The 48,523-nt window shown below is 57.9% G+C and carries 53 protein-coding genes, 1 other RNA gene and 2 pseudogenes (1 of these 56 cut by a window edge); 22 read left to right on the top strand and 34 right to left on the bottom strand.

Annotation, left to right across the window (positions count from 1 at the left end; all coding sequences use genetic code 11):
• The coding region (locus ACTF5F_RS02405; RefSeq protein WP_438955281.1) for an NADPH:quinone oxidoreductase family protein at positions 1 to 841 on the top strand (841 nt) is incomplete at its 5' end.
• Here the strand turns inward: ACTF5F_RS02405 and ACTF5F_RS02400 are convergent.
• Entirely contained in the window at positions 831 to 1,712 is an 882-nt protein-coding gene (locus tag ACTF5F_RS02400; protein WP_438955280.1) for a LysR family transcriptional regulator, read from the bottom strand. The genes ACTF5F_RS02405 and ACTF5F_RS02400 overlap by 11 nt on opposite strands.
• A 116-nt stretch (positions 1,713 to 1,828) precedes the next feature.
• On the opposite strand from ACTF5F_RS02400, the gene ACTF5F_RS02395 reads away from it, so the two are divergent.
• A complete protein-coding gene (locus ACTF5F_RS02395) occupies positions 1,829 to 2,050 on the top strand; it encodes a DUF1127 domain-containing protein (RefSeq protein WP_438955279.1) in 222 nt (73 codons plus the stop codon).
• 148 nt (positions 2,051 to 2,198) lie between these two features.
• Complete coding sequence (locus ACTF5F_RS02390) at positions 2,199 to 2,969, top strand: Bax inhibitor-1/YccA family protein (protein WP_438955278.1); 771 nt, start codon at positions 2,199 to 2,201, stop codon at positions 2,967 to 2,969.
• A 115-nt stretch (positions 2,970 to 3,084) separates the two neighbouring features.
• Here ACTF5F_RS02390 and rpmG read toward each other — a convergent pair whose 3' ends face one another.
• The 13 genes from rpmG to ACTF5F_RS02325 form a co-directional block, all read right to left on the bottom strand.
• Entirely contained in the window at positions 3,085 to 3,252 is a 168-nt protein-coding gene (rpmG, locus tag ACTF5F_RS02385; RefSeq protein WP_058315632.1) for a 50S ribosomal protein L33, read from the bottom strand.
• 154 nt (positions 3,253 to 3,406) lie between these two features.
• Entirely contained in the window at positions 3,407 to 4,066 is a 660-nt protein-coding gene (locus tag ACTF5F_RS02380) for a hypothetical protein (RefSeq protein ID WP_438955277.1), read from the bottom strand.
• 3 nt (positions 4,067 to 4,069) lie between these two features.
• Positions 4,070 to 5,470, bottom strand: a complete 1,401-nt coding sequence (locus ACTF5F_RS02375) for a selenium-binding protein SBP56-related protein (RefSeq protein ID WP_438955276.1) — start codon at positions 5,468 to 5,470, stop codon at positions 4,070 to 4,072.
• A gap of 179 nt (positions 5,471 to 5,649) precedes the next feature.
• Positions 5,650 to 6,423: an ABC transporter permease gene (locus tag ACTF5F_RS02370; protein ID WP_438955275.1), complete on the bottom strand. Its 774-nt coding sequence runs from the start codon at positions 6,421 to 6,423 to the stop codon at positions 5,650 to 5,652.
• The gene (locus tag ACTF5F_RS02365; RefSeq protein ID WP_438955274.1) at positions 6,420 to 7,214 is read right to left on the bottom strand and encodes an ABC transporter ATP-binding protein; all 795 of its coding nucleotides are present in this window, start codon (positions 7,212 to 7,214) and stop codon (positions 6,420 to 6,422) included. Before ACTF5F_RS02365 ends, ACTF5F_RS02370 begins: the two co-directional genes overlap by 4 nt.
• A 49-nt stretch (positions 7,215 to 7,263) precedes the next feature.
• Positions 7,264 to 8,253 carry an ABC transporter substrate-binding protein gene (locus ACTF5F_RS02360; protein WP_438955291.1) on the bottom strand — a complete coding sequence of 330 codons (990 nt, stop codon included), beginning with the start codon at positions 8,251 to 8,253 and terminating at the stop codon, positions 7,264 to 7,266.
• A gap of 185 nt (positions 8,254 to 8,438) precedes the next feature.
• Positions 8,439 to 8,809, bottom strand: an RNA gene (gene rnpB, locus ACTF5F_RS02355) — RNase P RNA component class A.
• 12 nt (positions 8,810 to 8,821) lie between these two features.
• Positions 8,822 to 9,535: an N-acetylmuramoyl-L-alanine amidase gene (locus tag ACTF5F_RS02350; RefSeq protein ID WP_438955290.1), complete on the bottom strand. Its 714-nt coding sequence runs from the start codon at positions 9,533 to 9,535 to the stop codon at positions 8,822 to 8,824.
• Complete coding sequence (locus ACTF5F_RS02345; RefSeq protein ID WP_438955273.1) at positions 9,496 to 10,254, bottom strand: hypothetical protein; 759 nt, start codon at positions 10,252 to 10,254, stop codon at positions 9,496 to 9,498. Before ACTF5F_RS02345 ends, ACTF5F_RS02350 begins: the two co-directional genes overlap by 40 nt.
• A gap of 32 nt (positions 10,255 to 10,286) precedes the next feature.
• Positions 10,287 to 11,762 carry an Asp-tRNA(Asn)/Glu-tRNA(Gln) amidotransferase subunit GatA gene (gatA, locus tag ACTF5F_RS02340; protein WP_438955272.1) on the bottom strand — a complete coding sequence of 492 codons (1,476 nt, stop codon included), beginning with the start codon at positions 11,760 to 11,762 and terminating at the stop codon, positions 10,287 to 10,289.
• Positions 11,762 to 12,049, bottom strand: coding sequence for an Asp-tRNA(Asn)/Glu-tRNA(Gln) amidotransferase subunit GatC (gatC, locus tag ACTF5F_RS02335; protein WP_438955271.1), 288 nt, complete (start codon positions 12,047 to 12,049; stop codon positions 11,762 to 11,764). The genes gatA and gatC overlap by 1 nt, the downstream gene beginning before the upstream one ends.
• 31 nt (positions 12,050 to 12,080) lie before the next feature.
• Positions 12,081 to 12,737, bottom strand: coding sequence for a ceramidase domain-containing protein (locus tag ACTF5F_RS02330; RefSeq protein WP_438955270.1), 657 nt, complete (start codon positions 12,735 to 12,737; stop codon positions 12,081 to 12,083).
• Positions 12,734 to 13,183 carry a nucleoside deaminase gene (locus ACTF5F_RS02325; RefSeq protein ID WP_438955269.1) on the bottom strand — a complete coding sequence of 150 codons (450 nt, stop codon included), beginning with the start codon at positions 13,181 to 13,183 and terminating at the stop codon, positions 12,734 to 12,736. The genes ACTF5F_RS02330 and ACTF5F_RS02325 overlap by 4 nt, the downstream gene beginning before the upstream one ends.
• A gap of 78 nt (positions 13,184 to 13,261) precedes the next feature.
• Here ACTF5F_RS02325 and ACTF5F_RS02320 point away from each other — a divergent pair, with 78 nt between their 5' ends.
• From ACTF5F_RS02320 to dtd, 6 genes and pseudogenes are all read left to right on the top strand, one after another.
• The gene (locus ACTF5F_RS02320; protein WP_438955268.1) at positions 13,262 to 14,053 is read left to right on the top strand and encodes a pseudouridine synthase; all 792 of its coding nucleotides are present in this window, start codon (positions 13,262 to 13,264) and stop codon (positions 14,051 to 14,053) included.
• Between the two features lie 64 nt (positions 14,054 to 14,117).
• Positions 14,118 to 14,231 (top strand): annotated as a pseudogene (locus ACTF5F_RS02315) (TerC family protein); the annotation flags it as partial.
• 120 nt (positions 14,232 to 14,351) lie between these two features.
• Positions 14,352 to 15,305 (top strand): DUF2927 domain-containing protein, encoded by a 954-nt coding sequence (locus tag ACTF5F_RS02310; RefSeq protein WP_438955267.1) that lies wholly within the window; start codon positions 14,352 to 14,354, stop codon positions 15,303 to 15,305.
• Positions 15,305 to 15,718, top strand: a pseudogene (locus tag ACTF5F_RS02305) (primosomal protein N' (replication factor Y) - superfamily II helicase); the annotation flags it as partial. The gene ACTF5F_RS02310 and the pseudogene ACTF5F_RS02305, both read left to right, overlap by 1 nt.
• Before the next feature lie 14 nt (positions 15,719 to 15,732).
• Positions 15,733 to 16,635 carry a carbohydrate kinase family protein gene (locus ACTF5F_RS02300; RefSeq protein ID WP_438955266.1) on the top strand — a complete coding sequence of 301 codons (903 nt, stop codon included), beginning with the start codon at positions 15,733 to 15,735 and terminating at the stop codon, positions 16,633 to 16,635.
• Positions 16,632 to 17,069 (top strand): D-aminoacyl-tRNA deacylase, encoded by a 438-nt coding sequence (gene dtd / locus ACTF5F_RS02295; protein WP_438955265.1) that lies wholly within the window; start codon positions 16,632 to 16,634, stop codon positions 17,067 to 17,069. The genes ACTF5F_RS02300 and dtd overlap by 4 nt, the downstream gene beginning before the upstream one ends.
• On the opposite strand, the gene ACTF5F_RS02290 is transcribed toward dtd, so the two are convergent.
• Positions 17,066 to 17,332 carry a CAP domain-containing protein gene (locus ACTF5F_RS02290; RefSeq protein ID WP_438955264.1) on the bottom strand — a complete coding sequence of 89 codons (267 nt, stop codon included), beginning with the start codon at positions 17,330 to 17,332 and terminating at the stop codon, positions 17,066 to 17,068. The two genes, dtd and ACTF5F_RS02290, sit on opposite strands and share 4 nt — an antisense overlap.
• 350 nt (positions 17,333 to 17,682) lie before the next feature.
• Between ACTF5F_RS02290 and ACTF5F_RS02285 the strand changes: the two genes are divergently transcribed.
• A complete protein-coding gene (locus tag ACTF5F_RS02285) occupies positions 17,683 to 19,134 on the top strand; it encodes an aldehyde dehydrogenase family protein (protein ID WP_438955263.1) in 1,452 nt (483 codons plus the stop codon).
• Positions 19,135 to 19,146: 12 nt separating this feature from the next.
• On the opposite strand, the gene ACTF5F_RS02280 is transcribed toward ACTF5F_RS02285, so the two are convergent.
• The 3 genes from ACTF5F_RS02280 to ACTF5F_RS02270 all read right to left on the bottom strand — a co-directional run bounded on the left by ACTF5F_RS02280 (position 19,147) and on the right by ACTF5F_RS02270 (position 21,764).
• Positions 19,147 to 20,700, bottom strand: a complete 1,554-nt coding sequence (locus ACTF5F_RS02280) for a trimethylamine methyltransferase family protein (RefSeq protein ID WP_438955262.1) — start codon at positions 20,698 to 20,700, stop codon at positions 19,147 to 19,149.
• Positions 20,701 to 20,778: 78 nt separating this feature from the next.
• Positions 20,779 to 21,471 (bottom strand): HAD family hydrolase, encoded by a 693-nt coding sequence (locus ACTF5F_RS02275; RefSeq protein WP_438955261.1) that lies wholly within the window; start codon positions 21,469 to 21,471, stop codon positions 20,779 to 20,781.
• A gap of 14 nt (positions 21,472 to 21,485) precedes the next feature.
• On the bottom strand, positions 21,486 to 21,764 hold the full coding sequence (locus ACTF5F_RS02270) for a DUF3572 domain-containing protein (protein WP_438955260.1): 279 nt from the start codon (positions 21,762 to 21,764) through the stop codon (positions 21,486 to 21,488).
• A gap of 93 nt (positions 21,765 to 21,857) precedes the next feature.
• On the opposite strand from ACTF5F_RS02270, the gene ACTF5F_RS02265 reads away from it, so the two are divergent.
• Positions 21,858 to 23,336: a diguanylate cyclase gene (locus ACTF5F_RS02265; protein ID WP_438955259.1), complete on the top strand. Its 1,479-nt coding sequence runs from the start codon at positions 21,858 to 21,860 to the stop codon at positions 23,334 to 23,336.
• On the opposite strand, the gene ACTF5F_RS02260 is transcribed toward ACTF5F_RS02265, so the two are convergent.
• The 4 genes from ACTF5F_RS02260 to ACTF5F_RS02245 form a co-directional block, all read right to left on the bottom strand.
• Positions 23,255 to 23,719: a periplasmic heavy metal sensor gene (locus tag ACTF5F_RS02260; protein ID WP_438955258.1), complete on the bottom strand. Its 465-nt coding sequence runs from the start codon at positions 23,717 to 23,719 to the stop codon at positions 23,255 to 23,257. The two genes, ACTF5F_RS02265 and ACTF5F_RS02260, sit on opposite strands and share 82 nt — an antisense overlap.
• Positions 23,712 to 24,065, bottom strand: a complete 354-nt coding sequence (locus tag ACTF5F_RS02255; protein ID WP_438955257.1) for a hypothetical protein — start codon at positions 24,063 to 24,065, stop codon at positions 23,712 to 23,714. The genes ACTF5F_RS02260 and ACTF5F_RS02255 overlap by 8 nt, the downstream gene beginning before the upstream one ends.
• The gene (locus ACTF5F_RS02250) at positions 24,052 to 24,633 is read right to left on the bottom strand and encodes an RNA polymerase sigma factor (RefSeq protein ID WP_438955256.1); all 582 of its coding nucleotides are present in this window, start codon (positions 24,631 to 24,633) and stop codon (positions 24,052 to 24,054) included. The genes ACTF5F_RS02255 and ACTF5F_RS02250 overlap by 14 nt, the downstream gene beginning before the upstream one ends.
• 75 nt (positions 24,634 to 24,708) lie before the next feature.
• Positions 24,709 to 25,200, bottom strand: coding sequence for an EF-hand domain-containing protein (locus tag ACTF5F_RS02245; protein ID WP_438955255.1), 492 nt, complete (start codon positions 25,198 to 25,200; stop codon positions 24,709 to 24,711).
• 165 nt (positions 25,201 to 25,365) lie between these two features.
• On the opposite strand from ACTF5F_RS02245, the gene ACTF5F_RS02240 reads away from it, so the two are divergent.
• Positions 25,366 to 25,752 carry a DUF983 domain-containing protein gene (locus tag ACTF5F_RS02240; RefSeq protein WP_438955254.1) on the top strand — a complete coding sequence of 129 codons (387 nt, stop codon included), beginning with the start codon at positions 25,366 to 25,368 and terminating at the stop codon, positions 25,750 to 25,752.
• Complete coding sequence (locus ACTF5F_RS02235) at positions 25,704 to 26,408, top strand: NUDIX hydrolase (RefSeq protein ID WP_438955253.1); 705 nt, start codon at positions 25,704 to 25,706, stop codon at positions 26,406 to 26,408. The genes ACTF5F_RS02240 and ACTF5F_RS02235 overlap by 49 nt, the downstream gene beginning before the upstream one ends.
• On the opposite strand, the gene ACTF5F_RS02230 is transcribed toward ACTF5F_RS02235, so the two are convergent.
• The 4 genes from ACTF5F_RS02230 to ACTF5F_RS02215 form a co-directional block, all read right to left on the bottom strand.
• Positions 26,405 to 27,874 carry a carnitine 3-dehydrogenase gene (locus ACTF5F_RS02230; RefSeq protein ID WP_438955252.1) on the bottom strand — a complete coding sequence of 490 codons (1,470 nt, stop codon included), beginning with the start codon at positions 27,872 to 27,874 and terminating at the stop codon, positions 26,405 to 26,407. The genes ACTF5F_RS02235 and ACTF5F_RS02230 overlap by 4 nt on opposite strands.
• Positions 27,871 to 28,419, bottom strand: a complete 549-nt coding sequence (locus ACTF5F_RS02225; RefSeq protein ID WP_438955251.1) for a lipocalin family protein — start codon at positions 28,417 to 28,419, stop codon at positions 27,871 to 27,873. The genes ACTF5F_RS02230 and ACTF5F_RS02225 overlap by 4 nt, the downstream gene beginning before the upstream one ends.
• Positions 28,416 to 29,327 carry a 3-keto-5-aminohexanoate cleavage protein gene (locus tag ACTF5F_RS02220; RefSeq protein WP_438955250.1) on the bottom strand — a complete coding sequence of 304 codons (912 nt, stop codon included), beginning with the start codon at positions 29,325 to 29,327 and terminating at the stop codon, positions 28,416 to 28,418. The genes ACTF5F_RS02225 and ACTF5F_RS02220 overlap by 4 nt, the downstream gene beginning before the upstream one ends.
• A gap of 97 nt (positions 29,328 to 29,424) precedes the next feature.
• The gene (locus tag ACTF5F_RS02215; RefSeq protein WP_438955249.1) at positions 29,425 to 30,468 is read right to left on the bottom strand and encodes an aldo/keto reductase; all 1,044 of its coding nucleotides are present in this window, start codon (positions 30,466 to 30,468) and stop codon (positions 29,425 to 29,427) included.
• 166 nt (positions 30,469 to 30,634) lie between these two features.
• Here ACTF5F_RS02215 and metG point away from each other — a divergent pair, with 166 nt between their 5' ends.
• Together metG and ACTF5F_RS02205 are read left to right on the top strand one after the other, a co-directional pair.
• A complete protein-coding gene (gene metG / locus ACTF5F_RS02210; RefSeq protein WP_438955248.1) occupies positions 30,635 to 32,347 on the top strand; it encodes a methionine--tRNA ligase in 1,713 nt (570 codons plus the stop codon).
• Between the two features lie 60 nt (positions 32,348 to 32,407).
• A complete protein-coding gene (locus tag ACTF5F_RS02205; RefSeq protein ID WP_438955247.1) occupies positions 32,408 to 33,613 on the top strand; it encodes a 3-deoxy-D-manno-octulosonic acid transferase in 1,206 nt (401 codons plus the stop codon).
• Here the strand turns inward: ACTF5F_RS02205 and ACTF5F_RS02200 are convergent.
• Entirely contained in the window at positions 33,593 to 34,720 is a 1,128-nt protein-coding gene (locus ACTF5F_RS02200; protein ID WP_438955246.1) for an acetoin utilization protein AcuC, read from the bottom strand. The genes ACTF5F_RS02205 and ACTF5F_RS02200 overlap by 21 nt on opposite strands.
• Before the next feature lie 84 nt (positions 34,721 to 34,804).
• Between ACTF5F_RS02200 and ACTF5F_RS02195 the strand changes: the two genes are divergently transcribed.
• From ACTF5F_RS02195 to ptsP, 4 genes are all read left to right on the top strand, one after another.
• On the top strand, positions 34,805 to 35,287 hold the full coding sequence (locus ACTF5F_RS02195) for an NUDIX hydrolase (RefSeq protein WP_438955245.1): 483 nt from the start codon (positions 34,805 to 34,807) through the stop codon (positions 35,285 to 35,287).
• Between the two features lie 32 nt (positions 35,288 to 35,319).
• Positions 35,320 to 35,730: a DUF1178 family protein gene (locus ACTF5F_RS02190; RefSeq protein ID WP_438955244.1), complete on the top strand. Its 411-nt coding sequence runs from the start codon at positions 35,320 to 35,322 to the stop codon at positions 35,728 to 35,730.
• A gap of 153 nt (positions 35,731 to 35,883) precedes the next feature.
• Positions 35,884 to 37,122, top strand: coding sequence for an aspartate kinase (locus tag ACTF5F_RS02185; RefSeq protein ID WP_438955243.1), 1,239 nt, complete (start codon positions 35,884 to 35,886; stop codon positions 37,120 to 37,122).
• Positions 37,123 to 37,199: 77 nt separating this feature from the next.
• Positions 37,200 to 39,479 carry a phosphoenolpyruvate--protein phosphotransferase gene (gene ptsP / locus ACTF5F_RS02180; RefSeq protein WP_438955242.1) on the top strand — a complete coding sequence of 760 codons (2,280 nt, stop codon included), beginning with the start codon at positions 37,200 to 37,202 and terminating at the stop codon, positions 39,477 to 39,479.
• On the opposite strand, the gene ACTF5F_RS02175 is transcribed toward ptsP, so the two are convergent.
• Both ACTF5F_RS02175 and ACTF5F_RS02170 read right to left on the bottom strand, forming a co-directional pair.
• Positions 39,434 to 40,246, bottom strand: coding sequence for an EcsC family protein (locus ACTF5F_RS02175; RefSeq protein WP_438955241.1), 813 nt, complete (start codon positions 40,244 to 40,246; stop codon positions 39,434 to 39,436). The genes ptsP and ACTF5F_RS02175 overlap by 46 nt on opposite strands.
• A gap of 30 nt (positions 40,247 to 40,276) precedes the next feature.
• Positions 40,277 to 40,777 (bottom strand): GNAT family N-acetyltransferase, encoded by a 501-nt coding sequence (locus ACTF5F_RS02170; RefSeq protein WP_438955240.1) that lies wholly within the window; start codon positions 40,775 to 40,777, stop codon positions 40,277 to 40,279.
• A 74-nt stretch (positions 40,778 to 40,851) separates the two neighbouring features.
• On the opposite strand from ACTF5F_RS02170, the gene ACTF5F_RS02165 reads away from it, so the two are divergent.
• Positions 40,852 to 41,460 carry a flavin reductase family protein gene (locus tag ACTF5F_RS02165; protein WP_438955239.1) on the top strand — a complete coding sequence of 203 codons (609 nt, stop codon included), beginning with the start codon at positions 40,852 to 40,854 and terminating at the stop codon, positions 41,458 to 41,460.
• Here ACTF5F_RS02165 and ACTF5F_RS02160 read toward each other — a convergent pair.
• Positions 41,457 to 43,073, bottom strand: coding sequence for a SulP family inorganic anion transporter (locus ACTF5F_RS02160; protein WP_438955238.1), 1,617 nt, complete (start codon positions 43,071 to 43,073; stop codon positions 41,457 to 41,459). The two genes, ACTF5F_RS02165 and ACTF5F_RS02160, sit on opposite strands and share 4 nt — an antisense overlap.
• Positions 43,074 to 43,210: 137 nt before the next feature.
• On the opposite strand from ACTF5F_RS02160, the gene ACTF5F_RS02155 reads away from it, so the two are divergent.
• Positions 43,211 to 44,080, top strand: a complete 870-nt coding sequence (locus ACTF5F_RS02155; RefSeq protein ID WP_438955237.1) for an S-methyl-5'-thioadenosine phosphorylase — start codon at positions 43,211 to 43,213, stop codon at positions 44,078 to 44,080.
• Positions 44,081 to 44,097: 17 nt separating this feature from the next.
• Positions 44,098 to 44,628 carry an adenine phosphoribosyltransferase gene (locus tag ACTF5F_RS02150; RefSeq protein ID WP_438955236.1) on the top strand — a complete coding sequence of 177 codons (531 nt, stop codon included), beginning with the start codon at positions 44,098 to 44,100 and terminating at the stop codon, positions 44,626 to 44,628.
• On the opposite strand, the gene ACTF5F_RS02145 is transcribed toward ACTF5F_RS02150, so the two are convergent.
• The 4 genes in view from ACTF5F_RS02145 to thrC are tightly spaced (at most 3 nt apart) and all read right to left on the bottom strand, a layout consistent with a single transcriptional unit that may run on beyond the window.
• Positions 44,625 to 46,037 carry an FAD-binding oxidoreductase gene (locus ACTF5F_RS02145; protein ID WP_438955235.1) on the bottom strand — a complete coding sequence of 471 codons (1,413 nt, stop codon included), beginning with the start codon at positions 46,035 to 46,037 and terminating at the stop codon, positions 44,625 to 44,627. The genes ACTF5F_RS02150 and ACTF5F_RS02145 overlap by 4 nt on opposite strands.
• Positions 46,038 to 46,040: 3 nt before the next feature.
• Positions 46,041 to 46,625, bottom strand: a complete 585-nt coding sequence (locus ACTF5F_RS02140) for a GNAT family N-acetyltransferase (protein WP_438955234.1) — start codon at positions 46,623 to 46,625, stop codon at positions 46,041 to 46,043.
• Positions 46,625 to 47,890 carry a M16 family metallopeptidase gene (locus ACTF5F_RS02135; RefSeq protein ID WP_438955233.1) on the bottom strand — a complete coding sequence of 422 codons (1,266 nt, stop codon included), beginning with the start codon at positions 47,888 to 47,890 and terminating at the stop codon, positions 46,625 to 46,627. The genes ACTF5F_RS02140 and ACTF5F_RS02135 overlap by 1 nt, the downstream gene beginning before the upstream one ends.
• A protein-coding gene (gene thrC / locus ACTF5F_RS02130) for a threonine synthase (RefSeq protein ID WP_438955232.1) crosses the window boundary here: on the bottom strand, positions 47,887 to 48,523 show its 3' end. 746 nt of this gene lie beyond the right edge of the window; 637 of the gene's 1,383 nt are visible here — the last part of the coding sequence; its start codon lies beyond the right edge, outside the window; it ends in the stop codon at positions 47,887 to 47,889. Before thrC ends, ACTF5F_RS02135 begins: the two co-directional genes overlap by 4 nt.

The raw sequence follows: 48,523 nt of genomic DNA, 5'->3' as shown, positions 1-48,523 counted from the left end.
CGACCTCTTGATGCGCATAGGAACCTATCAGGATACGCCCAAACCGCCGTTCACTTTGGGCATGGAAGTCTGCGGTACGGTTGAAGCTTTAGGCGAAGGTGTCACCTCACCTGCCATTGGAGCCAGAGTGGCCGTGTTTGGCGGGCAAGGTGGGCTGGCGGAGTTTGGGCTTTTTCCCGCCGCCCTATGCCGCGCTGTGCCAGATGCGATGCCGTCAGAGGCCGCTGCAGGGTTTCAAGTTGCTTATGGGACGTCGCATCTGGCGCTGACCCACCGTGCCAAGTTGCTGGCGGGCGAGACGCTGGTTGTACTAGGGGCGGCTGGCGGCGTGGGCCTGACGGCGGTTGAGGTCGGCAAAACATTGGGCGCGACGGTGATTGCGTTTGCACGCGGGGCGGACAAGGTCGCAGTGGCCAAGGCCGCCGGTGCTGATTTCGCTTATGACAGCGATGAGGTCGACATTCGTGAGGTCATCAAATCTCATGGTGGTGCAGACGTTTTGTATGACCCCATAGGTGGCGATCAGTTCGTCAGCGCCTTGCGGGCCTGCAACCGCGAAGCGCGTATTTTGGTGATTGGCTTTGCCAGCGGCACAGTGCCAAAGATCGCGGCGAACCACATTCTGGTGAAGAACATCACCGTGATTGGCTTTTATTGGGGTGATTATCTGAAGTTTGCACCCGATGTGTTGAGCGACAGTCTGGCAGAGTTGATGCAGTGGTATGAGGAGGGCCAATTGCGACCTCACATCAGCCACACCTTCACGCTGGACGACGCAGATCAGGCGTTGGACATGCTTGAGGCGCGCAAATCCACGGGAAAGGTTGTGGTCACACCATAACTGTTTCTTTAGGGGCGACTGGCGCGCCGCGATAAGCGCTCGCCAAAAGCTCTTTCAGGTCTTCCAAAATTGGCCCCTGCCCCAGTTCGCGGCAGTACATGTTGATGTTCATGCCACCCAGCTCTGGCAATGCGCCGCCATGTTGTATGCGCTCAAAATACCGCGGTTCAGTGCCTGCAAGCATGGTATGAACGGCAAGGTCTGCACTGACGGTCGCTTCGATGGTGCGGGTGCTGTCGCTTTCCACCGCCATTTCCCAAGGGATGCCTGCGTCGTCCAAACGACGCTGCACGCCAACGCGGAAGATACAGTTGCCTTCGTAGGCAAGACGCAAAGGGCGATGTTTCCACGCCGTACCACCAGGGGCGCCGAACCAGACAAGCGGAAGGGAAGCGAGCGTTTCACCACCCGGTTCTAGACCGGCTTCGGTTGTGAGGATGATGTCCACTTCCCCCCGCGCGAACTGCGATTTCAAGCCACGTGTGAAAGACGACAAAAGCTGCACGCGGACGCGGGGATAGGCCGTGGCAAATTTCTGTAGCACATCGGGAATCGCGGGATAGACGATGTCGTGCGGGACGCCGAGGACAAACTCCCCTTCGTAGTCGACAGAGGTGAGCCGCCCATAAATTTCATCATTGAGGTCCAGCATTCTGCGCGCATAGCTGAGAAGTTGTTCGCCTGCGGGGGTCAGGGCGATGACGCGCGATGAACGGTCGAGGAGTGCAAGGTTGAGCGCTTCTTCCAATCGCTTCAGCTGCATGGAGACGGCGGATTGCGTAAGATTGAGGAACCCCGCCGCTTTGGTCACGCCACCCGTATCGGCAACAGCGACGAAGGATCGGAGGGCGGTCAAATCGAGATTTCGCATATATCACAAACCTTGATGGGTAAATCATCAAACATTCATTTTACTTATACATAATGCGCCGCGATATATCAACCAATCGAATGATAACCGCAAATTACATCACGAAAGGCGAAGCAATGTCCGTAGTCGAACTCTTCATTCCCTCCCCGTCCCGCCTTAGTAAGATCAGCCTTGGTCAGCGCTTCAGCTTGATGGGTGTGATGCGCAAGGAACGCGCAGAACTTGCAAATCTGACAGATCAGCAGTTGATGGACATTGGTGTCACACCGGATCAGGCCCGCAATGAGGCCGCAAAACCAGCGTGGGACATGCCTAAAAACTGGTCACGCCGCCTCTAACCCATGGGATGATGTGGCAAACCAGCGCAATTTCATCGAATCCCGCCTAGATCGGGGCACTCAACGGTTGAAAAACAAGGGTAAAGTGCCAATATTGCTGATAAGCGCACCAGTGATTTGGTGCTCCTTGATTCAACTGGAGGTCTCTATGGCTGAATATCAAACGATCCGCACAGCCGGCGGTGTCCGCACGGCAGAGATCGATGAGGGTCTGCGCACCCACATGAACAAAGTATATGGGACAATGTCCATCGGTATGCTCATCACCGCTTTGGCGGCTTGGGCGATCTCCGGTCTGGCGCTGTCCACCGACCCAACACCTTACCAGATCGGTACGAACACCTATCTGACTGATTTTGGCGCGACGCTTTGGACGAGCCCGCTGAAGTGGGTCATCATGTTCCTGCCACTAGCGATGGTGTTCTTGTTTGGCGGAATGATTAACAAGCTGTCCGCGGCAGGCGCTCAGACGTTCTTTTACACGTTTGCTGCCGCTATGGGTTTGTCTATCAGCTGGATCTTTGCTGTCTTCACAGATTTCTCCATCATTCAGGTGTTCCTGATCACGGCGATCGCTTTCGCGGGTCTTTCCCTTTGGGGCTATACCACTAAGAAAGACATCTCTGGCTGGGGATCCTTCCTGATCATGGGTGTGATTGGTCTGATCGTAGCGTCCATCGCCAACATCTGGCTGGCATCAGACGCGATCATGTTCGCAAGGTCCATCTTGGGCGTGCTGATCTTCGCAGGTCTCACCGCTTACGACACGCAGAACATCAAGAACACATACCTCGCACATGCGATGCATGGGGATAGCGAGTGGTTGGGCAAAGCAGCCATCATGGGCGCGCTGAACCTCTACCTCGACTTCATCAACATGTTCATGTTCTTGCTACAGCTGTTCGGCAACCGCGAATAAACAACTCGACATCGAATGCGAAAGGGCCGGTCCATCGACCGGCCCTTTCTTTATCGTACAAATGAAAAAAGCCGCGCTTTGGCACGGCTCATCTCGAACATGAAGTCAGATCAGACTATTTGATCTTGCCTTCTTTGTATTCAACATGCTTGCGGACAACTGGGTCGTACTTTTTGACGACCATTTTTTCCGTCATGGTGCGTGCGTTTTTCTTCGTCACGTAGAAGTGGCCTGTCCCCGCGGTGGAGTTCAAGCGGATCTTGATTGTGGTTGGCTTCGCCATTGTCCGTCTCCTAATCGCGGGCCGTTCTGGCCCTGCGTAAAAACCTCTAAGAGCTGCCTTTTACTGCTAAGTCGCCCTGAGTCAATGGCGATATGTGGGAAACTTTGCCAAGGCTGCGGGATGCGTGCCATTCAAGCGCTTGGGCTGAGTAGGATCAGTGGGTCAAGACGATTGCAAGGATGCCGACGACGATCAGGCTTAGGGCCCACACGACGTCAAGATTGAACCAGGTTCTGGACAGGAATTTGAGGCCCAGCCAATGATAAACCCCAATGGCAAGTACTCCCCCTGACAGCATCATTGAAGCCGTGTGAACAATGGCAACCAGCAATGCGATGCCAAGGTTGCCGCTGATGAGTTCATCGGCGGCGGCGTGACCTACGTTTGTGTCCAGCGTCCCGCAAATTCCAAGGTAGATCGGGACGAGCATTAAGCCGGCCCCATGCGCCATCGCCGCCAAAAAGGACCAAAGGCCCAGGCGCGACGGGGGAACACGCGCGAGAAACCGTGGGTGGCGGCGGTTGATTAGAAGGTAGATGCCAAGGCAGATGATGAGGCCAGCCGCGAAGAGCTGTATCTCCCGCTGCCATTGCACCAACGTAATCAGCATCGTGAACGGCAAAAGAATCGCGAGCATGGCGATGAAATGACCAACCGCCAAAGCGATGAGCGCGTGGTAGAGGTTACCTTGCTTCTGCTCCATCAATGCCGACGACACAGCCAGCGGCCAGCCCATCCCGGGGTTCAAACCATGATAGATCCCAGACACAACAACGGCCCACCAAAGGGCCGTTGCGGTTTCAACTTCGCTCATGCGTTAGACGGACGGATAGCAGAAACTGTCGGTGGAACAGTCCCCTCCCTCTAATCTGATCTGGTGGCTGCGGTAGCCTTTGGGGAAATCGACATAGAAGTCCTTATCGAGCGTCAGCCCGCCATTCTTGCCGACATTCGCCATGACCATCTGCCCGCCTTCATCGTCGGGATAGAACTGATCGTCCCACGTGGAGTAAAGCGAGTTGGTCCAGTAGACGCGCTTCCCGTCGCGGCTGATCTCCACCATTTGCGGGCCATAGACAAAGGGCCTGCCGTTTGGATGTTTGGTGCCGCGGGCGATGCCACCAACTTCCACCTTACCCGTCAGCTTCGGGTTCATCGGGTCAGACACATTGTATTGATGCATCTCGCCCTGCCCCCAGCACGCTACGTAGAGGTATTTGTCATCGAGGCTGAGGTCGATGTCCGTGACCAGCGGCGGCACGGCTTCAAAACCTTGCAGCAACGGTGGGAGGTTCTCTGCCTTTTCTGGTCGTGGATCGATAGTAATCGTTTTCTTGGCCTCGAACGTGCCGTCGTCCTTCTGCCACCATGTGAAGATCGCACCTTGTAGGTTGGTGGTGTCGACCACAACACCGCAGAAGCCGTAATCTTTCGCTGGATCGTGGGCGGGACGGATCTCCAAAGCCATCTGGTGATTGGCCCCTAGGTCGATGGTCTGGACATTCTTGCGCTGGCGTAGGTTCCAGAAATGGATTTTGTGCCCGTATTTGTTGGACAGCAAATCCTCCGCCACGATGCCGTTTTCAAACTGCGGCGGCAGGCCCCATTCGGAACTGACCATGTAATCGCGCGGCAGGTTCCACCAGAAGTCATAATGCTTGTCTTGTTCACCACGGTCCATTTCGTAGCGCCCAAGAATCTCAAACGTTTCGCAATCCATGATGAAGATACCGGGAGGGCCATCGGTGCCATCCTCGCCGCCGCCGCCGAGAGTGGAGACGTAAATGCCTTCTGGACCGCAATGAATGGTATGAGGGCGGGAATAGCCGGTCTTTTCGAACACCTCTTCGGGCTCGATAATCTTGTGGATTTTGGCCTTCAACGGCTCTTTCACATCAATGACGTAGATGCGGGAGGACCGGATACCGGGGATAATAAGGTAACGACGCTCAAGGAAAGCGTGCCCCGTCAGCGGCGACAGGGCCGAAGAACAGGCGTTCCAGCCAAAGTGGTGAAACTCATCGCCTTTGTTTGGCATGATGAGTTGATGCACGATTTCACCGTAGGTTTTGGACTTTGGGTCAACATCCACGATCGCCAAACCATCGGGTTGCGAGCCGTCAGGACTTAGCATGAGCGTGAAGGCAAGCTTTTCGGCTGGCGCCTCCATCGCGATTTTTGGCGTTGCGTAGAATGTTGGATCTGGTCTTAGGTTCATAAAATATCCTCCCAAAATGAAGGACACCCCCTAAAGCAAACTTCCCCTAGCAGAGTGCCCTAGGGTCAAGCGTTGCATGGGGCACGGCCAGCTGTAAACAAATTTGCTCGCTGCACTGCCGCGACAGATCGGAACGGGCAGCTTTGTGATAATCGTTGGTTGAGTGGGTCAGCGATGGCTTAGAATGACGTGTCGGCCCGCTCTGCCCAGCCTGCGAAAATGCGTTCCAGCGCAACGACAAAATAGTAGAGGATGATCCCCAACACGGCGAGCGCGATGAGCACGGCGAACATCAGCGGGTAGTCCGAATTGGTCTTACCGCTGTCGAATAATGCGCCAAGGCCGCGGCCGTGTGGGCTGACGATCTCCATCAGGTTTGTGCCGATGAAGGCTAGTGTGACAGAGACTTTCAGTGCGCCGAAAAACTCCGGCAGCGTTTTCGGCAAGGCGATCTTCCAGAAGATTGTAGTTTGCGATGCGCCGAGGGAGCGGAGGATGTCACGGTATTCGGGTTCCAACGTTGAAAGCCCGATGGAGACGGAGACCGCAATCGGAAAGAAGGAGATCATAAAGGCGATGAGGACCGTATTGAAGTCATGCGCACCGACGAACATGAGGGCGACGATCGGGACAACGGTGGCCTTTGGAATGGCGTTGAAGCCCACAAGCAGCGGGTAGAGCGCGTCGCGCATGGTGCGCGAAAAGCCCATGATCATGCCGATGGCGGTGCCGACCACTATGGCTAGCAGGAGGCCAAGAACCGTCCGCCACAGCGTTTGCCAGCCCATGATGAGGAAGAGGTACCAGTACCGCTCATAGGCTGGGATCAGGTCGCTGGGCGAGGCCATTTTGTAGTTGGGCCATCCCATGACCCAAACGAGTGCTTCCCAAAGTGCGAGGAAGATCACGATGGCGACGATGGGGACAAGGACTCTGCGCAGGCTTGGGTTCATGGTGCGGCCTCTTCCACAGCGCGGCCTTGCGCGATTTCGATTTGATGGCGCAGCGTTGCCAGACGTTCAGCGGCCTCTGGCGTGTAAAGATCATCCAGCGTTGGTTTTGTCGTCCGCTTGATGTCCATCACGTATTGCGTCCGGGCAGGACGGCCGGACAAGACAACCACTTGGTCGCCAAGGAAGATCGACTCCCGCAGGTCGTGGGTGATGAGCACAGCAGTGAAGGGTTCCTTTTCCTTCACCTCATGCATGGTTTGCCACAGGTCTTCGCGCGTGAAGGCGTCGAGGGCACCAAACGGCTCATCAAGGATCAAAACATCTGGTTGATGCACCAATGCACGACAGAGGGAGGCCCGCTGCCGCATTCCACCGGAGAGTTCGGATGGGCGCTTGTCCTCGAATCCTTCGAGGCCGACGAGCGCTAGCAAAGAGCGCGCCCGTTCCTCCGCCGCTTTGCCTTTCAGGCCATTCGGGACGATTTCCAAGGGCAGCATGACGTTTTGCAAAATCGTGCGCCATTCCAGCAAAACGGGGTTTTGGAAGGCCATGCCAACGGTTGAGCGCGGGCCTTTGACGATCTCACCGTGCAGCCAAACCTCCCCCTCAGCGGGGCGCATCAGGCCAGCGATCAGGCGGGTGAGCGTGGACTTGCCGCAGCCGGATGGGCCAACAACGGCACAAAAACCACCTTCCTCAACCGTGACATCAAGACCGTCGAGCACAGGCAGCGGTCCGGCGGCTGTGGTGTAGGCGTGTTTGACGCTTTTGATATCTATCAAGGGGGACATGGTGGCCTTCGTGTTGGGTGGGAATCGGACACCCCCACCCTAGCTTTCATCACTGCACCGCAAAACCGCCTTCGGGCAGGTAAGCGTCGGTGAAATAAAGGCTCGTATTTGGTGCGTTCTGGAATTCATACACCAGTTTGATCTGCTCAATCGCAGCTGCCATGCGGTCAGCGTCGATTGTGCCCATACCATCGGCCATGACTTTATCGGTGAGGACGTTAGCATCGATGGCCAGTTGCAGGCGGCGCTGCTCGAGGTCGGAATCCGCTGCTGGGTTCCGCTCAATCAGCGACGGCATAACGGAGGCCGGATCAGCAATGGCATCTTTCCAACCCATCGCAACCGCTTCAAGGAAGCCGCTGACAACATCCGGATTTTCGACGGCGAAGTCGGTGTTGACGATGACCGCGTTGCCATAAAGGTCGAGGCCGTAGTCCGCCATCAGCAGCGTTGTGATGTCATCCTCTGGCACGCCAAGGCGCACGAGGTTCAGGTAGGAGCTGAAAGAAAAGCCCGTGATCGCAGCGACATTGCCTTCGGCCAGCATGGGTTCGCGTGTTGGGAAGCCAACAGGCTCAACCTTGATAGCGGAGACGTCCAGATCGTTTTCTGTCGCGAAGATTGGGAACTGCGCCCATGCGCCGTCGGGGGGCGGTGCGCCCAGCACTTTGCCTTCAAGGTCAGACGGAGCGGACACGCCGAGTGATGCGCGACCAATGACGGCAAAAGGTGGCTTGTCATAAATCATCATGACGGCTGTGACAGGCGCGCCTGGATTCTGGTCCAAGAACCGGATCAGACTGTTGATGTCGGCAAAGCCGATTGGAAACGCGCCAGTTGCGACCTTTGGGATCGCGTCGAGCGAGCCGGAGCCTGCGGTGATTTCGACGTTGAGACCTGCGTTTTCAAAGTGGCCGTTGTCGATGGCGGCGAAGTACGGCGCAGATGGGCCTTCAAACTTCCAATCGAGTGCGAAGTCAACATCGGTTGCATGACCGCCAGCAAAAGCGGTGGTGGTTGAGACAGCCATAGCCGCCATAAAGTGAGTGATGTGTTTCATGGTTTGATCCCCTACCGTTCAATTCACTGACGATGCATTCGGGCGATCTCCCCCTATGAAGTAAAGTGCCAACCTTCAGCTTATCGCCCCACCAAGGACGCTAGCATAATTTTTGAACAGGTCGATGAAAATTTGTGCGCTGCCCTATCGGGTGAAAATTGAAAACGCGCGGATGGCCTATAAGCCGGATTCTGTCCAAGGGTCGCCCCTTTGGATGATCATTCCTCTAAAGCGGCTGTTACCAACCGCCCTCTAGCTGCCAACCCGGACCATCTGGGGTTTAAAGCGTCCCCGTGGTTGCCCACGCGAGGTCCCTATTTGGCATTGCTCCCGGCGGGGCTTGCCGTACCGCTTACGTTGCCGCTCGCGCGGTGGGCTCTTACCCCACCGTTTCACCGTGACCCAGCACGCTGGGCCGTTTGTTTTCTGTGGCGCTTTCCCTGGGGTTGCCCCCGCCGGGTGTTACCCGGCACCGTTGCTTTGTTGGAGTCCGGACTTTCCTCGACGTTGCCGCCGCGATCATCCAGCCATCCGCGCAGCGATGTCGCTAAACGCAAGTGGCCTGTGCGTCAACGGGGTAGCGATCGGCCAGATCAGCGATCAAGGCGCGATCCGTGTCATCGAGTGGGCCTGAGGCATGGGGGCGAAACCGGCGGCGGAAGGTATCGAGCAATAGGTCATCCCCTTTTGGGGCGGTGTAGCCGAAGCGTTGCATCGATGCGCGAAAATCAGGAGTCTTGCCAGTGGCTTCTGGCCAGATGCTCAGGTTTTGGAGGGCCAGCCTGCGCCAATCAAACCGCGTCCCCGGATCAATCTTGCGACCGGGGGCCATGTCGGAGTGTCCGATCACCCGTTCTGGCCCAATACTCCAGCGGTTGAGTATGTCGCACAGCAGGTTTTCTAGCGCAGCCATCTGAGGGGCCGCGAAGGGTGTGAAGCCGGTGTTGGACAGCTCAATCCCAATGGAATAACTATTGACGTCCGTCACCTGCCCCCACTGCCCCGCACCAGCGTGCCATGCGCGGTTTTCTTCGGCGACCAGGGCGAAAACCTCCCCATCTTCCGCGATCAGATAATGCGCAGATACCTCTGACTTCGGTTCGGTGAGCGTCGCTAAAGCATCCTCTGCCGTAGAGGTGGCGGTGTAGTGGATCACGACGAGGTTTGGCGTCGCACCATTACGGCGCTGGCCGAAATTAGGGGAGCTATGCTGCGTGAGCTTCAGTTGCCTGCCGCCAAGCGGAAAGGTTCCGGATCCCAACCACATGCGAAACCATCACCGTCTGGGTCGATACCGCGCGGATCCCGCTCTGGCCCGCCGCGCGCAAGAAAGTCGCGCTGTGCGTCATCTGGCGTGTTGTAGCCCGCGCAATTGCGTTGGAAGCGGCCCTGACCAGACAGCAAGGAGCGGCTGTACCATTCCTGCCCTTTCTTGTTCGGCGCGTTCAGGGCGTAGACCACGATGTTGGGCCCTGTGTTGCTGGGGCGGGTCGGCAAGGCGGTCGGCTCAATTTGTTCGCGCGCGGCGGCTTGCGTGGCGCGGCGTTCCGCATCACTTTCAATGCTTTCGCGTGAGGACACGGCGCTGAAGTCTTGTTCATCCGAGATGCCAGGATTGTTATTGGCAAGCGTCGGGGCAGCGTTGGTTGGTGATGCCTCGATCCCAATCTCCCGCCCATTCGCGGCGATTTGGGTTTGCTCTGGAATTGCAGACAGCGGAGCTGCTGTCACCTCTTGCTCGCGTGGTTGGACAATACCGATCTCAGCGAGTTCCTCAGATGTTACGGCGACGTTTGGCACGCCAGCTTGTGCGCTCGCTTGGGCGCGGTTCGCCCCAGTCAGTGCCGCCTCACGCCGCGCTTGCTGTTCAAGATACTCATTAGAATCCAAAAATCCGACACCGCGGCCACTGTCGGGCACAGGCAGTTGGCACGCAGCTAGCGCGATCAAGGCAGTTGTCATTGCAACAGTACGTTTCACAGCACTCTCCAAACGATCAAAGCTAGCTGAATTTACCACCACTTCTCGGGTTTTGCTACAAATCCCGCCGCACGTTCCAGTGAGAACGCAACGTTCAGCAGATCGGCCTCTTCCCACGGGCGACCGATGAGTTGCAAGCCCAGCGGCAGTCCCGAACTGTCCAGCCCTGCTGGCACCGAAATGCCAGGCAGACCGGCAAGGTTTACCGTGACCGTGAAGACGTCGTTCAAGTACATCTGGATCGGGTCCAGATTCTCACCCAACCCGAAGGCCGCAGATGGTGTTGCAGGCGTCAGGATCGCGTCGACCCCATCCGCAAACACATCTTCAAAGTCTTTCTTGATGAGCGCGCGGACCCTTCGGGCGCGGTTGTAGTAGGCATCGTAGAACCCAGCAGAGAGCACATAGGTGCCCACCATCACGCGGCGCTGCACCTCTGGCCCAAACCCTTCGGCACGGGTTTTTTCATACATCTCCGTGATGCCGTCGCCTGCATCCAATGTGGCGCGGTGGCCAAAGCGTACGCCGTCATAGCGCGCGAGGTTTGAGGAAGCTTCTGCCGGCGCAATCACATAATAAGCGGGCAAGGCGTATTTCGTGTGCGGCAGGCTAATGTCTTTGATTGTGGCGCCGGCGTCTTTCAGCATGGCTGTGCCATCGGACCAAAGCTTTTCAATCTCCGCTGGCATACCATCCATGCGGTATTCCTTTGGAATACCAATGGTTTTGCCTTTGATGTCGCCAGTTAGTGCCGCCTCAAAGTTCGGCACGGGCAAATCGGCGCTGGTACTGTCTTTGGCATCGTGGCCGCACATCGCTTCGAGCATGATCGCGCTGTCGCGGACGTCTTTCGTCATCGGTCCCGCTTGGTCGAGCGATGACGCGAACGCCACGATGCCCCAGCGGCTGACGCGGCCGTAGGTTGGCTTGATCCCTGTGATCCCCGTGAAGGCCGCTGGTTGGCGAATGGACCCGCCGGTGTCCGTGCCAGTCGCGCCAAGGCACAGGTCCGCCGCCACAGCGGAGGCAGAGCCACCGGAGGAACCGCCAGGTGTCAGGCTGCGATCAACAACTTTCCACGGGTTTACGGCATTGCCGTAGACGGAGGTTTCGTTGGATGACCCCATCGCGAATTCGTCCATGTTGAGCTTGCCCAACATGACCGCACCCGCATCAAAAAGTTGCGTTGTGACAGTGGATTCGTATTCTGGCTTGAAGCCTTCAAGGATGCCGGATGCAGCCTGCGACGGCACGCCTTTGGTGCAGAACAAGTCCTTGATACCCAGCGGTATCCCGCACAGATCGGGTGCATCCCCACCCTTGATCCGCGCATCAGCAGCGTCGGCTTGGTCTTTTGCGATGTCTGGCGTGTTGTGCACGAATGCGCCAAGGGCGGATGCACCTTCAATCTCCGTCAGGCAGGCGTCGGTCAGTTCGGCACTTGTCACGTCACCTTTGCGAAGCGCGTCACGCGCGGCGGCGATGGTCAGTTTGGATAGCTCAGACATTATTCAACCACCTTTGGAACGGCGAAAAATCCTTCGCGGTTGTCGGGGGCGTTGGCCAAGACCTTCTCTTGCTGGTCGCCATCTGTTACCACATCTTTTCGCCGTTTCAGGCGTTGCGGCGTCACGGATGTCATTGGTTCGACACCTTCAACATCGACTTCGTTCAATTGCTCGATAAAGCCAAGGATCGCACTGAATTCTTCCGCCAAAGCAGGCAGCGCATCGTCTTCAACTTTGATCCGGGCCAGCTTGGCCACCCGGCGGGCGGTGTCGGTGTCGATCGACATGGGGCTCTCCGTCAGTCTATTGAATTTGCGTTTAGCGAGGTGTGTCAGGCTCTGCAAGAACGTGCGTGAGGTAGACGTGGATCATATAGCCCAACATCACGGCATTTAGGCAGTGCCAGAGGAAATGACTGCCAATTGGGACCGCGCCGCAGATGCTTTCGTCGATGGAGCGGAGGGTGATGGAAAGCGACAAGATCGCGGCCCCCGTGACGAAGTCTTTCGCCAGCGTCGGGCGTGACGACCTGAGTGCGATAGCATAGGCCCCAAGGAGCAAAGGCACCGTCCAGTAGAAGTTGGACACATGGAAAAACGGCAGACTGTCAAAGATCGGCACCAGCACGCCCGCGTAGGGGACGAACGCCAAGGTGATCAAGGCCGCGGCCCACAGGGGCCAGCCCAACAGCGACCGGTTCACAAGGAACAGATAGGTGAGGATGTAAAGGCCGATTGGCGCCACATCTGCCAAAGCCGCCCAGCCCGTCGCGTGGGTATGGAAGAGGTAGCTACCAACGCCAATGGCAAAAAGGATCGCGCAAAGCAGCAATCCACCACGGTCGCCTTGGGTGCGGCGAACCATGATGAGGGCGGCGATGATGAAAGCAAGGTTCGTGATCGCGTTGATGGGCTCTGACCAATAGGTGAAATCGGTCCGTTCACAGTATCCGTCGAATTGGTCGAACCAATTCATGATCGCTTGCCTGCGAAGAAGTTTTTCAATAGATCGGAGGCCGCCGTTGCACCAATCCCGTCATAAACCTCTGGCGCATGGTGGCATTGGGGATGGGAAAAGACCCGTGGCCCCTGCCCAACCCCGCCTGACTTCGGATCAGACGCGCCAAAATAAAGCCGCGCGATGCGGGCGTTTGAGATGGCAGCGGCGCACATCGGGCACGGTTCCAACGTGACATAAAGGTCATAGCCTGTGAGCCGTTCTTGCCCCAGCGACCGACAGGCAGCGCGGATCACCTGCACCTCCGCATGGGCGGTCGGGTCGTTTAGTTCCCGTGTACGGTTGCCGTCCTGCGCCACGATCCCATCAGGGCCAACGATGACCGCGCCCACAGGCACTTCCCCCCGTTCGCCAGCGGCGCGGGCCTCTTCCAGTGCGACGTCCATATAAGAGGTAAAGCTCATGCTGCTTGATCCTGCGTCTAGCGCGCATTTGCAAGCTTCCCATTGCATTGCGCAGGCATTGTCCCCTATGGCGTACCCATGACCAAAGACACCCCACCCGGCGACCGCATCGCCAAAGTTTTGTCCCGCTCAGGCGTGGCCAGCCGCCGTGAGGCGGAGCGGATGATCAAGGCTGGACGGGTGAGCATGAACGGCAAGGTCATTGAAAGCCCCGCGCTGAATGTGGGGGAACAGGACAAGATTGCCGTGGATGGCAAACCCATCAAAGCGGCGGATGAGGCGCGGATGTGGCTTTATCACAAGCTCACGGGACTTGTGACGACAGAGCGGGATGAAAAGGGCCGCGATACCGTGTTCGACGCGCTGCCAGAGGACATGCCGCGTGTGATGTCGGTCGGGCGGCTTGACCTCAATTCCGAGGGCTTGCTGTTGCTCACCAACGACGGCGGGATCAAAAGGCGGTTAGAATTGCCCTCCACCGGTTGGTTGCGGCGCTACCGCGTACGGGTGAAAGGCGCAGTGACGGAGCCGCAGCTAGAGCAATTGCGCCAAGGGATCACCGTTGAAGGTGTCCGCTATCAGCCGATGCAAGTCACCTTTGACCGTCAACAAGGCGCGAATGCTTGGCTGACCATTGCCTTGCGCGAAGGAAAAAACCGCGAAATCCGCCGCGCGATGGAGGCGATTGGCGCAACTGTGAACCGCCTGATCCGTGTCAGCTATGGCCCTTTCCAGCTTGGCAGCTTGAAACCGGGCGAAGTGGAGGAGGTCAAACGCCGCGTACTGCGTGACCAGTTGGGCGACAACGAACGTCCAAAACCCAAGCGGACACGCAACGCCCGATCGCAGGGGAAAAAGCCCCAACGTTGAACCTTGCTGGTTGCTTCGGCCCAGTGCATGTTAGCGGCAAAACTTTTTACCGGGGACACATGCGATGGCTGACTTGCTAACGCTCGAAAACGCTACTTATCTTTTAATGTTGTGCTTTCTTCAAGCTGTATTGGGCTTTGACAACCTTCTTTACATTTCAATCGAAAGCAAGCGGGCTGAAGCAGAAGCGGATCTTCAGAAGATGAAGCAGGAGTTGAAAGACACTCGCGCCGCTGAGAAAGCCTGCAAGCCCGGCACAGGCGACACAATCGGCACCGCCGTAGGCAGCTGACCGAACATGGGGTGGGCGCGCAGTGGGTTAAAGCTGGCAGGTTTGACCTGCCTCTTTGGCCTTGCCGCCTGCACCGACGCACCGTGGAACAGTGACCGCCCCGAGGCGCGACCAGCGGTTGAAACACCTGACCTGCCCCCTGTGGAACCGAGCCAAGCCAGCAAGGATTTGGCGGCCTATTACCGACGGCTTCAAAACGATCTTTTGGCGCAGGAGTTGTTGCGCGGCGATGGTGGCGGGCCGGATGCGTCTTTCACAAACACAATCTTGGTGCGGAATTTTGTGCGGATCGCATTGTTTGATGAATACACCACCGATGGTGATTTTCTGCGGCCCCAAGCCACGCTGTCGCGGTTGAGGAAGTGGGACCAACTCATTCGTATGTCGGTGGAATTTGGTCCGTCAATCAGCGCGGATCAAAGACAATTGGACCGGACGAGCGTTGCAGCTTTCGCCGATCGTTTAGCGCGGATAACGGGGTTGTCGATTATACAAACCAAAACCCAGCCCAATTTCCACGTCATTTTCGCCAGCGAGGATGATCGCCCCGGTTTTGAAACTCGCATTCGGGAGATTGTGCCGGGCATTTCGACCAGTTCGCTGAACGCAATGATGAATCTGCCGCGCGAACAGCTGTGTATCGTGGTCGCCTTCTCTGAAGGTGGATCCGCGAGCTATTCCAAGGCGATTGCGCTAATACGGGCTGAGCATCCGCCGCTTCTGCGCACCTCTTGCATTCACGAAGAACTGGCGCAGGGATTGGGCCTTGCAAACGATAGCCCGCAGGCGCGGCCGTCGATCTTTAACGATGACGAGGAATACGGGTTGCTCACCACCCATGATGAGCTGCTCTTGCAAATGCTTTATGACAATCGGCTAAAGACAGGTATGACACCTGCAGAGGCCGCGCCGATCGCGCGCATCATCGCGCGCGAGCTTCTTCCGGCGACTTCAAGTTAACGAACAAAAAGGAGCCTTGGGATTTGTCGCAGCTAGAGCCCTACAACCCCGAATACCTCGCCGGGTTCCGGACCGAGGGGTATCGGGTTGAGCTTGAAGACGGCTTTCAAGAAGCCCGCGCCTATATGGACCGGATGATCGTGCAGGACGTGAAATATGACATTGGCGGGAGTCGGCAGCATGTTTCAAAGGTCGATACGACCGTCAGCGATGTGACGTTCAAGCATGTGCTGCTGACCGTGTGGTTGGCGGCTTACAAATACCGCGGCAAGACTTACCGCTTCGTCGTCAACGGTCGCACAGGGCGGGTTCAGGAGGAGCGGCCCTACTCCGCTTGGAAAATCGCGATTGCGGTTATCTTTGGATTAATCATTGCCGGCATCGCTGTCTATGTTATCGCTAACAGCCAGTAACGGAGAGGAATCGGATGATTTTGTGTGCGGGCGAAGCCCTAATCGACATGCTACCGCGCAAGACCGAGGCGGGGGGCGACGCGTTTGAGCCTGTCGCGGGCGGCGCGGTCATGAACACAGCGGTCGCCTTGGGGCGGCTGGGGGCCGATGTGCAGTTCTTTTCCGGCCTCTCCAACGATCTTTTTGGCGATGTCATCAAGGCGCATCTTGAAGCCTCCAAAGTGGACGTATCCCCCGCAAATTTCAGTGATGATCCCACGACGCTGGCGTTTGTGAAGCTCGTCAATGGGCAAGCCTACTATGCCTTCTACGATGAAAACACAGCCGGTCGGCTGTTGTCAGAGGCGGACTTGCCAGAAGTCACGGCAGACGCCCTCTTCTTTGGCGGGATCAGCCTTGTGGTGGAGCTTTGTGCCAAAGCCTATGAGGCGTTGATGTTGCAAGAGGCCCCGAACCGCCTGACGATGATCGACCCCAACGTGCGGCCGTCCTTCATCAAGGACGAAACAGCCTACCGCGACCGTATCCAGCGAATGATGGCGGCGGCAGATATCATTAAGACATCGGACGAAGACCTCGAATGGCTCGTCGGCAATACTGATGCGACACAGCTTTTGTCCGGCGACACGCGGGTGATTTTGCTGACGAAAGGGGCAGAGGGCGTCTCAATCGTCACAAAAGATGGCGTTGAAGACGTGCCAGCCGCGCAAGCGAATATCACTGAGGGCAGCGACACCATCGGCGCAGGCGATACGTTCAATGCAGGGTTCTTGGCAGGTCTCGACCGACAGGGGTGCCTGTCTAAAGAGCGGTTGGCGGGTGCAGACCTTGCCGCAGCGACGGCGCTGGGTGCCAAGGCCGCCGCGATCACCGTGTCCCGAGCAGGTGCCAACCCACCTTGGGCGGATGAGCTGTGAGGGCGCTCATTCAGCGTGTCACCACCGCCAACGTCGTTGTCGACGGGGCGGAAATTGGTGCAATTGACCAAGGACTTCTGATTTTCGTCTGCGCGATGCAAGGGGACGCAGATGCTGTCACCGCTCAACTCTCCATTAAAATCAGTAAGTTACGTATTTTTTTGGATGACGCGGGCAAGATGAACAAGTCGCTGGTCGATACTGGCGGCAGTGCGTTGATCGTTAGCCAGTTCACTCTTGCGGCGGATATGTCCCGCGGCAACAGGCCCGGATTTTCACAAGCCGCCCCCCCTTCGGAGGGGGAGCGGCTTTATGAAAAATTCGTAGATGATATGCGCGGCTTGGGCATTCCAGTCGTGACGGGACAGTTCGGGGCTGACATGAAAGTCAGCCTGACCAATGACGGTCCCGTGACAATCTGGATGGACCTCTAGCAGCCCTTCGCCACGACCAGCACCCAGTTCAGGCCCTTTTCGCCTTCGGTGATACCTATGCCAAATCCCTGCGCGCGGGGGTGCAGCATGTTGGAGCGGTGCCCTGCTGAATTCATCCAGCCTAAGATGATCTGTTCACTGCGCGGATAGCTCCTAGCCAAGTTTTCTGCCACGAGGCAATCGCGATAGCCCGCAGCGCGCACGCGTACTTGGCTGTTTGACCCATCGGTCCCACAGTGCCCAAAGAAACGGTTCAATGACATATCAAAAGCATGCGCGATTGAAGTTCAATCCTTGGGCAATTTCAGATGCCAAAGCGTTGACGTTGGCGGGGGATGTGCAAACCGATGCGGCGGCCTGTGAGCCAACGAATAACAGCGCGAGTGCGCCGAGTCCTGAAGTCATACGTTTCATGTTGGATCCTCAATATGTGAGCAGATGCGTAACCCTGCCGCGCATAAGGGGCAATCTCATGAACTGTGATTGGCGTGTGAGTGGCAAGCCCCCGTTAATTCGCACAATGCGTCGGCCCTCTGATGATTGACGTCGCTCTTGCACTTGCAATACCGGCCGCAACGCCGCATCAAGCTGCAGGACTTGAGGGAGCGGCACAATGGCAAAGTTTGCGGACTACTACAAAAACTATATCGACGGTGAATGGGTCGACGGCGGCGCAGGCCGTATCGACGTCATCAACCCCGGCACTGGCGAGAAAATCACAACCCATGCGCTTGCAGATGCGGCAGACGTGGACCGCGCTGTTCAAGCGGCCAAGCGTGTGCATATGTCCGGCGTTCTGACGGCCCCCCGCCCTGTTGAGCGGGGCCGGATGGTCAAGGCGATGGGGCAATACATCCTCGACAATCTGGAGATGTATGCAGAGCTGCTTTGCGCCGAGCAGGGCAAGCCGATGTGGGAAGCCTTGGTCGAAATCCGCGGCTCCTCCCGCTATTTCGAATACTACGGCAACCAAGCCGAGACGCTGGAAGGCAAGTCAATCCCACTCGGCAACGGCTACATCGATTACACCGTTTATGAGCCCTACGGCGTCACCGCACATATCATCCCGTGGAACTATCCGGTTGAGATGGCTGCGCGGTCAATCTCTTGCGCGCTGACGAGCGGCAACACCATCGTTGTAAAAAGCGCGGAACTGACGCCTGTAACCTCTATGATTTGGGCGCACGCGGCTGAGGCAGCAGGATTCCCTGCTGGCACGATCAACGTTGTTTGTGGCTATGGTCACGAAGCGGGTGCTGCACTGGCAGGCCACGCAGATGTGCGTCAGGTCGTCTTTACTGGATCGGTTGCGACAGGATCAGCGGTTGCGCAAGCAGCGGCAAAGAACATCGTGCCGTGTGTGTTGGAGCTTGGCGGAAAATCCGCAGCGATCGTGCATGATGACGCCGACCTCGATGCGTTTGAGCGGGACATCCGTTGGGGTATCTTCTTTAACGCAGGGCAGGTTTGCACCGCGATGAGCCGCGTCCTGGTTCACGAAAGCCGTAAGGATGAACTTGTTGAAAAGGCCGTAAAAATCGCAAAATCTCTATCCGTTGGACCGGGCGTTGATCGCCCTGAGTTTGGGATGAACATGGGGCCGATGATTTCTGTCGAACAGCGGGATCGCGCTGTTGGTCTGGTGGCGAAATCCGTGGAAGAAGGCGCAACTTTGGAGACCGGCGGGCATGCGATGAACATCCCTGGTTCGTTCTTAGAGCCGACCATCCTGTCCAACGTCACACCCCACATGACCGTCGCCCAGACGGAGATTTTTGGTCCCGTCCTGTCAGTCATCTCGTTCAAGGATGAAAACGAAGCGTTCGAAATTTCAAACGGGACGGAATTCGGTCTTGTGGGCGGTGTCTTTACCAAAGACCTTGGCCGCGCGACCCGCGCGACACGCGCCATCAAAGCGGGCCAAGTGTTTGTGAACGAATGGTACGCAGGCGGTGTTGAAACGCCGTTTGGCGGCTTCGGCAAGTCAGGCTATGGCCGCGAAAAAGGTCGTGAGGCGCTTTGGAACTACATGCAGACCAAGAACGTCGCGATCAAAATGAGCTAATCGGTTGGGGCGTCAGAAATCAGTTGGCGCCCCTCCCTCCGCCTTTCGGTTTTCGACGAAGGCTTGCAATTCTTCCCTGATCCCATCGTCCATCGCAGGCGCTTCGAACGTTGATAGGATGTCCTTGTAGGTCTGATGCGCTCGTTCCGCAGTCCAGATGCCGCCTGCGACCTCCCACGCTTCAAAATTGCGCCAGTCAGAAACGAAAGGCTGATAGAACGCGGATTGGTAGCGGTCTTGGGTGTGTCGAATACCAAAGTAATGGCCGTTTGCTCCAACCTCCCGAATAGCATCAAGGGCGATGTCGTCCGGCCCTGTTGCCGTGATCCCAGGCTGCATATAGCGCTGAATCATTTGAAGAACTTCGCAATCCATGACGAATTTCTCAGGGCTTGCAATCAAGCCACCTTCGAGCCAGCCCGCCGCGTGATAGACGATGTTGGTGCCAGATTGGACAGCGGACCAAAGCGAATTTGACGTCTCCCACATTGCCTGCCCATCGGGGACGTTAGCGGCACAGACGCCGGAGGCACGCATCGGCAGCCCGTAAAACCGCGCCATTTGCCCCGTCATTTGGGTCGCACGCATGTATTCGGGCGTACCGAAGGCCGGTGCCCCTGATTTCATATCGACGTTCGATGTGAAGGTGCCAATCACGCACGGCGTGCCGGGGCGGACATATTGGAACAGCGCGATGGCGCTGAGACCTTCGGCAATCGACAAAGTGACCGCACCAGACATTGTGACAGGCGCCATCGCACCAGCCAAAGTGAACGGCGTCACGACAACCGCCTGCCCCCGTCGGGCGAGCCGCAAACAGCCATCGATCATCGGCACATCGTGCTTCAAGGGTGATGTGGAGTTGATGTTGGTGTACATGTGCGGCTTGGCTTCGAATTCCTCATCCGTCATGCCGCCTGCGATGCGCACCATCTCCATCACGTCTTCAACCCGCTCTTTGCCAAGCGAATAGGCGTGAACCACTTTGTCAGTCAGGGTCAGCTTGTCATAAAGCACGTCCAAATGCCGGACGGAGGCATGGATATCAACAGGTTCCACTGGATAGCCACCCGCGAAGTGGATGCAGTTGAAGTACTGGGTGAGCCGCAGCAAGTTGGCGCATTGCTCCCGCGTGCCGGGCACTTTTTTGCCGATCTCAAGATCATAGTAGTTGGGTGGGGAAGACACATTGCCGAAGAGCAATTGCTTGCCGCCAATTGTGATCTTATGGGCCGGATTGCGCGGCGTGATGTCGAATTGGGAAGGGGCTTTGCCCACCATCTCCATCACCCAGTGGCGGTCCATCCGGACGTTGGAGCCGTCGACCTTACAACCCACCTCTTTGAAAAGCTCAATCGCCTCTTCATTCAAAAACTCTATGCCGATGTCCTCTAGGATCGTCATCGCGCCGTTGTGGATGGCTTGAACGCCCTCTTCGTTCAGCGGTTCGGTTGGCTGATCGATGTTGATCGGCGGGTTCCACGGCATTTGGTCGATGGCCCCTTTGGCCCGACGCGAGGCATTGCCTGCGCGTCCCCCACCCCGACGTCTTGCACCTACTGCCATGTCATATCTCCTGTGCCTCGCCACCAGATTGAAAAGAGACGTTGGTGAGTGTTTATCGGTTTGCGACAGATCTTGTCGCTAAAGGCGGTTTGCCGCGATCCAGCTTGGTATGTCCGCGATGCTGTCCAAGACGACATCTGCGTGGGGCTCCAGCTCCGCGCGCAATGCAGGGCCGGTCAGAACGCCGATAGTGCGCATGCCCGCAGATTGGCCCGCGAAAAGGTCATGGGTGCTGTCGCCCACCATCGCGCAGACCTCTGGCGTGAGCCCAACCGCCTCACAAAATGCAAGCAACTGCCCGGGGGCCGGTTTTCCGCCAAAGCCTGAATCCGAGCCTGCCACGAAGTCGAGCATGTCGACCACACCCGCCCGCGCCAGATGCGTCCGCGCGGGACCTTCGGTGTCGTTGGTCGCAACGCCCAGTTTCATGTTCAAAGATCGCATCGTTTCGAAGAATGGGATCAGAGGTGCGGCTTCTGCCTGTGGCACCTGTTGCGCCGCAGCGTTCATACGCTGAATGAGCGATGGCTTGTCGTCCTTTTGCAGCACATCAAGGATCGCATCCGCGACCACATCGACGGTTTCGGCAATGACGATGCTGCCAGGCTGAAATCGACCTGCGCCGTAGTCGTAGCCCAAACGGTGCGACAGGGCGGTGATGAGAGATGTATCGCCCCCCGCTTCTGCCGAGATCATGGTGCCAGCCCAAGCGCCCCAAGTGGCGTTGAAATCAAAGAGCGTCCCGTCTTTGTCAAAAATAACGCCCTTCAAATTGGGCCCCTTTGTCATGTCCAATGTACTTGCTCCGCCCCCGGCAACGCATAGCGGGCCTTCAACGGATCATCGTAGGCAAGATTAACCGTGTCACAGAACGCCACGACCCAAGCATCATCCATTGTCAAAAACTCAAGGACCGAGGCAAGGAAAGCTGGATCTCCCAAACGGGTCTTCAAATCCGATTCCGCGCTCCCTGTAGACCCAAGAAACAAGGGCAATATCTCATCATTTTGCACAAGCCATCCCAATGCGTTTAGCGCAACGGTTTCGGCGGCTTCAGGCGACATTCAACTTCCTTTCAACGGCGGCAAGATATTCTTAACCAATTCAGTTCAACTTGTCCTCATGGGGACGGCGTACGCCAAGAGGATAAGGAAAACATGGCAGGCTCTATTCTGATTGTAGATAGCGTTGCAACCAATCGTATTGTGCTTCGGGTCAAACTTATTGCCGCACAATACCAAGTCTTTACCGCAACAACATGCGACGAAGCGCGAAAAACGATCGCGGAGGAAAAACCCGATCTGATGCTGCTCAATATGTCGGATCCAACAGAGGACACGCACCAGTTTTGCACATCAATCCGTGCGGCCTACCCAATGGGCGAATTGGCCATCTTCGCCATTGGTTTGGCCGACACCAACCGCGCACGGTTTGCCGCGCTCGATGCGGGCGTTGACGATGTGCTGACACGGCCGATCAGCGACTCGCTGATGTTGGCCCTTATTCGCGGGTTGTTGCGGCGACGTCGGTCGGACCTTGACTGGTGCATCAAAGATGAAACCGCGCGTGCATTTGGGTTTGACGAAGCTGTCGCCCCCATGCTGACACCCGCCGTTGTCCGGTTCATCCCGGCGGAGTTTGACGGCTCCGAAGCAGTTTCCAAAATGGTGATGGATGCCAGTATTTCATCGCTCAAATCAACCCCTCGCACCCAAATGCTCAACAGTGCCGCGGACGACCGCCCAGCCGATCTTTGCATTTTGGAAGTGACTTGCAGGCCTAACGACACGAAGGTTTGTCAACTGGTGTCCGATCTGAAGGCGCGCCAAAGCTCACGACGGACCAATATCCTCGCTCTCGTGCCCGTGGGTGCAGACTCACTTGCCGCCAACTTGCTCGATCTGGTCGCGAATGACGTCGCATTCCAGAATATCGGGCCGGAGGAGTTGAAGATCAGGGTGGCCAACCTCATTCGGCAAAAGACCCGCGTCAACCACAAAATGGAAAAGATCAAAAACGGGCTGTTCGCAGCGATCACCGATCCCCTGACTGGTCTTCACAATCGCCGCTACGCCAAGGTGCATCTTGCCAAAATCGCGAAAGAAGCCGGTGACGCGCATAAAAGCTATGCGGTGCTCGTCCTCGACATTGATCATTTCAAAAAGATCAATGACCGATACGGCCATGCCGCGGGCGATCAGGTTCTGACCAGCGTTGCCGGCCGCCTGCGCAAGAATTTCCGTGCGATTGACCTTGTTGCCCGCATTGGGGGGAGGAGTTTCTTGTGGGCATGCCTGACACCTCTTTGGCGCAAGCAAACTTGGCCGCCGAGCGGATGCGGGCGACTGTCAACCAAACGCCATTTGCGCTTGACGACAAAGCCGCATCAATCAGCGTTACGGTCTCGGTTGGGGTCGCAGTCGATGATCACCTTGGGCCAGATGCGCTGCCTGCTGAACGTCTTTTTGACTTGGCCGACGCCGCCTTGTTTGAAGCGAAAGTGGGCGGCCGCAACAAGGTCGCCATCAGCTCCCGCGTCGCGTAAGCCACCTCGCTACCGGTCGCGCCGCTTCGACAGGCCCTCCAGTCGTTCCGCAAGGGCGAGGCGTTCTACGTCACTCATCGCGAGAACCTGAGTCACAAAGGCGGTTCGCGCAGCGGTTTGGAGCGTTTCTGCGCGACGGCTTGCACCATCAAGCGCCGCCGTCAGCTGCGCCTCATCAACGACGGGCGCGCGCAAAACCGCAATCAACGCTTCAACCATGACGCGGTTGGGGCGACCTGCGCGACGCACAGATGGGTCTGCGCGCAAGCTGCGCCCAATTTCGCGGCGTTGCTCTTGGGTCAGCGCTTGACCAATCACGCCAAATCCGAACTCCACAGATCGGGGCGGCTTACCCCCAGCGGCGCGTAGACCAACGCCAACGACCAACCCAACCACGGCAAGGTTCAATGCCAGCGACAAAACCAACACAAGCCGCCAAATCCGGCTTGGGCCTTTCCCTTTTGCTTCAGCCATCAACCCATCCTTCATCGAGTATCGAAAACTCATCTATCAGCGACACTTCGGTCGATTGACCCAGCGCTTCGGCCATCCACACATCGACTGCGTCCGGCGGCACCAATCCAATCCAAAGCCCTGCAACGCCTGCTGCGGCCACGCCACTCAGCGCGGGCCAACCGCCAATCGCGCTGAGGATCCTGCTGCCGAGCGGATTCTTAGCAACGCTCTGAGCGGCAGCAACGGGTTGCATCGCAGCGGCATCCGCCAGCACACGGGCCATGAGATCAGAACTGGGCTCAACCGGATCCGACCTAACCTCGCCAAAAAGCGCGTCCAATTTCTTGTCGTCAGATGGTGTCATCTTCAAACCCCAATGCTTCCTTTTGGTTCGACAGAAGCGCCGCAAGGGCGCGTTTGCCACGCGCCGTCAGACTTTCCACTGACGTCACGTTGATGTCCATGATTTCTGCAATCTCCGGATTGCTGAACCCTTCCAAATGTCGCAAAGCCACCGCCTGCGCCTGTCGCTCCGGCAATTGGGCAAGCGCGTCTTTCAGTGCTTTGATGCGAGTTTCCCGTTGCAATTCATCCGCCGAGCTGGGGGCGCCGTCGGACACTTCGGCCACTTGGTCCAAGCCAACGCTCGCACGCCGTTTACGCAAGCGATCGGTGCACAAATTTGCCACCACACGGTACAGCCACGTGCTGACCTGGGCCTCTCCCTGCCGCCAATCCGGTGCGATTTTCCACAGCCGGATCATCGCCTCTTGCGCCACGTCTTCAGCCTCCGCCCTGTCCGTCAACATGCGCATCGCTTGCCCATAGACCGCTGGCAGCAGCCTCTGCGTGAGAAGCTGCGCTGCGTCTGGATCCCCATTCGCATAGGCCACCAAGAGGGCCGCATCAGGAGCTTGGCTGAGGTCTTCCATTCGTGCCTTTGGTACGATGTGGATCGGTAAGAGGCAAACAGCAGGGGCTGGGGCAGCCCCTGCTGACGGGGGGACTTAGCCGTCGTTTGACGCACCATCACGCTGACCTTTGGAGCCACCGTGACCGTGACGCCCACCACGGCCCCGCTCTTTTGCTGCCTCAAACTCTTCGGCACTGATGGCACCGTCTTCATTGGCGTCGACACGTTCGAACATGCGGGCCGCGCGATCACCACCACGCCCTTCGCGGGCCGCTTCCATCTCAGCAAGGCTCACCGCGCCATCACCATCTGTATCAAGTCGTTCGATCATCCGCGCAACACGTTCCGCCGCGCGCCCGTTCGCGGCGGCTGTCATTTCCTCTGCGGACAAAACGCCATCACCGTTCGTATCGGCTGCGGCAAAACGTGTTTCCGCCTGCGCTTCCAATTCGTCCATCGTGATCTGACCGTCTTGGTTTGCATCCAGCGTGGCGAAATCCATGCCGTGCCCGCCCTTGGCCTTAGCGTCAACCGCCGTAAGAGTTGCGGCTGCTGCGATGCTTGCCAGTAAGAGTGTCGTCTTCATTATCTACCTCATTTTCAAATGCCCAGCTTTGTTGCCGGAGATATCCATCAAACGAGGCGCGGCAGTTTTTCTGTCGCAATTACTGGAAAAAAGTCGCCTGACCTTGCGCTACCCCCTTATTTCACTGCAAGAACCACATATGTCTGGCCGACAAGGAGCGCCGCAATGAACGCCGCTGGAGACCGTCCTATGAAGCCTGCCGTCTGGAATGGACTGCGGCGCAAGTGCCCGAACTGCGGTGAGGGGCATCTTTTTGAGGGGTACCTGAAGACCGCGCCAGCTTGTGACGTTTGCGGCCAAGACTTGAGCGGTCATCGCGCTGATGACGGGCCAGCCTATCTGACCATACTTGTGGTCGGTCACATCATGGGGTTTGTGATGCATTTTGTTTGGGTCAGCTTCCGACCCGAACCGTGGGTGATGGCCACGGGGCTGACCGCGCTTTGCGTGGCTTTGGCGCTGTATTTACTGCCACGCCTCAAGGGCATGATCATCGCGATCCAATGGGCGAAATTCATGCATGGGTTCAAAGCGCTGAAAGCCAATCCATGACCGATGTGCCGATCAAAGACGCCGCAACCGTCATCATCTTGCGAGAGATGCGCGCAGGTCCAAGCGTTCTGATGGGGCAGCGCGGGTCGAAGGCCGTGTTTATGCCTGGGAAATTCGTGTTTCCTGGCGGCGCGGTCGATGCCAACGATGCGCAGATCGAGGTGACCGGATTGCCGGATCAAACGGCCAAGCGGTTAGCGGACGAGAGTAACCTCACCCCGCACTCCGTTGCTGCTGCCGCTGTTCGGGAGCTTTGGGAAGAAACCGGTCAAATTCTTGGGGCAACAGGCACGTGGGGCAGCGCACCCCAAGGCTGGCGCGGGTTTGCCGCAACAGGCCACGTCCCCGCCGCCCCGTTCGAGATGTTCTTTCGCGCCGTCACCCCACAAGGGCGACCCCGACGTTTTGACGCTAGATTTCTTTTGGCAGACGCCGATAATTTGAAGACAGACCCTGATGATTTCACAAACGCAGAAGACGAGCTTTCGCATCTGCAATGGGTCGCACTGACAGACGCGCTTGACTATGACCTGCCCTTCATCACCAAAGTCGTCTTGGCCGAGCTACGCGCCTACGTTGACGGCGACCGCGTCGTAACCAGCGTGCCGTTCTTCCGCAACAATGACGATGACCACCACGTCAGCCGCATCGGCTAGCCTGCCCTGACCCCAACTGCTGATCCGGCCCCTTCTGGTCGAGGCAAGGCCGCATGTGCTTTCGCCAGTTTAGCCAACGGTCCGCTGACCTGCACCGCAGGCTCCGAGGCTTTTCGGGTCTCCAAGCTGACGTGTATCAACATGTGTTCTCCTGTCGCGAGCAGTGTGTCACCTGACATCATCTGATGGAATAGGTGCAATTTCTTACCCTCGCCCAAAAGACATTGCGTGCGCACTTCAATCTCCGCACCTGCATGGACCTCATCCAAATGCCGGATGTGCGTCTCTGCCGTGAAATAGCTGCCGCCGCTTTGGATATAGTCCGCATCGCAACCGATCATCAGCATCAGCTGGTCGGTCGCATCGCCAAAGGCTTGTAAATAGCGTGCCTCGTTCATGTGACCGTTGTAATCGGTCCAATCGAGCGGCACCGCGCGTTTCACCGTCAGGATCGGTTGGCTGAGGTCGGCAACATCGTCGATTGAATTCGCAATCTTCGTCACCCGCGCATCTTGCGCGTTCAATATGCGCCCTGCCCCCCAATCCTGCGCCTTCAACCCGCGCAAGATTGTCACCAAATTATTGTCGCGGACGCGCTCCAGCTCACGAATGCTCAGATGCCCCGATTGTGCATCGGACTGCCCCGCGATTTGGTTGGTTAGTTCCTCGGTGAGTTCCGGCACATCCATCAGCTTGGTCCACGGCCAGCTGAGCGCCGGACCGAACTGAGAAATAAAGTGCCGCATACCCGCTTCGCCGCCCGCGATTCGGTAAGTTTCAAAAAGACCCATCTGCGCCCAGCGCAAGCCAAAACCATAGCGGATGGCGTCGTCGATCTCCTCCGTCGTGGCGATGCCATCTTTGACCAGCCAGAGCGATTCCCGCCAGACAGCTTCGAGCAACCGGTCCGCGATATGGGCGTCAATTTCCGCTTTGATATGCAGCGGATACATTCCGACGCTGGTTAGGACGTCTTTCGCGCGGTGGATCAACGCGTCACTGTTTTTCGCCGTCCCCACAAGCTCAACCAGCGGCAACAGATAGACCGGATTGAACGGATGCGTGACCACGATCTGTTCGGGTCGCGTTGCGCAGTCTTGCAGCTCTGACGGTTTGAACCCACTGGTGGAGGAGCCAATGATCGCATCTTCCGCGCAATGCTCTTGAATCGTCTGATACACCTTGCGCTTAAGGTCCAACCGCTCTGGCACGCTTTCCTGTATCCAGACGGCGCCGTCCGCCACCTCCGAAATCGTGGCGCAATGACGCAAGCGGCCTTCTGGCGGCAAAGACACATCTGACAACCCCGGCAAAGACCGCCGCGCGTTGCCCAATACCTCGGACATCTTGCGTTCCGCCTCTGGGTCGGGGTCAAAAAGCTGCACATCCCAGCCCATCAACAAGAACCGCGCGGCCCAGCCGCCGCCGATGACGCCGCCGCCAATGATCGCTACGGTCTGGGTCATTGCGGCACTTCCATCAAACGGTCCAGGTCGTAGCCATTGAAATCCAAAATCTCCTTGGCCGCCTGCAAACGGTCCGCCAGGATGTCAGGGCTGCGGTTCAGGATCCAACCGGACCGTCCGTTGGGCGCCCCGACAACAGCGGTGCGGTAGCCTTCATCCACCCAAAGCACCCAATAGTCCGCCGCGCCGAAAGGAACAGACGGGAAGCGCACCTTCAGCTGCCCCGGGCCAACGATCTCAGCTTCCCCATTGATGACGGACCGCACGCTGCCGTCTTCGCGGCGGCAGGTGTTCTTGACCGAAATCGTTGTGTCCGAGAGTGCGCCATACTCGGCTGTCACCCCAACACAGCCCGCCTCAAAAGGGACCGGATAGCGGGCCACTTCGTACCATGTGCCAAGATAGCGCTCAGACTCAAACAGCGCCTTGCTGGAGATTGGCACAGTGGTGTCGCGGTAGACCTCGAACAGTCCGCCCACATCTTCGTCAAAAAGCGCAGCACAGCCACTCAACCCCACAAACGCAACGCATCCAAGCCATTTCATGATCTGGGCTCCCTCTTGGTCAGTCCAAGTTTCTGGCGTACCTCGTCAGGTCCAATGACTCGCGCGCCGAGGTTTTCAATAATGCCTACCGCGCGATCGACCAACTGCGCGTTTGTCGCCAAAACCCCTTTGTCGAGCATCAGATTATCCTCCAACCCGACCCGCACGTTGCCGCCCGCGAGGACGGCGGCGGCGACGTAGGGCATTTGGCTGCGGCCCAGTCCAAAGGCCGAAAACGTCCAATCGTCCGGCACATTGTTTACCATAGCCATGAAGGTATTGAGGTCATCCGGCGCGCCCCACGGCACGCCCATGCAAAGCTGCACCAAGGCGGGGCTGTCCAAAACACCGTCTTTGACAAGCTGCTTGGCATACCAAAGATGACCGGTGTCGAAGGCTTCAATCTCCGGCCTCACGCCAAGTTCTGTCATCATCCCGCCCATCGCCGTCAACATGCCGGGCGTGTTGGTCATGACGTAATCTGCTTCGGCAAAGTTCATCGTGCCGCAATCGAGCGTGCAAATCTCTGGCAGACATTCCGCGACATGGGCGACCCGCTCTGTCGCTCCAATCATGTCCGTGCCAGCGGCTAGAGGCAAAGGCGTCTCCACCCCGTCAAACACAATGTCCCCGCCCATCCCCGCTGTCAGGTTCAGGACAATATCCACTTCCGCCGCGCGGATTCGGTCCGTCACTTCGCGGTAGAGTGCCAAATCGCGCGATGGTGCGCCGGTGTCAGGATCGCGCACATGGCAATGGGCCACCGCCGCCCCCGCCTTAGCCGCTTCAATCGCGCTTTCGGCAATCTGCTTGGGGGATCGTGGCACATGCGGGCTTCGATCTTGGGTTCCACCCGATCCTGTAACCGCACAGGTGATGAACACCTCTCTGTTCATTTCCAGTGGCATGCTGTCCTCCCCAGACGTTCTTTCGCTCAGAATACCTTCGCCGGAGGCTGGCCTTCCACCTCAATTCGACCGCCGCTGAAAGCAAAGCGACACGGGATCAATATGGATAGGGGTGCGCGCGGTGCAGTTGATCGATCTCAGTGCACAGCTCATCCGACAGCACCGCGTCCTTGCCCGCAAGAATATGCGCCAGTTGGTCCGCCGTCGTCGCGCCGAAAATCGCGGAAATCGGGAAGGGTCGTGTCTGCTGCCAAGCGAGCGCCATGTGGACCGGATCCACCCCGTGCTGCTTTGCCAGATCAAGATAGACCTGTGCAACTTCAAGCGTGCGCGGCGTCATCCGTCCACCCAATTCAGGCCCGATTGACATCCGGCTCCCATCCGGCACCGCACCGCCTTGATACTTGCCCGTCAAGAGCCCACAGGCGAGCGGGGAGAAGGACAAAAGCGTCACATCCTCATTTACTGCCATTTCCGCCATGTCGGTGTCATAGAGGCGGCACATCAAAGAGTATTCGTTCTGGACGGAGACCATGCGCGGCAGGCCATGTTCCTCCGCCACATCCATCCAGCGCGTCATACCCCACGCGCTTTCGTTCGACATGCCAATGCTGCGAATTTTACCCTCAGCCACCAGCGCGCCCAAGGCGGACAACACATCATGCATGTGATCCAGCGTCTTCTGACGATCTTGGTGCGAGGGGTCGTAGGTCCAGTTCTGGCGGAACATATAGCTGCCCCGCATCGGCCAATGCATCTGGTAGACGTCGATCACATCCGTCTGCAAACGGCGCAGCGACCCTTCAACCGCATCGCGCATCATCGCACCACTGTAGCCTTCGCCCCCGCGCACCCAGCCCGGGTTGTCGCCGGAGACTTTCGTAGCAATCACCACCTCATCACGGCGGCCTGATTTGGCGACCCAATTGCCAACGATCTTCTCCGACAGACCCACGGTTTCGGCGCGGATCGGGTTCACTGGATACATCTCTGCCGTGTCGAGAAAATTGAGCCCCGTATCCAGCGCCATATCGATCTGGCGGTGGGCGTCCTCTTCTGGCGTTTGGTTGCCATAGGTCATCGTGCCAAGGCACCAGTCTGTCACGGAAATATCGCTGCGGCCGAGTATTATTTTTTGCATTTGTGCACCCCTTGCGTAGAGGGGTGACCCTAGTGCCCTCGCCCCGCACCGCAACCCCGTAATCGGTGCGTGTGAGGCCAGAAATGGCATTTGCACGTCATTGGCATATGGTCACGGCCCAACAGTCCGTCTAAAAGCACGCAACATCGACACGGAAACACAGCTTATGGCCCGCCATCTGATCACCTCTGCCATTCCTTATATCAATGGCATCAAACACCTCGGCAATCTGGTGGGGAGCCAGTTGCCTGCCGACCTTTTTGCGCGCTACCGCCGTGGCCGCGGGGATGAGGTGCTGTTCCTTTGTGCGACGGACGAGCACGGCACACCGGCGGAGCTTGCCGCGGCCAAAGCGGGCCAGCCCGTTGCCGACTACTGTGCTGAGATGCATGAGATCCAAGCCAAGATCGCCGATGAGTTTGGCCTCTCCTTTGACCACTTCGGTCGATCATCCAGCCCGCAAAACCATGCTCTGACGCAAGCCTTTGCCGGACGTTTGAACGAAATGGGCCTGATCCGCGAAGTGACCGAAGAGCAGATCTATTCCATCGTCGATGCTCGCTTCTTGCCGGATCGCTATATCGAAGGCACTTGCCCCAACTGCGGGTTCGACAGCGCGCGCGGCGATCAATGCGACAACTGCACCAAACAGTTGGACCCGACCGATCTCATTGACGCGCGGTCGACGATTTCCGGCTCCACCGGTCTTGAAGTCCGCCCGACCAAGCATCTCTATTTGCGCCAGTCCGAGCTGAAGGGCGATCTGGCGAAATGGATCGACAGCAAGACCGACTGGCCGGTGCTGACAACATCTATTGCAAAGAAATGGCTTAATGACGGTGACGGCCTACAAGACCGCGGCATCACCCGCGATCTTGACTGGGGCATCCCTGTCAAAAATGGCGAACAAGACTGGTCGGGCATGGATGGCAAAGTTTTCTACGTCTGGTTCGACGCGCCCATCGAATACATCGCCTGCGCCCAAGAATGGGTCGACGCGGGCAAAGGGGATGATTGGGCCCGCTGGTGGCGCACCGACAAAGGCGCCGATGATGTCCAATATACGCAGTTCATGGGCAAAGATAACGTGCCCTTCCACACGCTCAGCTTCCCCGCCACGATCCTGGGCAGTCAGCAGCCGTGGAAACTTGTCGATTATATCAAGTCTTTCAACTACTTGAACTATGATGGCGGACAATTCTCCACCTCGCGCGGGCGCGGAGTGTTCATGGATCAGGCTTTGGAAATCCTGCCTGCGGACTACTGGCGCTGGTGGCTTTTGAGCCATGCGCCGGAAACCTCAGACGCCGAATTCACGTGGGAGGCTTTCCAGCAAGACGTCAACAAAGACCTGGCCGACGTTTTGGGAAACTTCGTGAGCCGCGTGACGAAATTCTGCCGCTCCAAATATGGGGAGGCAGTGCCAAGTGGCGGGGCCTTCGGTGATCAGGAAAACGCGCTCATCGCCGACCTCGACAAACGGTTGGCGACTTATGAAGCACATATGGACGCCATTAACGTGCGCAAAGCGGCCGCAGAACTGCGGGCGATCTGGGTTGCGGGCAATGAATACCTGCAATCGGCAGCACCTTGGGCCGTGTTTAAGCAAAACCCAGATCAGGCCGCCGCACAAATCCGGCTCGCCCTGAACTTGATCCGCGTCTATGCCGTCTTGTCGGCGCCCTTCATTCCAACAACAGCGGCGATCTTGTTCAAAGACATGAACACGATGGACACAGATTGGCCAACGGATATGGTAACGGCCCTTGAAGCGCTGCCAGAAGGGCACGAGTTCGCAGTGCCCGAAAACCTTTTCGCCAAGATCACCGACGATCAACGCGAAGACTGGGCCGAACGCTTCGCAGGCACGCGCGACTAGGCCAAAGCGAAACAGACTGGAACCAAAGGGCGTCGGCTGTTAGTCAAATCGGGTGTCTGTTTGGATATTCTGTTGCTGCTCTACCGCCTTCTTTCCCCGATCCTTGTGCTATTGGTCATCCTGCGCACAGTGATTGCGATTGCGCGGGGACGGGAGAGTTTCGCTGATTTGAAGGAACGACTTACTGGACCAAACGCTGTCGGTCCCCGTGTTTGGGTGCATGCAGCGAGTGTCGGTGAACTCAACGCCGTTCGCGCCGCCCTCGAACACGTGGCGCAAACCCGCAAATTGCTGGTGACGACAACGACAACCACTGGTCGTGAGACTGTGGAGCGCTGGCAAAACCTCAATATTTCCTGTGGGCTTGCCCCGCTCGACCTTGGTTGGCTGACGCGTTGGTTTGTGGCGCGCAATGGCATCACCGCGCTGATCATCGTCGAAAATGAGCTTTGGCCCGCACGCATCCTAAGCCTGCATGACCGCCGCCTGCCCGTCCTCATGCTGAATGCGCGGATGTCGGATGCGACCATGCGCACATGGTCGCGTTTTCCCGACACCGCCCGCCGCATCTTTTCCGACATGGCCACGATCCTGCCGCAAGACGCGCAATCGGCTGACCGGTTTGAACTGCTGGGCGCCGCGCGTGACAAACTGGCGGAGGTTATCAACCTCAAAGCGCTCTACTTGCCTGTCGATACCCCCCTGCCCGCCGCATTCGCGGGCTTGAACCGACGCAAAATCCTGCTCGCCGCCGCCACGCATGACCCCGAAGACCGGTACGCTTTGAAAGCTTTCCGAGCGTTGCACGAGACAGATAAAACCTTGCAACTCATCATCGCCCCCCGCCACCCACAGCGTGGTGCCGCCATCGCAGAACTTACCGCTGAGATGGCGTTTGACGTCTCAAGGCGGTCGCAAAAAGACCCTTTCGACAGGCCCGTTTATATCGCCGACACAATAGGGGAGATGCACATCTGGTACCGCATCGCAGGTGCGGCTTTCATCGGGGGATCACTGGTCAACAAAGGCGGTCACACGCCCTATGAACCTGCCGCCCACGGATGCCCCATTGTCCACGGCCCCTCGATCAGTAATTTCACCGACAGCTACGCCGATGTCGCGTCGCACTTCCCCGTCTGGACAATTGATGGACCAAAAGAACTGTCTGATGCATGGGCGCACGCGCTCGACCGCACGCCGGAACCCTATCGATCAGACCAATCCGGTCAGGCAGTTCTTGATGTACTAGACCATCACCTGCGGTAGCGGTTGCTGGCTGAGCGCATCCAGCTGCCCAACAACCTCGCCCCTGATCGGCCCATCACGCTGGTCATCCACCAGCGTTCTGACCCAATGGTCCAGCGGCTCTTTCACCCGCCTCTGCCCTGACCATTCCAAGGCGCTCAAGACACCGGATGCTGCCTTCGGCAACGCATCCGGCAATTCTTGATCGCTCAGTATACCCCAAATTCCTGTCCAAGCACGCGCAGCCGACCACGGATTATAGCCGCCACCGCCCAAGACCATAAAACGATTCGACAGACCGCGCAGGCGGCGCACAACCTCAAACAGCGCCTGATTGGACAATTCCAACCGCGATTGCGGGTCTTCGCGGATCGCATCCGCCCCGCATTGCAGCACCAAAGCATCCGGCTGGAACGCCTCAAGACGCGGCAGGATCAGCCGCTCAAGACAGGCGCGCATCTCGCTGTCATTAAACCCACGCGGCACAGGCATGTTGAAGACATTACCCACGCCACGATCGAACAAAGCCCCCGTCCGCGGCCAGCGATTTTCCTCATGGATGGAGATCAGCAAAACGGTGGGATCATGCGCAAACGCAGCCTCCACCCCATCGGGGTGATGCGCGTCGACATCGACATAGGCGACCCGCGTAGCGCCGTTGCGTTGCATAGACTGGATCGCAAACACAGGGTCATTCAGAAAGCAAAAACCATTTGCTCGGTCCGGCATGCCATGATGTGTGCCGCATCCCGGCGCGTAGACCTCACCCCCGTCACGCAACAATTCTCCCGCCAAAAGCGCCGCCCCGACAGAGGTTGCAGGCCTTCGATACATCTCCGCAAAGATTGGATTCGACGGCGTACCCAAATGATGCCGCACCCGCACGTCGTCTGGCACCTCTTGCTCCGCCTCGGCCTGTAGAAGCGCCGCGACATAGGCGTCCGTGTGAAACGCATGGAGCGCCTTGGGCTTGGCGATGGGGCTCGTTACAAACTGATCCGCAGGCAACCACCCCAGCGCGCGCGACAAATCCATGACGGTCGACACACGCGGTACGCGCAAAGGATGCCAGGGGCCATAGCTTGACCCGCGATAAATCTCAGACCCTATGAAACGCGCTTTCTGCACCCTGTCCTCTTGTGTCCCACATGACCGCATGAGACGATGGTTCCGGCTAAACAGGACCTAGACCAAATGTCAGTGAATGACAGCGTGAAATCGAACAAACCTAGAAAACGCGGGCAGTTGCCGATCAAGCTCCGTGTTGGGGGTAAGACGGACGTGCGCACGCAATTCTCGGCCCTATGCTACCGTGTCGTGGACGGAAAAATCGAGGTGTGCCTCGTCACCTCCCGCGGGTCGGGACGATGGATCCTGCCCAAGGGCTGGCCCATGCACAAACATACCCCCGCCAAGGCGGCCGCTAAAGAAGCGTGGGAAGAAGCGGGCGTAAAAGGCAAAGCCTACGACCGCTGCTTGGGCGTCTATTCCTACGTCAAACCCGTCAGCGAAAACCCCGCGCCCGTGGTGGTGATGGTCTATCCGGTCGAAGTACAGGAAATCGCCAAAAAATGGCCGGAACATAAACAGCGCAAACGCAAATGGGTGCCGCTCAAGAAAGCTGCGAAAAAACTGACTGAGCCGGAACTGCGGCGGATTGTCAGCACCTTTGACCCCGCCAAGCTGACGGGCTAAAATACAGGCACCACCGACCAAAGGTTTCCACATTGATCCGCTATACCCTCACCTGTGCGAACGACCACAGTTTTGAAAGCTGGTTTCAGTCTGCCGCGGCGTTTGACAGCCTCGCGCAAGCGGGCATGGTGACGTGCCCTGAATGCGGCGGTTCGGATGTGGCAAAGAGGCTGATGGCTCCTGCGGTCCAGAAATCCGCCATGCCCGTGCGCCCCTTGAGCGACGCGCCCAAAGAACCGCTTGAAAAACTGCGGGCGGAGGTGGAAGCGAACGCGGATTATGTCGGCAGCAATTTCGCCACAGAGGCCCGCGCCATGCATGACGGCGACAGGCCAGAGCGGGCGATCTATGGCGAATCCACTGCGAAAGACACGAAAAAGCTGATTGAAGACGGCATTCCAGTGCTGCCACTGCCCTTCGTGCCCACAAAACGCTCCAACTAGTCCATCCGTCCGGTCAAAAGGGCCGTATCCGCGCAACACAGTGCCATTTTGTCGTGCGGGCAGCAGGCCCGCACCGTTTGATAGGATTGCCCTTCGCGGATCGGGTGGCTAAAGGGTGCCCATCAACGACAGGCACTGGCCAGAAAGACCTTTATGCCCACCCTTGTTATGAAATTCGGCGGAACGTCGGTTGCGAACCTTGATCGGATCGCGCGCGCCTCCAAGCGCGTCGCGCTCGAAGTGGCAAATGGCTACAACGTGATCGTCATCGTCTCTGCCATGTCTGGCAAAACGAATGAACTGGTGGGCTGGGTCAATGAAACCTCCCCGCTTTATGACGCTCGTGAGTATGACGCCGTGGTCAGCTCAGGTGAGAATGTGACCGCTGGCCTGATGGCGCTGCGTTTGCAGGAAATGGATATTCCCGCGCGCAGTTGGCAAGGCTGGCAGGTACCGGTGAAGACGACGGATGCCCATTCCTCTGCCCGGATTGAGGATATCCCCACCGACAATATCGAAGCTAAATTTGCCGATGGGATGCGCGTTGCTGTTGTGGCGGGCTTTCAAGGCATCAGCGACGAAGGCCGGATCACCACGCTTGGTCGCGGCGGGTCGGACACAACGGCTGTGGCCTTCGCCGCCGCATTCGGAGCCGAGCGGTGCGACATCTATACCGACGTCGACGGCGTCTACACCACCGACCCACGGATCACATCCAAGGCCCGCAAACTCGACAAAATCGCCTTTGAGGAGATGCTAGAACTGGCGTCCCTTGGGGCAAAGGTGTTGCAGACACGCTCTGTTGAGCTTGCGATGCGCTACAAGGTGCGTTTGCGCGTCTTGTCATCTTTTGAAGAACCATCGGACGATGCTGGCACGCTCGTCTGCGATGAGGAGGAAATCATGGAATCAAATGTTGTAGCTGGCGTCGCCTATTCCCGCGATGAAGCGAAGATGACCCTCATTTCAGTTGCCGACCGTCCCGGTATCGCCGCCGCGATCTTTGGCCCCCTCTCCGATGCAGGAGTGAACGTCGACATGATCCTCCAAAACATTTCCGAAGAAGGTCGCACCGACATGACCTTCTCCTGCCCCACCGATCAGGTGTTGCGCGCACAAAAAGCAATGGAAGACGCCCGCGCGTCAGGGGAGATCAACTTCCACGATCTCGTCTCCGACGAAGAGGTAGCCAAAGTCTCCGTCGTCGGTATCGGCATGCGCAGCCACGCAGGTGTCGCGGCCCAGATGTTCAAGGCGCTTCAAGCGGAAGGCATCAATATCAAAGTCATCACCACATCGGAGATCAAAATCTCCGTCCTCATCGAGCGTAAGTATATGGAATTGGCCGTACAGGCGCTGCACGACGCATTTGGGCTCGAAAAAGCAGCTTAGGCGAAATTCGCTCCACTTCGTCACAGGGTTACAATAGACTGGTGCTACGAGGGTAAGACCAAAGCACTGGGAACACTATGGTCCAATTGACCGAAAGCGAAAGTCGCAAACTTCTCAAGAGGTTGCAGACAGCACTTGCAGAAGACAGTGCTGGTCAGGCGCGATTGGATCGCGTTGTTGCCTTGATCGCTGACTCGATGAAGACCGAGGTGTGCTCGATCTACCTCTTCCGCGATGAAGAAACGTTGGAGCTTTGCGCAACGGAGGGTCTTGAGAAAGCCTCCGTTCACCAGACGCGGCTGCGGTTGGGCGAAGGTCTGGTGGGGCGCACCGCCAAGGCCCGTAAGGTGATCAACACCGCCGACGCGCCCTCAGAACGCGGCTTCCGCTACATGCCGGAAACGGGGGAGGAACGCTATTCCTCCTTCTGCGGTGTACCGATTCAGCGCCTCGGGGAATCTTTGGGCGTGCTCGTCGTGCAATCCCGCGACGCCCGCCAGTTTGAAGAGGATGAGGTTTACGCCCTCGAAGTCGTGGCAATGGTGATCGCGGAGATGACCGAACTCGGCGCCTTCGTCGGTGAAGGTGCCGCCCTGTCCGCCCGCCACCAACAGCAAGTCATGTTCCGAGGCACAGTCGCACAGGAAGGCACGGGCGAGGGTCAGGTCTATCTGCATGAGCCGCGCGTGGTTGTCACAAACCCGATATCCGACGATCCGGAGAAAGAGCTGGAACGCCTGCAAACGGCCGTCGATCAACTGCGCATTTCGGTGGATGAAATGCTCTCTGGCACGAAAGCGACCGACAAAGAGCAGATTAAGGTTTTCGAAGCCTACCGCATGTTCGCCAATTCGCGCAGTTGGATGCGCCGCATGGAAGCGGACGTGAAAAACGGTCTGTCGGCAGAAGCTGCAGTTGAGAAAGAGCAATCGCTCGCACGATCCCGTTTGGGGGAGGCAGGCGATGCTTACATGATCGAACGTCTGCATGATCTGGATGATCTGTCGAACCGCCTTCTGCGCATATTGACTGGTCAGGGCTCCGACACAGGGGCCGAAATGCCAGACCGCCCGATCCTGATTGCGCGCAACATCGGCCCTGGCGAATTGCTGGAATACGGCAAGACGTTGCGCGGCATCATTCTTGAAGAAGGCTCCGTCGGGAGCCACGCGACTATCGTAGCCCGTGCTTGGGCGATCCCGCTCATCATCAACGTCAAAGGCATCACGACAGAGGCGCTCAACGGCGACCGCATTCTGGTAGATGGGGAGCAAGGCATCGTGCATCTGCGCCCCGATGAGCAGGTGCAAGCCGCCTTTGCCGACAAGATGGCAATGCAAACACGGGCGCAAGCGCGCTATGCCTCCATCCGCGATGAACCGACCATCGATAAAGGTGGGCGTCTTGTCGCCTTGCACATGAACGCTGGTCTGATGGCTGACCTACCATCGCTGGAAAGCTCTGGCGCGGAGGGTGTTGGCCTTTTCCGTACCGAATTGCAGTTTCTGGTCCGCAACAGCATGCCAAAGCGGAACGAACTGTCATCGCTCTACAAGCGGGTGCTGGACGCAGCCAAGGGCAAGCGCGTGGCGTTTCGCACGCTCGACATCGGCTCTGACAAGGTGCTGCCCTATATGCCGCCCAATGATGAACCGAACCCAGCGATGGGCTGGCGCGCGATCCGCGTGGGGCTCGACAAACCCGGCGTGTTGCGGATGCAGTTACAGGCGCTTGTCCGCGCCGCAGATGGCGGCCCACTGACTATCATGTTCCCCTTCATCACGCTGCGGTCGGAGTTTCGAGAAGCCAAGGCAGAATTGGCCAAAGTTTTGGCGCGGGAAAGCAAGCTGGGGCATCCTTTGCCCTCCACCCTCGAGGTTGGCGCGATGTTGGAGACGCCCTCTATCGGTTTTGCGCCTGACAGCTTTTATGAGGAGGTTGATTTCATCTCAGTCGGCGGAAACGATCTGAAGCAATTCTTCTATGCCGCAGATCGGGAGAATGAGCGCGTGCGCAAGCGCTATGACACGCTCAACGTCAGCTTTCTTGGGTTCCTCGAACAAGTAGTCCGCCGCTGCGACGCCGCCAATACGCCCCTGTCATTCTGTGGGGAGGATGCAGGCCGTCCGTTGGAGGCTGTCTGCCTTGCCGCTATCGGTTTTCCGTCCCTTTCGATGCGGCCAGCCTCCATTGGTCCAGTTAAGCACCTTATTCGACAGATTGACCTCAAAGAGGTGAAAGCGGTCATCGATGATGCGCGCGCCCGTGGGGAACAGTCGGTGCGCAGGGATGTGTCAGATTATCTGGTCGATCAGGCGCGTTTGACGGGGATGTTGCCGACCACCAAAGCGGTGTGAAACGCATCCAACACCTGTTTTTCACCGTAGGTCCGGCTCAGCTTCCGTAGTGCAAAATGCACATGCGCCATTTCGACGTAGTAATCGGTGAATGCATAATTCGTGCCCGCGCCCGCTACCGCGCCCAACACTGGCACCGCTTGGGAGGCTAGCTTTTGTGACAAGACCGTCGCAAATTTTGGGGCCACGCGACTGATGAGCGAATTCACGGCAGCACCGGTGAGGCCGATCCGCGCGCCAATGAAGGCTGTATCGACACCATCATCGTCTTCACCCGGTCCGCCCGCGCCAAAGACGGACAGACATTGCAGTCGGGTCTCTTCCGTAGTCGGGTCTTCGCCGTATTGTTCCGCCACGCCTTGCACGGCGCGGAAAATCATCGTGGTGGCGACAGGGATTTCGGCGATGGCCGTTGGAAGCCCACCTAATCCGCCAATTGCGCCAGAAATTAACGCCATCACCTTGTGCATCCGGTCAGTTGTAGCGACGTTGCTCAACCGTCCTTCGCGGGATTTCTCCGCCAGCGCGTAGCTCTTGCGCAGCGCATCTTTTGCGGCGTTATCAATTTGGTCCTTCGCGCCTTCCGGGAGGATCGCAAGCGTGTCTTCCACCTGCCCGCCAACGAAATTAACCGCCTTCATCAGCAACCCGTTCGCCCGTCTCTGACGCGCGGCAATGTCAGCAATGCTGCCCAGCGCCTCATCCGTCAGATCTGGCGGTGCATTGTCAGGATTGACCAGTTTCATCGAGTTCGAACCGTCTTGCATCACCCTTAGCTATGCACAAAAGACGGTATTTCAATCCGTTGCCCGCTCAACGGGCCCTTCAACGCCCTGCCAAGCCCCACCCACAAGGTCCAAACCCAGCGTTCTGTCAAGGTTCGTTGGCGGCGGCATCTTCACACCGTCCAACCGGCGAAAGCCGAACCGCCCGTAATAGGGCTGATCCCCAACAAGCATCATCCGCGCCCAGCCCATGTCTTTCGCCAATTCGATACACCGCAACATCAACAAAGCGGCAAGCCCTTCGCCCTGCCGTGTCGGGTGTACAGCAATCGGGCCAAGGAGGAGTGCCGGTTGCCCACCAACACGCACCGGCCAATTCCGAACCGCCCCGGCAACAATGTCATCCGGATCACGGGCCACAAGGCAAAGTGCGGCCACAGGATTAATGTCGTCACGCAGACGATATGACGACAAAGCGGACCGACCGGGCGCAAAGCTCAAGTCGTAAAGCGTTTCGACTTCCCACCAGTCGTCCGCTTTTTCCGTTTCAATTGTGTAGCTTGTCGCCTGCATTCGTCTTTCAAGTGGCCCTCGGCATCTTCGCAAGCTATCTGTGCAGTGACCAGCAGAAAACACAAGGTTGGCGCATGTTCTATCGACCAGAAGACGGCCACGGTCTACCGCACAATCCGTTCAACGCGGTGATCACGCCGCGCCCGATTGGATGGATTTCGACGCGCGGGGCCGACGGTCATGACAACCTCGCCCCCTACTCCTTTTTCAACGGGATCGCCTATGAGCCGCCGCAGGTCATGTTCTCCTGCACCAGCGGCAAAGCGGACCGTGACGGCGTGAAGGACAGTGTGGCGCAGATCGCGGAAACAAACGTATTTGCTGTAAATATCGTTGAAGCGACGATGGCGGATGCAATGAACGTCTCATCTGGCGCATGGGGCAAAGACGTTGACGAATTTGATCAAGCGGGGCTTACAAAAGGAGCCTGTGAGACTATCGATTGCGCCTTTGTTGACGGCGCCCCAGCAGTACTGGAATGCAAGCTCACCCAGTTCGTCAAACTTCCGGGGGAGGCGAACACCCTTGTTTTAGGGGAAGTCACAGGCGTCAGGTTGCGCGATGACTGCATCGTCAATGGCAAGTTTGACGTGATAACCTGTCAACCGCTCGCACGGCTTGGCTATCGTGATTACACGAAAGTTACTGAACTCTTTTCGTTGAAACGCCCGGGCGAGGGTTAATGCCTGCCTAGCACACCCGTGCGCACGGCGTAGTCCACCGCGACCTGATAATCTGGGTCATCATCACTATCGACCATCAAGTGACCTGCACGGGACAGCAGCTCATGACAGTCGCGGCTGAGGTGACGCAACTGGATCTGCTTGCCTGCTGCTTCGTATTTGGCCGCAATCGCTTCAATCGCTTGTAAGGCCGACTGATCGACCACGCGGCTGTTGTCAAAGTCGATGATGACGAGCGACGGGTCGTCCTCTACCTTGAACAACTCGGCAAATCCGTCTGAGGATCCAAAGAACAGCGGCCCTTGGATTTGGTAAACCATGGCACCTTCTGGCGTCTCATGTGTGGTCGCATAGATGCGCTTGGCGTTGTTCCAGCTATAGGACAAGGCAGAGACGATCACACCGACGACAACCGCCGTCGCAAGGTCGGTCAACACTGTCACGACAGTCACCAGCACGATGACGAAGGAATCCGTAAACGGCACTTTCCGCAGGATGCGGAGGGAGTTCCAAGCAAATGTCCCGATCACTACCATGAACATAACGCCGACCAAAGCGGCGAGTGGGATTTGCTCAATCGCGCCGCTGGCAAACAGGATGAAGGCCAAGAGGAACAGCGCCGCGGCAATGCCTGCAAGCCGCGTGCGGCCGCCAGATTTCACGTTGATCATCGACTGACCAATCATCGCACAACCGCCCATGCCGCCAAAGAAACCGGTGACCGTGTTAGCCACGCCTTGCGCGATGCATTCTTGCGACGCACCGCCCCGCTGGTTCGTGATTTCGCCCACGAGGTTCAGCGTCAGAAGGCTTTCAATCAATCCAATGGCCGCGAGGATCAGCGCGTAGGGTAAGATGATCTCAAACGTCTCAAACGTCAGCGGCACCATCGGAATGTGGAATGTAGGCAGGCCCCCTTGAATCGAAGCCAGATCGCCCACACGCGGCACGTCCAAACCAAAGATAATGACGATGCCAGCGACAATCGCGATGCCTGCCAGCGGAGCCGGAATGATGTTGGTGATGCGCGGCCAGCCCCAAATGATCGCCATCGTCAGCGCCACAAGGCCCAGCATCAGGGCAAGGGGCAAACCGCTCAACCATTCGCCATGTGCAATCCCGTGACCGCCGCCCTCAGACGTGCCGGGCACTTGGAATTGACCCAATTGCGCTAAGAAAATCACGATAGCTAGGCCGTTGACGAAGCCCAGCATCACCGGATGCGGCACCAATCGGATGAACTTGCCCCATCTCATGATGCCCACGACAATCTGGATGATCCCCATCAAGACCACGGTGGCAAAAAGGTATTCGACCCCATGCTGCGCGACGAGGCTGACCATCACAACGGCCAGCGCACCTGTCGCCCCGGAAATCATCCCCGGACGCCCGCCAAAGATGGCAGTGATAAGCCCCACGATGAACGCCGCGTAAAGCCCTACAAGCGGGTGAACGCCTGCGACAAAGGCAAACGCGACAGCCTCTGGAACCAGCGCCAAGGCCACGGTCAGGCCCGACAAAAACTCTGTCCTGATCTGCCCTGATGTCAGCCGTGTGGCCGGATCAGACATAGCGAGATTGTTTGCAAAACGCGCAAAGATTGAGCTTTCCATGTGGTCAGGTCCTATAGGGAGGGATTGAGCCGTGCGCGGCGGCTTATCTGAGGCCGCGCCTATTGTCACGCAGAAACCAAAAGGCTTGCGTGGCATTGGTGTTTGCGAAACACTGTTGGCTGGTGAGGGGTCCCGCAATGAACACAAAAATCGCGATTATCGGCGGATCAGGCATTTACGACATTGATGGATTGGACGGAGCCGAATGGGTCACGGTGGACAGCCCTTGGGGCACCCCTTCGGACGCCATGCTTTGCGGAGCGTTGCATGGTATCGAGATGGCATTCCTGCCCCGTCATGGGCGCGGTCATGTGCATTCACCAACCACCGTCCCCTATCGCGCCAACATTGATGCGTTGAAACGCTTGGGCGTGACCGATGTAATCAGTGTCAGCGCCTGCGGCTCCTTTCGGGAGGAACTGGCGCCAGGCGATTTTGTCATTGTAGATCAATTCATTGACCGGACCTTCGCGCGGGAAAAGTCGTTCTTCGGTACCGGCTGCGTGGCCCACGTCAGCGTCGCCTATCCCACCTGTCCGCGCCTGTCAGATGCTTGCGAGAAGGCGGCGAAAGAGGCAGGTGTGACTGTGCATCGCGGTGGCACCTATCTGGCGATGGAAGGGCCTCAATTCTCCAGCCAAGCCGAAAGCCATCTCTACCGCGATGTCTGGAACTGTGACGTCATCGGCATGACCAATATGCCAGAGGCGAAATTGGCGCGCGAGGCGGAGCTTTGCTATGCCTCCGTCGCGATGATCACCGATTATGACAGTTGGCACCAAGACCACGGCGCAGTGGATGTGAGCGACGTGATCAAAACGCTGCAAGGCAACGGCACAAAGGCACGGGATATGGTAGCGCGTTTGCCTGCCCTTCTGGGGCCTGACCGTGCACCCTGCCCACACGGCTGTGACCGCGCGCTGGAATATGCGGTGATGACCGCCCCCGACAAACGCGATCCTGAGCTTGTTACAAGACTCGATGCGGTCGCCGGCCGCGTACTCTAACCCTACGGATCTCCCCCATGAAAACTGTCAAAGACTATATCCGCACGATCCCCGACTTCCCGCATGGAGGGATCATGTTTCGGGATGTGACAACGCTTTTTGGCGACCCGCGTGGGTTTCGGATGGCGATTGACCAACTGCTCCACCCCTATGTAGGCCAGCAGATTGATAGGATCGTGGGGTTGGAGGCGCGCGGGTTCATCCTTGGTGGCGCGATTGCGCATCAACTCTCGCTCGGCTTCGTGCCGATCCGCAAGAAGGGCAAACTGCCCGGCGAGACGATCGAGCAAGCCTATCAATTAGAATATGGCGAAGCGGTCATGGAAATCCACGACGACGCCCTGCAACCGGGGGAGCGGGTCTTAGTCGTCGACGATCTTTTGGCGACCGGCGGCACGGCAGAGGCAGGCGTGAAACTCATTGAGCGATTGGGCGCCTCCGTCATGGCGTGCGCCTTTATCATCGATCTGCCTGATCTTGGTGGCCGCGTAAAGCTTGAGGGGATGGGCCTAGATGTGCAGGTGCTTTGCGAATTTGAAGGCGATTAATCCGCCCGCAGCACCGCGCCGGGGTTCATGATGCCTTTCGGATCAAGCGACGCTTTGATCGCCCGCATCATCTGAAGCTTTGCCGGATCGGCATAGCGTTCAAGATCCGCGACTTTCAAACGGCCCACCCCATGCTCCGCACTGACCGAGCCGCCGAATTCATGCACAAGGTCGTGGATGGTGCGTTTGATCGCGTCGCGGCTCTCGACATGATCGTCGCGCGTCTCCCCCTCTTGTGGGAAGACGTTGTAATGCAGGTTGCCATCGCCCAGATGCCCGAAGCAATTGATGCGGAAATTGCCGACCTTTGCCAGACGTCCCGGTCCTTCAGCAATGAAGTCAGGGATGCAGGAAATAGGCATCGAGATGTCATGCGAACTGACGGAGCCGATCCGCCTGTTTGCCTCTGGAATGCTTTCGCGGATGTGCCAAAACGCATCGCGCTGCGCATCTGATTGCGCGATTACTCCGTCGCTTGCCAATCCTTCAGCCACGGCCGCTTCGAACAACGTCATCAGGGCCTCCTCAGCCTCTAACCCCACAGGCAAACCCACATCAATCAAAACCGTCCATTCCGGCGTGTGATCAAGGGGTTTGCGATAGTCCGGCCCAACGGCATCCAGAAAATCAAAGCCTTGGCGGTGGATGAATTCAAAGGCAGAGATCCCCTCCGCCATCTGCCCCTTTGCCATCGCCAGAAGGTTCAGCGCAGCTTTCGGCGATGCCACGCTCATCATCGCGGCTCCGGAGGAGGCGGGCTGAGGCGCCAGCTTCAACGCCGCAGCGGTGATGACGCCCAGCGTCCCCTCCGCCCCGATCATCAGATTACGCAGGTCATAGCCTGTGTTGTCCTTGTGCAGCCGCGAAAGGCCATTCCAGACGGTACCGTCGGGGAGCACAACCTCAAGCCCCAAACACTGCGCTCGCGCGTTGCCATAGCGCAGCACATTGACCCCGCCCGCATTGGTCGCCAGCAACCCACCAATGCGCGCCGACCCTTCGGAGGCGAGCGACAGCGGGAACAGCCGATCCACTTCCCGCGCCGCCTGCTGGATGTCCGCAAGGATCACCCCGGCATCCACAACGATCACATCCTCCGTCGGATAGACTTCACGAATCGTGGTCATCCGTTCGAGCGACAGTACAACAGGTTTGGGCCCATCTTGCAGGATTTGCCCGCCAACCAATCCTGTACCACCGCCATAAGGCACAACGGAGACGCCAGCGTTGAAGCAGGCCTTGACGAATGCGGCGACCTCTTCCGTAGAAACGGGCGCAACCACCAGCCCGTGCCCGTGCCACCGCGCGCGCGTCTCAGTGAAATAGGCCTCTGATGCGTCCTTGAAGGCCGCAGCAGGCAATATCGCCCTCAGTTCCGCCTCAAACGCCTCCGTCACAGGGTTCAGCATCGCCTACCCCGCATCCGTCCGCCCTCGCCGATCATGGCGCAGGTTCGCGTAGAGCACATGGTTCCGCCAGCGCCCGTTGATTTGCAGATAGCTTTGCGCGACGCCTTCGTATTTGTAACCGCATTTTTCAAGCAAGCGGCGCGAAGGAGTGTTCTCAGGCAAGCAGCCTGACTCGATACGGCTCAGGTCAAGCGTGGTGAAGGCGTAATGAACCACAGCCTCCAACGCTTCTTTCATGTAGCCTGACCGCGCATAAGGTTGCCCAACCCAATAGCCCGTAGTGCCCGCCTGCGCCGGGCCACGGCGAATATTGTCGAGCGTGATCGCCCCCAACAAACAATCGTCTTCGCGGCGAAACATCAAGAGCGGCACAGCAGTGCCGTTGTTGATCGCCCGCTGCGCCCAGTAAACGCGGTTGGTGTAGCCTTTACGGGACAAATGATCAGACGCCCATGTCGGCTCCCACGGTTGCAGGAACTCTGTACTGTCACGGCGCAGGGATGACCACGCGCGAAAGTCACCGTGCTGCGGGGGGCGAAGCGTCATCCGCTCCGTCTCCAGCTTTACCTTCTTGCGCGACCCAATCATCAGGCCGCCAGTCGCGTTCTAAGATCGCCCAAACTTGGTGCGGCAGACACCGGCCCGTAAAGCGCCATGGCAGAGCCTGCGTCGGTCGCGGTCATGCCCGCATATTCGCGGACACCATCAGCCGTCACATTGTCGATAAAGCCGATGGTTTCTTCCAGCGACGGGATGCGGCCCCAGATCGAGAGTAGCCGCGCCAACCGCTCGGCTCTATTCGAGGGGCTTTCCAAGCCCATCAGCAGCCCTGCCTTCATCTGAACACGGGCGCGATCGACCTCTTTCTGGCTCATGTTATCCGCCGCCCTCTTCATCTGATCGACCGTGACGGTGGCCAGTTCTGCGATTTGTTCTGCTGATGTGCCTGCATAGATCGTGGTAAGGCCCGTATCTTCATAGGCACCCGTTTGCGCGAAAATCGCATAGCACAGGCCGCGGTTTTCCCGCACTTCTTGGAACAAGCGGGAGGACATACCGCCGCCCATGATGTTGGCGTAGACCTGCGCGGTATAAATCGCCTCATCGCAATAGTTCGGTGCCTCGAACCCCAAGGTGAAATGCACTTGTTCGAGGTCTTTCAGCTCCCGCCGTTCACCCCCGCCAAATTTCGCAGGTTGGATCAGTGTCTTTGGCTCCACGCGTGGCAGATGGCCAAATAAAGCCTCCGCCTGTGCAACAATGGCATCGTGATCCACCGCACCAGCGGCAGATAGGATCATCTGGTTGGGCCCGTAATGCTCACCGACAAAGTCAGACAGATCATCGCGACTGAACCCGCTTACCCGCTCTGACGGGCCAAGGATCGTGCGACCCAACGCCTGATCGGGAAAGGCTTCTTCCTGCAACCAATCAAAGATGATGTCATCGGGCGTATCGAGCGCTTGACCAATCTCTTGCAGGATCACACCACGCTCCACCTCAATTTCGCTCGGATCGAAGATTGGGTTCAACAGAATGTCGGAGATCACATCAATACCCAGCGGCACGTCATTCTTCAAGAGCCGGACGTAGTAAGCCGTCATCTCCCGACTGGTGTAGGCGTTGATGTAGCCGCCCACGTCCTCAATCGCCTCCGCGATCTGAAGCGGTGTGCGTGTCTTGGTGCCTTTGAAGGCCATATGTTCCAAGAAATGCGCGATCCCGTTCTGTTCGATCCGCTCATGACGGCCACCGGCCCCAACCCATATCCCGACGGAGGCGGATTGCAGCCCTGGCATCGTTTCCGTGACGATGCGAAACCCATTGGGCAAAGTATGCAGTTGGATGGTCAAGCGCGGCGATCCCTGATGATGTCTTGGATCGCTTTCAAATCTTTGGCGACGCGCGTAATCCGTTCATCCCGCTCATAAAGGTCCGCCATGCGTGGTGGCAACGCCGGGTGGATGCACGTTGCATCTTCCACCGCTGCAGGGAATTTTGCTGGGTGCGCGGTTGCCAAAGTGACCATTGGGATGGGGCCAAGGTGATCTTCGGCCACATGCACACCGACGGCGGAGTGCGGACACAGCAACTCCCCATGCTTGGTCACATAGCGCGTGATGGCGGCGCTGGTTTCTTCCTCGGACGCGCGACCCGACGAATACGTCTTTTTCAACGCCTGATACGCATCTTGGCTGATCGCAAAGCCGCCGGACTTCAAATCCTCCATCTGCGCGGCAACGGTTGCGCTATCACGGTCATAGGCATCGAAGAGCGCCCGTTCGAAGTTGGAACTGACCTGAATGTCCATCGACGGGCTGATCGACGGGGTCACGCCCTCTTTCGTGTAAGCGCCTGTTTCCAATGTACGGTGCAGAATGTCATTTTGGTTTGTTGCCACCACCAAATCTTTGATCGGCAGCCCCATCCGCTTCGCGATGTAGCCTGCGAATATGTCGCCGAAGTTGCCGGTAGGCACGGTAAAG

Source organism: Cognatiyoonia sp., assembly GCF_965661665.1.
Taxonomy (GTDB): Bacteria; Pseudomonadota; Alphaproteobacteria; order Rhodobacterales; family Rhodobacteraceae; genus Cognatiyoonia.
This window is presented reverse-complemented; position numbering and strand designations above follow the sequence as displayed.

Coding starts and splice junctions, on each gene's coding strand:
- ACTF5F_RS02365 (WP_438955274.1), bottom strand. CDS start 7,214: ATGTCCCCCTTGATAGATATCAAAAGCGTCAAACACGCCTACACCACA.
- ACTF5F_RS02265 (WP_438955259.1), top strand. CDS start 21,858: ATGGCAGGCTCTATTCTGATTGTAGATAGCGTTGCAACCAATCGTATT.
- ACTF5F_RS02280 (WP_438955262.1), bottom strand. CDS start 20,700: ATGGCAGTAGGTGCAAGACGTCGGGGTGGGGGACGCGCAGGCAATGCC.
- ACTF5F_RS02270 (WP_438955260.1), bottom strand. CDS start 21,764: ATGTCGCCTGAAGCCGCCGAAACCGTTGCGCTAAACGCATTGGGATGG.
- ACTF5F_RS02370 (WP_438955275.1), bottom strand. CDS start 6,423: ATGAACCCAAGCCTGCGCAGAGTCCTTGTCCCCATCGTCGCCATCGTG.
- ACTF5F_RS02235 (WP_438955253.1), top strand. CDS start 25,704: ATGGGCGAAATTCATGCATGGGTTCAAAGCGCTGAAAGCCAATCCATG.
- ACTF5F_RS02245 (WP_438955255.1), bottom strand. CDS start 25,200: ATGAAGACGACACTCTTACTGGCAAGCATCGCAGCAGCCGCAACTCTT.
- ACTF5F_RS02250 (WP_438955256.1), bottom strand. CDS start 24,633: ATGGAAGACCTCAGCCAAGCTCCTGATGCGGCCCTCTTGGTGGCCTAT.
- ACTF5F_RS02375 (WP_438955276.1), bottom strand. CDS start 5,470: ATGAACCTAAGACCAGATCCAACATTCTACGCAACGCCAAAAATCGCG.
- metG (WP_438955248.1), top strand. CDS start 30,635: ATGGCCCGCCATCTGATCACCTCTGCCATTCCTTATATCAATGGCATC.
- ACTF5F_RS02390 (WP_438955278.1), top strand. CDS start 2,199: ATGGCTGAATATCAAACGATCCGCACAGCCGGCGGTGTCCGCACGGCA.
- ACTF5F_RS02145 (WP_438955235.1), bottom strand. CDS start 46,037: ATGCTGAACCCTGTGACGGAGGCGTTTGAGGCGGAACTGAGGGCGATA.
- ACTF5F_RS02155 (WP_438955237.1), top strand. CDS start 43,211: ATGAACACAAAAATCGCGATTATCGGCGGATCAGGCATTTACGACATT.
- ACTF5F_RS02215 (WP_438955249.1), bottom strand. CDS start 30,468: ATGCAAAAAATAATACTCGGCCGCAGCGATATTTCCGTGACAGACTGG.
- ACTF5F_RS02330 (WP_438955270.1), bottom strand. CDS start 12,737: ATGAATTGGTTCGACCAATTCGACGGATACTGTGAACGGACCGATTTC.
- ACTF5F_RS02300 (WP_438955266.1), top strand. CDS start 15,733: ATGATTTTGTGTGCGGGCGAAGCCCTAATCGACATGCTACCGCGCAAG.
- ACTF5F_RS02285 (WP_438955263.1), top strand. CDS start 17,683: ATGGCAAAGTTTGCGGACTACTACAAAAACTATATCGACGGTGAATGG.
- gatA (WP_438955272.1), bottom strand. CDS start 11,762: ATGTCTGAGCTATCCAAACTGACCATCGCCGCCGCGCGTGACGCGCTT.
- ACTF5F_RS02220 (WP_438955250.1), bottom strand. CDS start 29,327: ATGCCACTGGAAATGAACAGAGAGGTGTTCATCACCTGTGCGGTTACA.
- ACTF5F_RS02260 (WP_438955258.1), bottom strand. CDS start 23,719: ATGGCTGAAGCAAAAGGGAAAGGCCCAAGCCGGATTTGGCGGCTTGTG.
- ACTF5F_RS02165 (WP_438955239.1), top strand. CDS start 40,852: ATGTTCTATCGACCAGAAGACGGCCACGGTCTACCGCACAATCCGTTC.
- ACTF5F_RS02290 (WP_438955264.1), bottom strand. CDS start 17,332: ATGTCATTGAACCGTTTCTTTGGGCACTGTGGGACCGATGGGTCAAAC.
- ACTF5F_RS02140 (WP_438955234.1), bottom strand. CDS start 46,625: ATGATTGGGTCGCGCAAGAAGGTAAAGCTGGAGACGGAGCGGATGACG.
- rpmG (WP_058315632.1), bottom strand. CDS start 3,252: ATGGCGAAGCCAACCACAATCAAGATCCGCTTGAACTCCACCGCGGGG.
- ACTF5F_RS02255 (WP_438955257.1), bottom strand. CDS start 24,065: ATGACACCATCTGACGACAAGAAATTGGACGCGCTTTTTGGCGAGGTT.
- ACTF5F_RS02170 (WP_438955240.1), bottom strand. CDS start 40,777: ATGCAGGCGACAAGCTACACAATTGAAACGGAAAAAGCGGACGACTGG.
- ACTF5F_RS02325 (WP_438955269.1), bottom strand. CDS start 13,183: ATGAGCTTTACCTCTTATATGGACGTCGCACTGGAAGAGGCCCGCGCC.
- ACTF5F_RS02360 (WP_438955291.1), bottom strand. CDS start 8,253: ATGGCGGCTATGGCTGTCTCAACCACCACCGCTTTTGCTGGCGGTCAT.
- ACTF5F_RS02225 (WP_438955251.1), bottom strand. CDS start 28,419: ATGAAATGGCTTGGATGCGTTGCGTTTGTGGGGTTGAGTGGCTGTGCT.
- ACTF5F_RS02230 (WP_438955252.1), bottom strand. CDS start 27,874: ATGACCCAGACCGTAGCGATCATTGGCGGCGGCGTCATCGGCGGCGGC.
- ACTF5F_RS02395 (WP_438955279.1), top strand. CDS start 1,829: ATGTCCGTAGTCGAACTCTTCATTCCCTCCCCGTCCCGCCTTAGTAAG.
- ACTF5F_RS02150 (WP_438955236.1), top strand. CDS start 44,098: ATGAAAACTGTCAAAGACTATATCCGCACGATCCCCGACTTCCCGCAT.
- ptsP (WP_438955242.1), top strand. CDS start 37,200: ATGGTCCAATTGACCGAAAGCGAAAGTCGCAAACTTCTCAAGAGGTTG.
- ACTF5F_RS02320 (WP_438955268.1), top strand. CDS start 13,262: ATGACCAAAGACACCCCACCCGGCGACCGCATCGCCAAAGTTTTGTCC.
- ACTF5F_RS02400 (WP_438955280.1), bottom strand. CDS start 1,712: ATGCGAAATCTCGATTTGACCGCCCTCCGATCCTTCGTCGCTGTTGCC.
- ACTF5F_RS02380 (WP_438955277.1), bottom strand. CDS start 4,066: ATGAGCGAAGTTGAAACCGCAACGGCCCTTTGGTGGGCCGTTGTTGTG.
- ACTF5F_RS02160 (WP_438955238.1), bottom strand. CDS start 43,073: ATGGAAAGCTCAATCTTTGCGCGTTTTGCAAACAATCTCGCTATGTCT.
- ACTF5F_RS02240 (WP_438955254.1), top strand. CDS start 25,366: ATGAACGCCGCTGGAGACCGTCCTATGAAGCCTGCCGTCTGGAATGGA.
- ACTF5F_RS02175 (WP_438955241.1), bottom strand. CDS start 40,246: ATGCAAGACGGTTCGAACTCGATGAAACTGGTCAATCCTGACAATGCA.
- gatC (WP_438955271.1), bottom strand. CDS start 12,049: ATGTCGATCGACACCGACACCGCCCGCCGGGTGGCCAAGCTGGCCCGG.
- ACTF5F_RS02310 (WP_438955267.1), top strand. CDS start 14,352: ATGGGGTGGGCGCGCAGTGGGTTAAAGCTGGCAGGTTTGACCTGCCTC.
- ACTF5F_RS02185 (WP_438955243.1), top strand. CDS start 35,884: ATGCCCACCCTTGTTATGAAATTCGGCGGAACGTCGGTTGCGAACCTT.